51 protein-coding genes (2 of these 51 only partly in view) are annotated in these 56,520 nt (G+C 66.7%); 33 read left to right on the top strand and 18 right to left on the bottom strand.

The features are described from left to right. The 7 genes from ACUDP5_RS00785 to ACUDP5_RS00755 form a co-directional block, all read left to right on the top strand. A protein-coding gene (locus ACUDP5_RS00785; RefSeq protein WP_445657952.1) for a DUF2868 domain-containing protein crosses the window boundary here: on the top strand, positions 1 to 86 show its end. 1,345 nt of this gene lie to the left of the window's left edge; the window shows 86 of its 1,431 coding nt (coding positions 1,346-1,431); its start codon lies off the left edge, out of view; it ends in the stop codon at positions 84 to 86. Next, on the top strand, positions 79 to 1,467 hold the full coding sequence (locus ACUDP5_RS00780) for a GTPase/DUF3482 domain-containing protein (RefSeq protein ID WP_445657951.1): 1,389 nt from the start codon (positions 79 to 81) through the stop codon (positions 1,465 to 1,467). The genes ACUDP5_RS00785 and ACUDP5_RS00780 overlap by 8 nt, the downstream gene beginning before the upstream one ends. Before the next feature lie 274 nt (positions 1,468 to 1,741). Then, entirely contained in the window at positions 1,742 to 3,349 is a 1,608-nt protein-coding gene (locus tag ACUDP5_RS00775; protein ID WP_263912794.1) for an ABC transporter substrate-binding protein, read from the top strand. Positions 3,350 to 3,502: 153 nt separating this feature from the next. Beyond that, complete coding sequence (locus tag ACUDP5_RS00770) at positions 3,503 to 4,474, top strand: ABC transporter permease (RefSeq protein ID WP_263912793.1); 972 nt, start codon at positions 3,503 to 3,505, stop codon at positions 4,472 to 4,474. An 11-nt stretch (positions 4,475 to 4,485) separates the two neighbouring features. Further along, a complete protein-coding gene (locus ACUDP5_RS00765) occupies positions 4,486 to 5,412 on the top strand; it encodes an ABC transporter permease (RefSeq protein WP_263912792.1) in 927 nt (308 codons plus the stop codon). 7 nt (positions 5,413 to 5,419) lie between these two features. Beyond that, positions 5,420 to 7,147, top strand: a complete 1,728-nt coding sequence (locus tag ACUDP5_RS00760; protein WP_445657950.1) for a dipeptide ABC transporter ATP-binding protein — start codon at positions 5,420 to 5,422, stop codon at positions 7,145 to 7,147. Positions 7,148 to 7,173: 26 nt separating this feature from the next. Continuing rightward, on the top strand, positions 7,174 to 8,382 hold the full coding sequence (locus ACUDP5_RS00755; protein ID WP_445657949.1) for an amidohydrolase family protein: 1,209 nt from the start codon (positions 7,174 to 7,176) through the stop codon (positions 8,380 to 8,382). Between the two features lie 40 nt (positions 8,383 to 8,422). On the opposite strand, the gene ACUDP5_RS00750 is transcribed toward ACUDP5_RS00755, so the two are convergent. Continuing rightward, complete coding sequence (locus tag ACUDP5_RS00750) at positions 8,423 to 9,859, bottom strand: YdgA family protein (protein ID WP_445657948.1); 1,437 nt, start codon at positions 9,857 to 9,859, stop codon at positions 8,423 to 8,425. 119 nt (positions 9,860 to 9,978) lie between these two features. After that, positions 9,979 to 11,448 carry a YdgA family protein gene (locus ACUDP5_RS00745; protein WP_263912788.1) on the bottom strand — a complete coding sequence of 490 codons (1,470 nt, stop codon included), beginning with the start codon at positions 11,446 to 11,448 and terminating at the stop codon, positions 9,979 to 9,981. 306 nt (positions 11,449 to 11,754) lie between these two features. On the opposite strand from ACUDP5_RS00745, the gene ACUDP5_RS00740 reads away from it, so the two are divergent. The 4 genes from ACUDP5_RS00740 (at position 11,755) to ACUDP5_RS00725 (ending at position 16,391) form a co-directional block, all read left to right on the top strand. Next, the gene (locus tag ACUDP5_RS00740; RefSeq protein WP_263912787.1) at positions 11,755 to 13,272 is read left to right on the top strand and encodes a DEAD/DEAH box helicase; all 1,518 of its coding nucleotides are present in this window, start codon (positions 11,755 to 11,757) and stop codon (positions 13,270 to 13,272) included. Between the two features lie 45 nt (positions 13,273 to 13,317). After that, the gene (locus tag ACUDP5_RS00735) at positions 13,318 to 13,947 is read left to right on the top strand and encodes a LysE family translocator (RefSeq protein ID WP_006386996.1); all 630 of its coding nucleotides are present in this window, start codon (positions 13,318 to 13,320) and stop codon (positions 13,945 to 13,947) included. Positions 13,948 to 14,057: 110 nt separating this feature from the next. Then, positions 14,058 to 15,665 carry a peptide chain release factor 3 gene (locus ACUDP5_RS00730; protein ID WP_263912786.1) on the top strand — a complete coding sequence of 536 codons (1,608 nt, stop codon included), beginning with the start codon at positions 14,058 to 14,060 and terminating at the stop codon, positions 15,663 to 15,665. Between the two features lie 24 nt (positions 15,666 to 15,689). Beyond that, complete coding sequence (locus ACUDP5_RS00725; RefSeq protein ID WP_445657947.1) at positions 15,690 to 16,391, top strand: hypothetical protein; 702 nt, start codon at positions 15,690 to 15,692, stop codon at positions 16,389 to 16,391. An 81-nt stretch (positions 16,392 to 16,472) separates the two neighbouring features. Here ACUDP5_RS00725 and bfr read toward each other — a convergent pair whose 3' ends face one another. Next, a complete protein-coding gene (gene bfr, locus ACUDP5_RS00720) occupies positions 16,473 to 16,949 on the bottom strand; it encodes a bacterioferritin (protein WP_445657946.1) in 477 nt (158 codons plus the stop codon). Positions 16,950 to 17,387: 438 nt separating this feature from the next. Further along, positions 17,388 to 18,311, bottom strand: a complete 924-nt coding sequence (locus tag ACUDP5_RS00715) for a DMT family transporter (RefSeq protein ID WP_445657945.1) — start codon at positions 18,309 to 18,311, stop codon at positions 17,388 to 17,390. 119 nt (positions 18,312 to 18,430) lie between these two features. Here ACUDP5_RS00715 and ACUDP5_RS00710 point away from each other — a divergent pair, with 119 nt between their 5' ends. Then, positions 18,431 to 19,348, top strand: coding sequence for a LysR substrate-binding domain-containing protein (locus ACUDP5_RS00710; protein WP_263912783.1), 918 nt, complete (start codon positions 18,431 to 18,433; stop codon positions 19,346 to 19,348). Here ACUDP5_RS00710 and ACUDP5_RS00705 read toward each other — a convergent pair. Beyond that, positions 19,318 to 19,599, bottom strand: a complete 282-nt coding sequence (locus ACUDP5_RS00705; RefSeq protein ID WP_006392288.1) for a (2Fe-2S)-binding protein — start codon at positions 19,597 to 19,599, stop codon at positions 19,318 to 19,320. The two genes, ACUDP5_RS00710 and ACUDP5_RS00705, sit on opposite strands and share 31 nt — an antisense overlap. Positions 19,600 to 19,721: 122 nt before the next feature. Continuing rightward, positions 19,722 to 21,149 carry an RNA polymerase factor sigma-54 gene (gene rpoN, locus ACUDP5_RS00700; protein WP_445657944.1) on the bottom strand — a complete coding sequence of 476 codons (1,428 nt, stop codon included), beginning with the start codon at positions 21,147 to 21,149 and terminating at the stop codon, positions 19,722 to 19,724. A 16-nt stretch (positions 21,150 to 21,165) separates the two neighbouring features. Here rpoN and ACUDP5_RS00695 point away from each other — a divergent pair, with 16 nt between their 5' ends. From ACUDP5_RS00695 to leuA, 3 genes are all read left to right on the top strand, one after another. After that, the gene (locus ACUDP5_RS00695; RefSeq protein ID WP_263912781.1) at positions 21,166 to 21,795 is read left to right on the top strand and encodes a hypothetical protein; all 630 of its coding nucleotides are present in this window, start codon (positions 21,166 to 21,168) and stop codon (positions 21,793 to 21,795) included. A gap of 194 nt (positions 21,796 to 21,989) precedes the next feature. Continuing rightward, positions 21,990 to 22,967 carry a tripartite tricarboxylate transporter substrate binding protein gene (locus ACUDP5_RS00690; protein ID WP_263912780.1) on the top strand — a complete coding sequence of 326 codons (978 nt, stop codon included), beginning with the start codon at positions 21,990 to 21,992 and terminating at the stop codon, positions 22,965 to 22,967. Positions 22,968 to 23,341: 374 nt separating this feature from the next. Next, the gene (leuA, locus tag ACUDP5_RS00685) at positions 23,342 to 25,054 is read left to right on the top strand and encodes a 2-isopropylmalate synthase (protein WP_263912779.1); all 1,713 of its coding nucleotides are present in this window, start codon (positions 23,342 to 23,344) and stop codon (positions 25,052 to 25,054) included. A 141-nt stretch (positions 25,055 to 25,195) separates the two neighbouring features. On the opposite strand, the gene ACUDP5_RS00680 is transcribed toward leuA, so the two are convergent. Then, positions 25,196 to 26,524: an amidase gene (locus tag ACUDP5_RS00680; RefSeq protein ID WP_263912778.1), complete on the bottom strand. Its 1,329-nt coding sequence runs from the start codon at positions 26,522 to 26,524 to the stop codon at positions 25,196 to 25,198. A 315-nt stretch (positions 26,525 to 26,839) separates the two neighbouring features. Between ACUDP5_RS00680 and ACUDP5_RS00675 the strand changes: the two genes are divergently transcribed. From ACUDP5_RS00675 to ACUDP5_RS00650, 6 genes are all read left to right on the top strand, one after another. Beyond that, positions 26,840 to 27,853, top strand: coding sequence for a LacI family DNA-binding transcriptional regulator (locus tag ACUDP5_RS00675; protein ID WP_263912777.1), 1,014 nt, complete (start codon positions 26,840 to 26,842; stop codon positions 27,851 to 27,853). A gap of 37 nt (positions 27,854 to 27,890) precedes the next feature. Next, complete coding sequence (locus ACUDP5_RS00670; protein ID WP_445657943.1) at positions 27,891 to 28,688, top strand: phosphodiesterase; 798 nt, start codon at positions 27,891 to 27,893, stop codon at positions 28,686 to 28,688. 119 nt (positions 28,689 to 28,807) lie between these two features. Further along, positions 28,808 to 29,863 (top strand): ABC transporter ATP-binding protein, encoded by a 1,056-nt coding sequence (locus ACUDP5_RS00665; protein WP_263912775.1) that lies wholly within the window; start codon positions 28,808 to 28,810, stop codon positions 29,861 to 29,863. Positions 29,864 to 29,897: 34 nt separating this feature from the next. Then, positions 29,898 to 31,193, top strand: coding sequence for an ABC transporter substrate-binding protein (locus ACUDP5_RS00660; RefSeq protein WP_445657942.1), 1,296 nt, complete (start codon positions 29,898 to 29,900; stop codon positions 31,191 to 31,193). A 13-nt stretch (positions 31,194 to 31,206) separates the two neighbouring features. Beyond that, a complete protein-coding gene (locus tag ACUDP5_RS00655) occupies positions 31,207 to 32,082 on the top strand; it encodes a carbohydrate ABC transporter permease (RefSeq protein ID WP_035359840.1) in 876 nt (291 codons plus the stop codon). Continuing rightward, positions 32,079 to 32,879, top strand: coding sequence for a carbohydrate ABC transporter permease (locus ACUDP5_RS00650; protein ID WP_025139986.1), 801 nt, complete (start codon positions 32,079 to 32,081; stop codon positions 32,877 to 32,879). Before ACUDP5_RS00655 ends, ACUDP5_RS00650 begins: the two co-directional genes overlap by 4 nt. Before the next feature lie 39 nt (positions 32,880 to 32,918). Here ACUDP5_RS00650 and ACUDP5_RS00645 read toward each other — a convergent pair whose 3' ends face one another. The 6 genes from ACUDP5_RS00645 to ACUDP5_RS00620 form a co-directional block, all read right to left on the bottom strand. After that, positions 32,919 to 35,342 (bottom strand): hypothetical protein, encoded by a 2,424-nt coding sequence (locus ACUDP5_RS00645; protein WP_445657941.1) that lies wholly within the window; start codon positions 35,340 to 35,342, stop codon positions 32,919 to 32,921. 14 nt (positions 35,343 to 35,356) lie between these two features. Further along, positions 35,357 to 35,785, bottom strand: a complete 429-nt coding sequence (locus tag ACUDP5_RS00640) for a CesT family type III secretion system chaperone (protein ID WP_263912771.1) — start codon at positions 35,783 to 35,785, stop codon at positions 35,357 to 35,359. A gap of 25 nt (positions 35,786 to 35,810) precedes the next feature. Beyond that, positions 35,811 to 36,233, bottom strand: a complete 423-nt coding sequence (locus ACUDP5_RS00635) for a type III secretion system chaperone (protein WP_263912770.1) — start codon at positions 36,231 to 36,233, stop codon at positions 35,811 to 35,813. Positions 36,234 to 36,253: 20 nt separating this feature from the next. Then, entirely contained in the window at positions 36,254 to 36,706 is a 453-nt protein-coding gene (locus tag ACUDP5_RS00630) for a type III secretion system chaperone (protein WP_445657940.1), read from the bottom strand. Positions 36,707 to 36,890: 184 nt separating this feature from the next. Beyond that, positions 36,891 to 37,208: a hypothetical protein gene (locus tag ACUDP5_RS00625; RefSeq protein ID WP_263912768.1), complete on the bottom strand. Its 318-nt coding sequence runs from the start codon at positions 37,206 to 37,208 to the stop codon at positions 36,891 to 36,893. 95 nt (positions 37,209 to 37,303) lie between these two features. Then, positions 37,304 to 37,651, bottom strand: a complete 348-nt coding sequence (locus ACUDP5_RS00620) for a DUF1840 domain-containing protein (RefSeq protein WP_263912767.1) — start codon at positions 37,649 to 37,651, stop codon at positions 37,304 to 37,306. A 313-nt stretch (positions 37,652 to 37,964) separates the two neighbouring features. On the opposite strand from ACUDP5_RS00620, the gene argS reads away from it, so the two are divergent. From argS to ACUDP5_RS00595, 5 genes are all read left to right on the top strand, one after another. Continuing rightward, on the top strand, positions 37,965 to 39,650 hold the full coding sequence (argS, locus tag ACUDP5_RS00615; protein WP_445657939.1) for an arginine--tRNA ligase: 1,686 nt from the start codon (positions 37,965 to 37,967) through the stop codon (positions 39,648 to 39,650). Between the two features lie 9 nt (positions 39,651 to 39,659). Then, complete coding sequence (locus ACUDP5_RS00610; RefSeq protein ID WP_445657938.1) at positions 39,660 to 40,373, top strand: SPOR domain-containing protein; 714 nt, start codon at positions 39,660 to 39,662, stop codon at positions 40,371 to 40,373. 82 nt (positions 40,374 to 40,455) lie between these two features. After that, positions 40,456 to 41,088 carry a thiol:disulfide interchange protein DsbA/DsbL gene (locus tag ACUDP5_RS00605; protein ID WP_263912764.1) on the top strand — a complete coding sequence of 211 codons (633 nt, stop codon included), beginning with the start codon at positions 40,456 to 40,458 and terminating at the stop codon, positions 41,086 to 41,088. Positions 41,089 to 41,253: 165 nt separating this feature from the next. Further along, entirely contained in the window at positions 41,254 to 42,465 is a 1,212-nt protein-coding gene (locus ACUDP5_RS00600) for an ABC transporter substrate-binding protein (RefSeq protein ID WP_445657937.1), read from the top strand. Then, the gene (locus tag ACUDP5_RS00595) at positions 42,444 to 43,421 is read left to right on the top strand and encodes a hypothetical protein (protein ID WP_445657936.1); all 978 of its coding nucleotides are present in this window, start codon (positions 42,444 to 42,446) and stop codon (positions 43,419 to 43,421) included. The genes ACUDP5_RS00600 and ACUDP5_RS00595 overlap by 22 nt, the downstream gene beginning before the upstream one ends. A gap of 62 nt (positions 43,422 to 43,483) precedes the next feature. Here ACUDP5_RS00595 and metC read toward each other — a convergent pair whose 3' ends face one another. Next, entirely contained in the window at positions 43,484 to 44,677 is a 1,194-nt protein-coding gene (gene metC / locus ACUDP5_RS00590; protein ID WP_445657935.1) for a cystathionine beta-lyase, read from the bottom strand. A gap of 94 nt (positions 44,678 to 44,771) precedes the next feature. Beyond that, positions 44,772 to 45,467, bottom strand: coding sequence for a nitroreductase (locus ACUDP5_RS00585; RefSeq protein WP_445657934.1), 696 nt, complete (start codon positions 45,465 to 45,467; stop codon positions 44,772 to 44,774). A 92-nt stretch (positions 45,468 to 45,559) separates the two neighbouring features. Between ACUDP5_RS00585 and ACUDP5_RS00580 the strand changes: the two genes are divergently transcribed. After that, positions 45,560 to 46,186 carry a LysE family translocator gene (locus tag ACUDP5_RS00580; protein ID WP_263912760.1) on the top strand — a complete coding sequence of 209 codons (627 nt, stop codon included), beginning with the start codon at positions 45,560 to 45,562 and terminating at the stop codon, positions 46,184 to 46,186. A 73-nt stretch (positions 46,187 to 46,259) separates the two neighbouring features. On the opposite strand, the gene ACUDP5_RS00575 is transcribed toward ACUDP5_RS00580, so the two are convergent. Continuing rightward, positions 46,260 to 47,327 (bottom strand): MBL fold metallo-hydrolase, encoded by a 1,068-nt coding sequence (locus ACUDP5_RS00575; RefSeq protein WP_445657933.1) that lies wholly within the window; start codon positions 47,325 to 47,327, stop codon positions 46,260 to 46,262. A gap of 73 nt (positions 47,328 to 47,400) precedes the next feature. On the opposite strand from ACUDP5_RS00575, the gene ACUDP5_RS00570 reads away from it, so the two are divergent. Then, the gene (locus tag ACUDP5_RS00570) at positions 47,401 to 47,781 is read left to right on the top strand and encodes a MerR family transcriptional regulator (protein ID WP_263912758.1); all 381 of its coding nucleotides are present in this window, start codon (positions 47,401 to 47,403) and stop codon (positions 47,779 to 47,781) included. 10 nt (positions 47,782 to 47,791) lie between these two features. Next, positions 47,792 to 48,124 carry a YnfA family protein gene (locus tag ACUDP5_RS00565; protein ID WP_263912757.1) on the top strand — a complete coding sequence of 111 codons (333 nt, stop codon included), beginning with the start codon at positions 47,792 to 47,794 and terminating at the stop codon, positions 48,122 to 48,124. Between the two features lie 96 nt (positions 48,125 to 48,220). Here ACUDP5_RS00565 and ACUDP5_RS00560 read toward each other — a convergent pair whose 3' ends face one another. Both ACUDP5_RS00560 and ACUDP5_RS00555 read right to left on the bottom strand, forming a co-directional pair. Continuing rightward, positions 48,221 to 49,189 carry a tripartite tricarboxylate transporter substrate binding protein gene (locus tag ACUDP5_RS00560; RefSeq protein WP_263912756.1) on the bottom strand — a complete coding sequence of 323 codons (969 nt, stop codon included), beginning with the start codon at positions 49,187 to 49,189 and terminating at the stop codon, positions 48,221 to 48,223. 91 nt (positions 49,190 to 49,280) lie between these two features. Then, positions 49,281 to 50,459, bottom strand: coding sequence for a M20 aminoacylase family protein (locus ACUDP5_RS00555; protein ID WP_445657932.1), 1,179 nt, complete (start codon positions 50,457 to 50,459; stop codon positions 49,281 to 49,283). Between the two features lie 245 nt (positions 50,460 to 50,704). Here ACUDP5_RS00555 and ACUDP5_RS00550 point away from each other — a divergent pair, with 245 nt between their 5' ends. The 4 genes from ACUDP5_RS00550 to ACUDP5_RS00535 form a co-directional block, all read left to right on the top strand. After that, on the top strand, positions 50,705 to 51,883 hold the full coding sequence (locus tag ACUDP5_RS00550; protein ID WP_263912754.1) for an isovaleryl-CoA dehydrogenase: 1,179 nt from the start codon (positions 50,705 to 50,707) through the stop codon (positions 51,881 to 51,883). A 13-nt stretch (positions 51,884 to 51,896) separates the two neighbouring features. Then, the gene (aceK, locus tag ACUDP5_RS00545) at positions 51,897 to 53,744 is read left to right on the top strand and encodes a bifunctional isocitrate dehydrogenase kinase/phosphatase (RefSeq protein WP_445657931.1); all 1,848 of its coding nucleotides are present in this window, start codon (positions 51,897 to 51,899) and stop codon (positions 53,742 to 53,744) included. A 34-nt stretch (positions 53,745 to 53,778) separates the two neighbouring features. Next, positions 53,779 to 54,960 (top strand): acetyl-CoA C-acetyltransferase, encoded by a 1,182-nt coding sequence (locus tag ACUDP5_RS00540; RefSeq protein ID WP_445657930.1) that lies wholly within the window; start codon positions 53,779 to 53,781, stop codon positions 54,958 to 54,960. A gap of 286 nt (positions 54,961 to 55,246) precedes the next feature. Next, on the top strand, positions 55,247 to 56,520 hold the 5' portion of the coding sequence (locus tag ACUDP5_RS00535; protein ID WP_263912751.1) for a carboxyl transferase domain-containing protein. 334 nt of this gene lie beyond the right edge of the window; 1,274 of the gene's 1,608 nt are visible here — the first part of the coding sequence; the start codon lies at positions 55,247 to 55,249; its stop codon lies beyond the right edge, outside the window.

The following is a 56,520-nucleotide window of genomic DNA, read 5'->3' as shown; positions in this document are numbered from 1 at the left end:
GCCTGGCCGCACTGGGGCTGGATGCCGGCGCCATCCTGAACGGCGCCAGCGCCCCCTTGGCCTGGCTGGAGCACGAGCATGCCTGAGCACGTCATCGGCATCGCGGTGGTGGGCCACACCAACACCGGCAAGACCTCCCTGCTGCGCACGCTGACGCGCGACACCACCTTCGGCGAAGTCGCCGACCGCCCCGGCACCACCCGCCACGTCGAAGGCGCACGCCTGCGCCTGGAGGGCCGCGCCGTGCTGGAATGGTTCGACACGCCCGGCATGGAAGACAGCATTGCCTTGCTCGAATACCTGGAACGCCTGGCGCCTCCCGAAAAACGACTGGACGGTCCAGCGCGCATCCGGCGATTTCTCGATACGCCCGAAGCCCACGGCCGCTACGAGCAGGAAGCGCGCGTTCTGAAAAAGATGCTGGACTGCGACGCCGCGCTGTATGTCATCGACGCGCGCGATCCGGTGCTCAGCAAGCACCGCGACGAACTTGCCATCCTGGCCGCCTGCGGTCGCCCCTTGCTGCCCGTGCTGAACTTCGTCAACGCGCCCGCCCACCGCGCCGCCGAATGGCGCGAAGCCCTGGCGCGGCTGGGCCTGCACGCCGCGGTGGAATTCGACACCGTCGCGCCGCCGCTGGATGGCGAGCAACAGCTCTATACCAAGCTTGGCGTGCTGCTGGACCGCCACGCCGATACGCTGGCACGCCTGGCCGACAGCCTGGCCCGGCAACGCCGCGAACGCCACGCCGCCGCCTGCGAACTGCTGGCCGACCTGTTGGTGGACGTCGCCGCGCTGCACATCGCCAGCGCCGGTGACGACACGGCCTTGGCCGAGGCGTCGCAGCGCTTGCGCGAGCAGGTGCGCCAACGCGAACAGGCCTGCGTCACCGCGCTGCTGGCGCTGTATAACTTCCGCGCGTCTGACTTTTCGGACGACACACTGCCGCTGCAGGGCGAACGCTGGGGCATGGACCTGTTCCACCCCCAGGCGCTCAAGGACATGGGCGTGCAGGTCGGCATGGGCGCCGCAGCCGGCGCGATGGCCGGCGCCGCCGTGGACCTGTTCAGCGCGGGTCTCAGCCTGGGCACCGGCATGCTGATCGGCGCGGCGGCCGGCGGCCTGTGGCAGGGCGTGGAAAAACTCGGCAAGCGCGTGGCAGGCAAGCTGCGCGGTTGGCGCGAGATCAGCGTCGATGACGCCGTGCTGCGCCTGTTGGCGCTGCGCCAACGGCAATTGATCGACGCGCTGGAACGCCGCGGCCACGCCGCCCGCGACCCATTGCGGCTGCAACGTCCCGACGACGAAGCCCTGCGTCGCGGCCCCTTGCCCGACGCGCTCAAAGAAGCGCGCAGCCGGCCCGAATGGTCCGCGCTGGCCAAAGGCCACGAAGACAGCGAACGCCGCAAGCAAGTGGTGCGCGAATTGGCGAAAACCCTTGCTTCGGACCCCACGCCTGCGCCTTGAGTCCGCGCCCCGCGCCGCCCGCCAAACGCACCATTCCCAGCGTGAAGCAAGCAAGGACTAACCCCAATCCAAACCGATTGACGCTTAAACGAATGCGTCTATAAGATTCGATCTGCATCGGTGCGGTCCGTCCCCGCCAATGACAATCACAAGGGGTTGGATCTACCGTGAACCGCCTTTCGTCGTAAGCAGCAACGCCATGCCCCGGCTCCCGGTGGGGCCAGGGCCCTATCACTTCTGTCGCGCTATCCGCGCATTACGGAGCATGAGGGCTATGCGTACTTTTCCCCACATCAAACAAGCGGCGCTGGCGGCTGCACTGACTGCCTCGTTGGCATTCAGCGCCGGCGCGGCAGCCAAGACTTTTCACTGGTCGTACCAAGGCGACGCCACGTCCATGGACCCGATGGCGCTGAACGAAACCTTCACGCTGGGCTTCCAGGGCAACATCTACGAAACGCTGGCCGGCTACGACGGCAACCTGAAACTGACGCCGCTACTGGCCGAAAGCTGGGAAAATCCCGAGCCCACCAAATGGGTCTTCAAGCTGCGCAAAGGCGTGAAGTTCCATGACGGCTCGCCCTTCACGGCCGACGACGTCATCTTTTCCTGGAAGCGCAGCCTCACGCCCGGCTCGGACATGAAGGGCTACGGCGCCAAGGCGTCCGACATCAAGAAGGTCGACGACTACACCATCGAAGTCACCACGCCCACGCCCAATCCCATCTTGCCGCGCGAATGGGTGTTCCTGTACATCATGAGCAAGTCGTGGTCGGAAAAGAACAAGACCACCGAAGCCACCAACGTCAAGGGCGACAACCAGGGCAACTATGCCAACCTGAACGCCAACGGCACCGGCCCGTTCATGCTGGTCTCGCGCCAGCCCGACGTGAAGACGGTCCTCAAGCGCTACGACGGATACTGGAACAAAGACATCAAGACCAACGTCGACGAAGTCATCTTCCAGCCCATCACGCAGGAAGCCACCCGCGTGGCCGCCCTGATTTCCGGCGAAATGGACCTGGTGCAGCCGGTGCCGGTGCAGGACTGGAAGCGCCTGGAAGACGCCAAGGGCGTCAAGCCGCTGACCGCGCCCGAAGCCCGTGCCATCTTCATCGGCATGGACCAGGACCGCGACGAACTGCTGTTCTCGGACGTCAAGGGCAAGAACCCCTTCAAGGACCCGAAGGTGCGCGAAGCGGTCGTGCTGGCCGTGGACACCAAGGCCATCAACGAAAAGATCATGCGCAACGCGGCCAAGCCGCTGGGCTCGCTGATCGCAACCGCCATCAACGGTTACGACGAATCGTTCGGCGCGCCCTACAAGCCCGACCCTGAACGTGCCAAGAAGCTGCTGGCCGAAGCCGGCTACCCCAAGGGCTTCACCGTCACCATGGACTGCCCCAACGACCGCTACGTCAATGACGAAAAGGTCTGCCAGGCCGTGGCCGGCATGCTGGCGCGGGTCGGCATCAAGATCAATCTGCTGGCACAGACCAAGTCGAAGTATTTCGGCAAGATCCTGCTGCAGGCCGGCAACCAGACCAGCATGTACATGCTGGGGTGGACACCCAGCTCGACCGACGCCCACAACACATTGCTTAACCTGACCTCGTGCCGCGACGCCAAGACAGCCGCGGGCCAGTTCAACCTGGGCGGCTACTGCAACAAGAAGGTCGACGAGCTGACCAGCAAGATCGGCGTCGAAACCGACCAGGCCAAGCGCAACGCGATGATCAAGGAGGCCTTCGGCATCGTGCGCAGCGACTTCGGCTACCTGCCGCTGCACCAGCAGCCGATGTCGTGGGGCGTGAAGGACAACATCAAGGTCATCCAGCGCGCCGATGACGTGCTGGACCTGCGCGACGTCGTCCTGCCGTAGCCCCAAAGGCCGGCACGCGCCGCAAGGCACACGCCGGCCGCATGAAGCGAACGCCGGGCGGCTTGCCGCCGCCCGGGTGCGCCCGGACCAGCCCCGCTTGCCGCCCCAGGCAATGCGCGGCCCGGCGTTATCCGACCAAGAGGGCATCCAACCATGCTTTCCTTTATTGCGCAGCGGCTGATCCAGTCGGTGCTGGTGATGTTGACGGTGGCGCTGATCGCGTTCTCCATGTTCCGCTACGTTGGCGACCCGATCGCCAGCATGGTTGGCCAGGACACCACGCCCGAACAGCGCGTCCAACTGCGCGAACAGCTCGGCCTGAACGATCCGTTCCTGGTGCAGTACGCGCGTTTCGTCGCCAACGCCGCACGGGGCGACTTCGGCATTTCGTATCGCCATCGCCGCCCCGTCAGCGAACTGCTCGAAGAGCGCATGCCCGCCACGCTGGAACTGTCCTTCGTGTCCGCCGTGATGGCGCTGGCGCTGGGCATCCCGATGGGCATCTACACGGCGCTCAAGCGCCATGGCGTACTGTCCAAGGCCTTCATGGCGATCTCGCTGGCCGGCATTTCGCTGCCCACCTTCCTGATCGGCATCCTGCTCATCCTGTTTTTCGGCGTGCAATTGCGATGGCTGCCCAGCTTCGGCCGCGGTGACGTGGTGGGGCTGGGCTGGTGGACCACGGGCTTTTTGACCAAGTCCGGGCTGCTCGCGCTGATCATGCCGGCCATCACCCTGGCGCTGTTCCAGATGACCCTGATCATGCGGCTGGTGCGCGCCGAAATGCTGGAAGTGCTGCGCGCCGACTTCATCAAGTTCGCGCGCGCCCGCGGCCTGCCCGAGCGGCTCATCAATTTCCGCCATGCCCTCAAGAACACCATGGTGCCGGTCATTACCATCACCGGCCTGCAGCTCGGCTCGATCATCGCCTTCGCCATCATCACCGAAACCGTGTTCCAGTGGCCGGGGATGGGCCTTCTGTTCATCCAGGCCATCAGCATGGTCGACATCCCCGTGATGGCCGCCTACCTCGTGCTGATCGCGTTCATGTTCGTCGTCATCAACCTGGTGGTCGATCTGCTGTATTTCGCCGTCGACCCGCGCCTGCGCGTGCAGAGCAAATAAGGGAACCCCCCATGATCGCCCGCATCGCTCCCTTTTTCTCGCGCGCCGCCGACAGCGACCTCTGGCACAGCTTCAAGCGCTCGCCAGGCGCCATCATCGCCGCCGCCGTCACGCTGGTCATTCTGCTGGGCGCGCTGGGCGCGCCCCTGATCGCCCCTCACAACCCGTTCGACCTAGCGTCCGTGAACATCATGGACGCCAACACGCCCCCCGCCTGGGAAGAGGGTGGCAGCCCGGATTTCCTGCTGGGCACCGACGACCAGGGCCGCGACATCCTGTCGGCCGTGATGTATGGCTCGCGGGTGTCGCTGCTGGTGGGGTTTGCCTCGGTGCTGTTCTCGATGGTGCTGGGCGTCACGCTGGGCCTCATCAGTGGCTACGCCGGCGGCCGCGTCGACAGCTTCATCATGCGCATCGCCGACGTGCAGCTGTCATTTCCCGCCATCCTGGTGGCGCTGCTGATCGACGGGGTGGCGCGCGGGCTGTTGCCGCGCGACATGCACGATCAGTTGGCGCTGTACGTGCTGATCTTCGCCATCGGCATTTCCGGCTGGGTGCAGTACGCCCGCACGGTGCGAGGCTCGACGCTGGTCGAGCGCAACAAGGAATACGTGCAGGCGGCACGGCTGATCGGCATCGGCCGCTTCACCATCCTGCGCCGGCACATCCTGCCCAACGTGATGGGCCCGGTGCTGGTCATCGCCACCATCCACCTGGCCATTGCCATCATCACCGAAGCCACCCTGTCGTTCCTGGGCGTGGGCCTGCCGCCCACCGCGCCGTCGCTGGGCACGCTGATCCGCATCGGCAACAGCTATCTTTTCTCGGGCATGTGGTGGATCTCCATCTTCCCCGGCATCGCGCTGGTGGCGCTGGTGCTGTCGGTCAACCTGCTGGGCGACTGGCTGCGCGACGCGCTCAACCCCAAGCTGCGCTGAGGACGTCATGGCCCTGCTCAACATCGAAGATATCCGGATTGAATTTCCCAGCCGCCGCGGCACCCTGGTGGCCGTGGACGGCGTGTCGCTGTCGCTGGAGAAAGGCGAGATCCTCGGCGTGGTCGGCGAGTCCGGCGCCGGCAAGTCCACCATCGGCAATGCGGTGATCGGCCTGCTCGAGGCACCTGGCCGCCTGGCGGGCGGCCAGGTGCTGCTCAATGGCGAACGCATCGACACGCTGACGCCGGCGCAGCAGCGCAAAGTGCGTGGCCGCCGCATCGGCATGATCTTCCAGGACCCGCTGACCTCGCTGGACCCGCTGCAAACCGTGGAAAGCCAACTGGTCGAGACCATGCTGGTACACCTGGACCTGACGCACGAGGCCGCCAAGAAGCGCGCCGTGCAGTTGCTGGCGCAGGTCGGCATCGACCAGCCCGAGCTGCGCGTGCAGCAGTATCCCCACCAGTTCTCGGGCGGCATGCGACAGCGCGTGGTGATCGCGCTGGCGCTGTGCTGCGAACCTGAAGTGATCATCGCGGACGAGCCCACCACGGCGCTGGATGTGTCCATCCAGGCGCAGATCCTGGACCTGCTGAAAAAACTGTGCCGCCAGGAACAGGTAGGCATGATCATCATCACCCACGACATGGGCGTGATCGCCGACGTGACCGACCGGGTGGCCGTGCTGTACCACGGCAAGCTGGTCGAGCAAGGTCCCACCGCCAAGATCCTGGGCGACCCCGACCACCCCTATACGCGCAGCCTGATCTCGGCCGTGCCGCGGCCGGACATCAAGCTCAAGCGCTTTCCGCTGGTCACCTACATCGAAGACGTCAAGACGCCGGCCAAGCCGCTGGACCTGGCCACGCACTGGCTGGGCCAACGCCGCGACTTCGGCGCGGCCACCGGCGGCCCGCTGGTGCAAGTCACGGACCTGTCCATGCGCTTCGTGCTCAAGAACGCGCTGCTCAAGCGCAACCAGCGCACGCTGGATGCCGTCAAGCGTGTCAATTTCTCGATCGGCGAAGGCGAGGTGTTCGGTCTGGTGGGCGAATCCGGCTCGGGCAAGTCCACCGTGGCGCGGCTGATTTCGGGGCTGTATACGCCCAGCGAGGGCTCGGTCAATTTCGGCGGCACCGACCTCACGGCGCTCAAGGGCGAAAAGCAGCTCAATCCGTTTCGCCGGCAGATCCAGATGATTTTCCAGGACCCGTTCTCGTCGCTCAATCCGCGCATGCGGGTGCTGGACATCGTGGCTGAGCCGATCCGCTTCCACAAGCTGGCGGCCAACGAAGCCGAAACCCGCCAGGTGGTGGCCGACCTGCTCGACGTCGTGGGGCTGGGCGACCGCGCCGCCGAGCGCTTTCCGCATGAATTCTCGGGCGGCCAGCGCCAGCGCATCTGCATTGCGCGGGCCCTGGCCACGCGGCCGCGCTTCCTCATCTGCGACGAGCCCACCTCGGCGCTGGACGTCTCCATCCAGGCGCAGATCCTGAACCTGCTGAAAGACCTGCAGGAACAGCTGGGCCTGACCATGCTGTTCATCAGCCACGACCTGCCGGTGATCCGCCAGATGTGCGATCGGGTCGGCGTCATGCGTTACGGCGAACTGCTGGAAGTGGCCGATACCGAAGCCCTGTTCGAACATCCCCAGCACCCCTACAGCCAGCACCTGCTGGGGCTGATGCCTCGATTGCAGGCCATGTCCCGCGAGGGGCTGGAAGTGATCGGCTAGGGGCAGTCCATACCAAGGAGCGAGACATGACGGCAACGCGGCAAACCCTGTTCATCGGCGGCAAGGTGTTCGACGGCCTGGGCAAAGTCCTGCCCAATCACGGCGTGCTGGTTGAAGGCGAGCGCATCGTGCGCGTGGCGCCGGCCGGTGAATTCACCGGCTTCGCGGGGCGACGGGTGGATACGAACGGCCTGACGCTGATGCCCAGCCTGGCCGATTGCCACGTGCACCTGGTCTACACCGGCGGCGCCGATCCACAGATGCAGATGGCCAAGCAAGGACCCGCCCAAATCACGCTGACCGCACTGGAAAACGCGCAGGCGGCGCTGCGCGGCGGCTGCACGGCGCTGCGTGACTGCGGCGGCAAGGACTACCTGGAATTCGGCGTGCGCGACGCCATTGCGCGGGGTGTCTTTCCCGGCCCGACCATCAAGGCCTCGGGCCGCATCATCTGCATGACGGGCGGGCACGGCAACCGCATCGGCCGCGTGGCCGACGGCTGCGAGGAAGTGGTCAAGGCGGTGCGCGAGCAGGTGCATGCCGGCTGCGACCTCGTCAAGATCATGGCCACCGGCGGCGTCATGACGCCGGGCGTCAGCCCCATGGATGCCCACTACAGCTTCGACGAAATGAAGGCCGGGGTGCACGAAGCCAAGCGCTTTCGCAAAAGCACGGCCAGCCACGCGCAGGGCACCCAAGGCATCCTGAATGCGGTTCGCGCCGGCATCGACTCGATCGAGCACGGCATCTTCATGGACGAGGACTGCCTGCGCGAAATGCTGGAGGCCCAGACCTACCTGGTCCCGACCATCGCCGCCGTGCGCAACATCGTGGCCAACGCCGACAACGGCATTCCGGCCTACGCGGTGGAAAAAGCCCGCGCGGTAGAACAGCGCCATCGAGAATCCATCCAGATGTACTACAAGGCCGGCGGCCGCATCGCGCTGGGCACCGACGCCGGCACGCCGTTCAACCTGCATGGCGACAACGCGATGGAACTGGCCTACATGGTCGAGTTCGGCATGACGCCGATTGACGCGCTGATCGCCGGCACATCCCGCGGCCACGACCTGATGGGCATGGACCGGCACGGCGCCGTGCTGGAAGGCAACGTGGCCGACCTGCTGCTGGTGCAGGGCGACCCCACCGAAGACATCATGAAGGCCGCCGACAAGCGCTCGCACGTGGCGGTACTGCGTAACGGCGATGTGGCGGCGGGGGCCTTGCCGGCTTGAAGTCCCGCGGACGCGGACCCTCGCGCGGGTCCGCGGCGTCTCAGCGATAGCGCGGCATCAGCGGCCGGGTCATGAACGCATCGACTGTCATGCGTTCGCCGTTGATTTCCACCTGTCCACCCTCGAAGTTCAGATTGGTGACCAGCTTGTCGCCGTCCTGACGCCCCCATTGACTCTGCAGGAACCGGTCGCGGATGGCATCGGCCTGCTGACGCGCCGCGTCGCGCGCGACCTCGGCAGGCTGCCCCTCTGCCAGGCCACGCACCGAGATCAGGTCCACCAGGCTCTCGGTGGGCACGCTCAGGCGCAAGTCCAGCTTCTTCACGGTTTCCTTGATGATCGCGGCCGGCGCGCGGTTCCACAGCGTAGGCGCATCCAGTGCCACCTCCAGCCGCAGCGTCGCCGGGCCGCTGGGCGTGTCCACCTGCAACGTGTCCACCGCGAAGGCCGGCTTGGCCAGCAGGAACTTCATCAGATGCGCCATGCCCTCCATTTTCTCGCCCATCGATGCGCCGCCCTCGGCCTGCTCCATCATGCCGCGAAAGGCCTCGAACGAGGCCAGGTCCACGTTGGCTGCGCGGGCCGTCATGCGCACGCTGGCCACCTGCGTGCCGCGCACATCGATCCCTGCGACCTGCGCCTTGAACGTGCTGTTCATGGCGCTGCGCGTACCGCTGGCGTCGGCCGTCACGACCAGATCGCGCAACGTGACCGGCTGATCGTCGATCTCTACCGTCCAGTGCTTGATCGCCGCCTGGCTGGTGCTGGTCACCGCGCCGTCGGCGGCCTGGGTCGATTCGTGCGAGAAGTCCAGCCCGCGCAATGACAGCCGGCGCGTACGCGTGACGCCCTTTTCGTCGAACGGCTCGGTGGAATCCATCTTCTCGGCCGCAACGGCAAACGTCGTGTGCCTGCCATCCGGCGCCACGCTGGCCCGGGCCTGCAGGCCCGAGAAGCTGGCCGTGGTGCCGTCCTGCGCATAATCCACCGGCGCCAGCGTCAACGTGCCCGATACCACCCGGCCATAGCTGGCCACGGCCTCGGCCATCGCCGGCGCCGCGCCCTTGGCTCCGCTGAACCATGCGGCGGTCGAGGGCGTCTGGGCCAACTGCACGCGGGCGGCGGCCATGGCGGGCATGAAATGGCCTTCGGCAAGCCGGAACAGGGGAAAAGGGCCATGATCGATGCGCGCCAGGAACTGGACGTCCTGCTTGTCGGCAACGCGGTCCCGCTCGGACGGCGTGGCCAGAACGCGATAGCGGGCGTGCGATGTGAACACGCCCCGCTCGAACGACACCTGTTCGAACGACACGGGCTGGCCCATCACCGTCAAGCCGATCTGCCGCGCCTGCGCATTGGCCGTCTCGGCCAAGGGTCCCAGCCCCGCCTCCAGCTGCTTGCCGGTGTACCAGGCGGTGGCGGTCCAGATCGCACCCAGCGCCACCACCGCGCAGCCTGTCGATACCCACTTTCTCATGATGCCCCTTTTGGTGTTGTGATCGTCACATGAAAAACGGGCTGCCGCGCCCGAAGGCGCCGCAGCCCGCAATGGGCGCCGGCATCCCGCCGGCGCGTCCGATCCGTGCGCGGAAGGGCTTAGCGCATGCCACCCATTGCACCGCTCATGACCATCATCATGAACTGTTGCAGCGGCATCTTCTTGCCGTTGAAGTCCACCTGGCCATCAGCATAGTTCAGGTACGAAACGATATTGTCGTTTTCGACCTTGGCCACGCCCATGGCGGTCGCCATCGTGCCCACCATTTCGGCCTGGCCCTTGGCGGTCTGGGCCGCACGGTCGGCCGGCACGCCTTGCAGTTGCGGCTGGATCGCCATCAGGTCTGCCATGTTGCCCTTGGACAGCACCAGCTTGGCGTCCAGCTTGCGGATCGCCTGCATGGCCACATCCGAGGCGGGCTGGTCCACCGAGGCCGGCTTGGCCAGGCTCACGTCCAGCTTGAACGTCGACGTACCGTTGGTGGTGCGCACTTGCAGGGGCGACACCGACAGGCCGGGGTTGCCGGCCAGCAGCAGCTCGACGTTGGTCTTGAGCACTTGCTGCTCTTCCGGCGTGAACTCCGGCGACTTCTGCTCGCCGCTTTGCACCATGCGGCGCGATGCGGCTTCATACACGTCGTTCAGGGCCTTGAGCGCCTTCGGGTCCAGGTTCGTCAGGCCCAGGGCCAGCTGCACGCCCGCCATGTCCTTGTTCTCGACATTGATCATGCCGAAGTCCAGCATCAACTTGCCGCTCACGCCGGCATCCGCTTCCGACAGGTCCACGGCCACGGTGGTGTCCTTGAACTGCACCGGCGGACGGGTCTTGGACGAAATCGTCCAATCCTTGAAGGTCATCTTCTGGCTGCCCATGAGCATGTCGCTCTTGCCCGGGGTCAGGTCGCTGTTGAACGCGATGCCCTTGATGGTCATGCCCACGATGTCGCTTTCGTCGGCCGGACCCGACAGCGCCACGCTGTCGCTCTTCATGGCGAAGACGCCGTGCTTGGTGGCGGTTTCGTACTCGACATCGCCCGTCATGCCGGCAAAGGTCAGCGTGGTGGCGTTGCTGGTGGCTTCAGCCGGGGCCAGGTTGAACGTGCCGGTGATGTTCTTGCCATAGCTGACGCTATAGGCGCCGGACAGCGGCGTGGCGCCCTTGGTGGCCGTGAACCAGCCCTTGACGGCAGGCGTTTCCTCGATCTTGAAGCGGCTGGCGACCATGGCCGGCGCCAGCTTGCCCGAGGTCAGGTTCGACAGCGGGAAGGGGCCGTGATCCAGTTGCTCGGTGAACTGGACCTCGTGCTCTTCGGCCGGCTTGCCATCCTTGGCGGGCAGCGTGAACTTCACGCGATAGCGCTCGGACGAGGAAAACACGCCGCGCTCGAACGACATCAGTTCGATCACGGCGGTCACGCCCCATTTGTCGGCAACCTTCTTGAGTTCGACGTTGCCTTCGTCAATCGACTGTTTGACGAACGCCTCGGCCTTCTGGCCCGTGTACCAGGCCGTGCCCGTCCAGATTGCGCCCAGCGCAACGACCAAACCCGCTACTGCCGCCTTTTTCATAGCAACCCTTTATTTCTTTATGTGGGAGATAAGCGCTCGGATTATAGGGAGGGTCGCACTAGGGATTACACCTAAATCGTAATAGGAGCTGCTAAATGTTACTTAGTTATACCTCCGACGGGAATTCCGCGGGTGTTGCGGCGCCGCATCAGCTACAATCGCCCTGTGTGCTTTGCCAATCTGCACACGTCCGCTAGGCACTTCGCCGCCAAGCTTCGCCCAATAAGGGCGCTTCCCTTTTCTCCTTATTCGTCCGCCTGGATTGGAGTCTCTCAACTTGAGCGACGGGCTGCCGCTGGAGTTGTTTTGACTACCTCTTCCTCTTTCGCCGACCTCGGGCTGGCTGATTCCCTGTTGCGCGCCATTGCCGACACCGGCTATACCGCACCCACCCCCATCCAGGCCCAGGCGATCCCGCAGGTCCTGAAAGGTGGCGACCTGCTCGCCGCCGCCCAGACCGGCACCGGCAAGACCGCTGGCTTCACGCTGCCCATCCTGCATCTGCTGATGCAGAAAAAGCCCGAGGCCCGCAAGCCCGGCCGCCCCCGTTGCCTGATCCTGACCCCGACGCGTGAACTGACCGCGCAGGTCGCCGAATCGGTGCAGACCTACGGCAAGCACACCTCGCTGACGTCCATGGTGATGTTCGGCGGCGTCAACATCAACCCCCAGATCTCCGCGCTGCGCAAGCCGCTGGACATCCTGGTGGCCACGCCCGGCCGCCTGCTGGACCACTGCGGCCAGAAGACCGTCGACCTGTCCGGCGTCGAGATCCTGGTGCTGGACGAAGCCGACCGCATGCTGGACATGGGCTTCATCCGCGACATCCGCAAGATCCTGGCCCTGCTGCCCAAGCAGCGCCAGAACCTGCTGTTCTCGGCCACGTTCTCGGACGAAATCCGTGCACTGGCCCGCGGCGTGCTGAATGATCCGGGCGAAGTCTCGGTCACCCCGCGCAACACCGCCACCGAACTGGTCACCCAGACGGTGCACCTGGTCGAACAGCACCACAAGCGCGACCTGATCAGCCACATCATCCGCGAAAGCGGCTGGCACCAGGTGCTGGTGTTCACGCGCACCAAGCACGGCGCCAACCGCCTGGCCGAAAAGCTCGTGAAAGACGGCCTGACCGCCGCCGCCATCCACGGCAACAAGAGCCAATCGGCCCGCACCCGCGCGCTGGCCGGCTTCAAGGACGGCACCGTCACGGTCCTGGTGGCCACCGACATCGCTGCCCGCGGCCTGGACATCGACCAGCTGCCCCAGGTGGTGAACTTCGAATTGCCCAACGTGCCGGAAGACTACGTGCACCGCATCGGCCGCACGGGCCGCGCCGGCGCCACGGGCGCCGCGGTCTCGCTGGTGGATAACAGCGAAATCAAGCTGCTCAAGGACATCGAGCGCCTGATCAAGAAGACCATCGAGCGCAAGCCGGTACTGGATTGGACCCCGCCCGCCACCAGCGCGGCGGCCTTTGACCGCCAGGAACGCGACGAAGACGCGCGCTCCCCGCGCGGCGGCAACCGCAATGGCGGCCGCGGTGGCAATGGCAACGGTGGCGACCGCCGCTCGCGCCCGGCCAACGCCGCGCCGCGCAGCGCCGGCAGCGGCCGTGCGCCGGCCCCGGCCCGCGCCGCCGGCGAAGGCCGCGGCAACCCGGCACCGCGCGACGGCAAGCCCGCCGAACGCCCGGCCCACGCCGGCCGCAACGAGGCCCGCCCGCAGCAGAACCACCGCCGCCCCGAAGGCTCGGCACGTCCCGCCGGCAACGGCGGCTCGGGTCGTCCGGCAGGCGCGCCCCGCGCCGCGCTGCTGTCCAAGTAATATCCCAGGCACCTCCCTCACAGCGACCCACGGACCCGCGCCATCATGCCCCTCTCAACCTGGTTGACGTTCTTCCTGGCCTCCTGGGCCATTTCGTTCTCTCCCGGCGCAGGGGCCATTTCGGCCATGTCTTCCGGACTGAAATACGGATTCGCACGCGGCTACTGGAACACGGCCGGCCTCATCATGGGCATCCTGTTCCAGTTCGTCGTGGTCGCTGTCGGCCTGGGCGCGGTGCTGGCCACGTCCGAGATGGCCTTCAACGTGGTCAAGTACCTGGGCGTGGCCTACCTGATCTACCTGGGCGTGCGCCAGATCCGCACCGACGCCGCGCCTGTCGCGGTGGACGCGGGCGATCCCAAGCAGGCCTCGATCCGCGAGCTGGTCATGCGCGGTTTCCTGATCAACACCATGAACCCCAAGGGCACGGTGTTCCTGCTGGCCGTGGTGCCGCAGTTCGTCGATACCGCCTTGCCGCTCACGCCGCAGTACGCGGCGCTGGCGGGCACGCTGGCGTTCACCGACCTGGTCGCGATGGGTGTCTACACCCTGTTGGCCGCCCGCGTGCTGCGCCTGCTGCGCGATGCCAAGCACATCCGCTGGATGAACCGCACCTTCGGTTCGCTGTTCATCCTGGCCGGCGTGTTCCTGGCGTCGTTCCGCCGCCATTCCTGAATTTTCCCGCGCGGGGCACGCGCCGGCAGCGGCGCGTGCCCCGCTTGTTTTGATGCACGATACCGGACCGCGCCGGACTGAAATGCGGCGTTGAGTAGAATCCTCCGATCATGAACATCCCTCAAGAAGTCGCGCGGCGCCGCACGTTCGCCATCATTTCCCACCCTGACGCGGGCAAGACCACGCTGACCGAAAAGCTGCTGCTGTTTGCAGGCGCGATCCAGATCGCCGGCAGCGTCAAGGCGCGCAAGGCGTCGCGCCACGCCTCGTCCGACTGGATGGAAATCGAAAAGCAGCGCGGCATTTCCGTGGCGTCCTCGGTGATGCAGATGGAATACCGCGACTGCGTCATCAACCTGCTCGACACCCCGGGCCACCAGGACTTCTCCGAAGACACCTACCGGGTGCTGACGGCGGTGGATGCCGCGCTGATGGTCATCGACGCCGCCAACGGCGTCGAACCGCAGACGATCCGCCTGCTGCAGGTCTGCCGGGCCCGCAATACCCCCATCATCACGTTCATCAACAAGATGGACCGCGAAGTGCGCGAGCCGCTCGAACTGCTGTCCGAAATCGAAGGCCACCTGGGCATGGACGCCGTGCCATTCTCTTGGCCCGTCGGCATGGGCAAGGCCTTCGGCGGCGTGTTCGACATCCGCCGCGACCGCATGCGCGTGTTCCGCCCCGGACAAGAGCGCCGCTCGGACAATGACGACTTCATCGAAGGCCTGTCCAACCCCGAGATCGGCCGCCGCTTCGGCTCGGCCTTCGAACAGGCCAGCGGCGAGATCGAACTGATCAACGAAGCCGCGCCCGCGTTCGACCGCGCGCAATTCCTGGCCGGCAAGCAGACCCCGGTGTTCTTCGGTTCGGCCATCAACAACTTCGGCGTGCAGGAAGTGCTGGACGCCCTGGTCGAGCAGGCCCCGCCGCCTGGCCCGCGCATGGCCTTGCAGCGTGAAGTGCAACCCGAAGAACCCAAGTTCACCGGCGTCGTCTTCAAGGTGCAGGCCAACATGGACCCGGCCCACCGCGATCGCGTCGCCTTCGTGCGCGTCAGCTCCGGCCGCTTCGAACGCGGCATGCGCCTGAAGGTCGCGCGCACCAACAAGGAAATGCGCCCCAACAACGTCGTGTCGTTCCTGTCGCAGCGCCGCGAACTGCTCGACGAAGCCTATGCCGGCGACGTGATCGGCATTCCCAACCACGGCGTGCTGCAACTGGGCGACGTGCTGACCGAAGGCGAAACCCTGCAGTTCACCGGCCTGCCGTTCTTCGCGCCGGAACTGTTCCAGGCGGTTGAAGTGAAGGACCCGCTGCGCACCAAGCAATTGCGTACCGGCCTGACCCAGCTGGGCGAAGAGGGCGCCATCCAGGTGTTCCGTCCCGAGGCTGCCGGCGGCTCGCTGCTGCTCGGCGCGGTCGGCCAACTGCAGTTCGAAGTGGTCGCCCACCGCTTGAAAACCGAGTACGGCGTAGACGCCCGGATGCTGCCTTCGCGCTACACAATGGCACGTTGGATTACGTCTGAAAACCCCAAGGCGCTGCGCAAGTTCATGGATGCCAATGCGGCTCATATCGCCTATGATGTGGTCGATGCGGCGGCGTTTTTGATCAGTTCTCCCGCGCAGTTGCGCGTGGCCGAGGAACTGTATCCGGATGTGAAATTCCACGCCATGCGAGAGCACGGCGGCAAGGTCTTCGGAGACAAGGCGTAGACCCGTTCGGGTACCGCACGGCACATGAGGGTAGCAATGTCTTGGCGTTTATTATTCGCAACGCTTCTGCTGGCGCTCGGCGCGTCGGCCTGGGGCGGTATTCAACTGGGTGATTGGCTGGTGGCGCATGCGCCGCCCGCCGCGCCTGCGCCCGGCCAGGATGCGGCCGCGTCGCAGCAGCCCGTGCTCGACGCCAACGGGCGTCCCTACGTGGCCCAGCCGCCGCAGCCGCGCATCGACGGCACGCTCGGCGTGCCCGACAAGCCCGCCGACCGCGAATGGGCCATCAACACGGTTTCCCTGTTCGATACCGTCAGCGACCCGGCCGTGAAGCTCTCGCGCGAACGCATCACCCAGGAACAGGCGCGCGAAATCGCCGCCGCTTCCGAAGTGCCGCTGCCGCAGGGGTCGTCCGACGTCAGCACGCTCGATCTGCAAGCGCCCGGCACCGGCACCGCCGTCAACGGCGGCCAGGCCCAACAAGCGCCGGCCCAAGTGCAGGCCGGCGGCTACGGCAACCCGCAGATGGTGCAGCCCCCCCCGCCCAACTCGTCGCCGGCGCCTGGCGCGCCCGGCTGGCAAGATGCGCTCAAGCGCGAACTGGCGCAGTGTGCCTCGCAAGGATTCTTCGACCGCCCGTCGTGTTCCTGGGCGGCGCGCAACAAGTACTGTGCGCCCAATCGTGCCTGGGGCACCATGGCCGAATGCCCGGCCCGTCCGCAGTAAGCCCACCGACCTTGTCGCGCAGGGCGCGAGGGTAAAAAAAATGGCGCCCCCAGGGGCGCCATTTTCATGCCGCGATGGCAATCACTCGGGCACGGACATCTGGCTTTGCAGGTAGTTCTGCAGGCCGACCTTGTCGATCAGGTCGATCTGGGTTTCCAGGTAGTCGATGTGCTCTTCCGTGTCGTCCAGGATGTCCTGGAACAGATCGCGCGACACGTAGTCACGCACGGATTCACAGTGCGCGATCGCTTCCTTGACGGTGGCGTGTGCAGCTTGTTCCAGCTTCAGGTCACAAGCCAGCAGCTCAGGCACGTCTTCGCCGATCAGCAGCTTGTGCAGGTCTTGCAGGTTGGGCAGGCCATCGAGCATGAAGATGCGCGCGATCAGACGATCAGCATGCTTCATTTCGCCGATGGACTCTTCGTATTCGTGCTTGCCCAGCTTGTCGAAGCCCCAGTGGTTCAGCATGCGCGCATGCAGGAAATACTGGTTGATCGCCGTCAGTTCGTTGGTCAGTTGCTTGTTCAGGAACTGGATGACGGTTTTATCGCCTTTCATAATGGACTCCTTGCAGTCAGGCGCGACGCGCATCGCATCGCGACAAGAAGCGCACGATGCCGCGAGTACGCAACCCCGGCAGACTACCATCCTGCGCGGGGCCGCGACTAGCCTTGGCGCGCATTTGGTAAACCGCTTTACGAGCGCTACAAGAAAGCGACAAACAAATGAGAATGAGTATGTGTGCGTGATGATTTGCAGGCACGGCGCAGCTTATCTGCGCCTTGTGAGCGCGCGCATGGCATGAATCGGCCCTCATTCACGGCCGCATCACGCCGTGTTCAAGCAATCCCTCGGCACGTTTGCGCACCGATTTCCGCCACCGCGTCGCGTTGTGCCAGAACAACCCGCGGCAATGATCGCGCCGCGTGTGGCCTCGCCCCAAGATCCGCGCACCATGGCGGCCTGGTAGGACCCCGCGCGTGCACGCCCTGCATCTCAAGGGGCGCGCCGCGTGGCGAGCCAGATACCGAGCGCGATCGGCACGATGCCCAGCAAGTCCAGCCACGACACTGATTCGCGCAGCACCAGCCAGCCGAACAGCAGGCCCAGGGGCGGCATCAGGAAATGCAGCGCGCTGGCGGCGGTGGCGCTGGCGCGGCCCAGGATCATGAACCACAGGTAGTAGCCGCCGATCGACACCGCCACGATCATGTAGGCCATGCTCCAGAACAGACTGGCCGTGAAGCGCGCCTCGGCAAGGTTGTCGTGCAGCAGGGCAATGGGCAACAGCGCGACGGCGCCGGCCAATGATTGAATGCCGGTGGCCGTCCACAGGCCTGTCGCGGGCTTCAGGCGCTTGTAGAGCAGCGTGCCGGCCACCAGTGCCACCAGGCCCCCCGTGACCAGCAGCGTGCCGTGCAGGTCCTCCTGCATGCCCGACAGGCGCGACCGCAACACCAGCGCCACGCCGGCCAGGCCCAGGCACAATCCCAGCAACTTGCGCCAGCCCAGCCGCTCGCCCAGTACCGGCCCGGCCAGCACACCGATCAACAGCGGATTGGTGCTGATCAGCACGGCCGTGAACGCCGACGACACGGTGGTCATGCCGCTCCAGCTCAGACCCAGGTACAGCGCGTTGTTCAGCACGCCCAACAGCACCAGCGCCGCCACGTCACGGCCACTGGGACGCGACCAGCGGCCGCTGGCCACCGCCACCCCCAGCATCAATGCTCCCGCGATCAGGAAGCGCACGGTCAGCAGGGTCAGCGGCGGGCAGTCGCGCACCGCGATCTTGGCCGCGGCAAATGCCGAACTCCACAGAAAGCAAAAGGCCGCGATGGGCGCCCAGGCCACGCCCATGGGCGTGCCGTCGGGTGAGGCCGCGGGAAGCGAGGCGGGAAGGGCAGAGGAGGCCTTCATGGGCAGGTCCAAGGTAGACAGGCAGGAATGAGGAGCCCATTCTGGGCGCGGCCCTATCCATTGACAAACGCTTTATTTGGATCAAAAGTATTTGAAAAACCAATGGAAAGGCGATTGCCATGCTGGATCTGGATCTATTGCACAGCTTTGTCTCGGTGGTGGACGCGGGCGGTTTCACCCGGGCCGGCGAGCGCGTACACCGCAGCCAGTCCACCGTCAGCCAGCAGATCCGCAAGCTCGAAGAGACGCTCGAATGTGCGCTGTTCGTGCGCGACGGCCGCCAGGTGCACCTGACCGAGGACGGCGAACGCCTGCTGGGCTATGCCCGACGCATGCTGGCGTTGTCCACCGAGGTGCGCGAGGCGGTCAGCGGGCGCAAGCGGGTCGAGGTGATTCGACTGGGCATTCCGGACGACTTCGCGGCCGACACCCTGACCGCCGTGGTGGCGCAATTTACCCGCGCCCGCCCGGCCGTGCAGCTGTCCGTGCGTTGCGACCTGACCGTCGCCCTCACTCGCAGCCTGGAACGCGGCGACCTGGACATAGCGCTGCTCAAGCGCGAACCGGGCGTGGGCGCGGCACTGGCCGCATGGCCCGAGCACCTGCACTGGATTGCCGGCCCGGGCGAACTGCCGACCGCGAGCGAACCCGTGCCCCTGGTGGCTTTTCCGCAGGGATGCATCTATCGCAACCGTGCCATTCACGCGCTGGAACAGGCCGGGCGCCGGTGGCGCATCGCCTACGAAAGCCCCAACCTGATGGGGCTGCAGGCCGCGCTGGCCGGGGGCTTGGGGGTGGCCTTGCTGGAACGGCGCTGCATGGCAGCGGGGCACCGTCAGGTGGACGAGGCGTTTCCCGCCGTACCGTCGTCCGAGCTGGCGCTATGCGTGTCGCAACCCGCACGTGAAGCGGTGCGCGACCTGGGGGAAACGATCAGGGAGTTTTGTGAAGCAGAAATGCGACGGCTCGCGGGACCAGGCCAGCGAGCCGAGGGGGACGCCGCCGTTCAGGCGACGGCGACCTGGATGACCGGATAGCTGCTGTTCGCCGCGGCGGCGCCCGGTTCGGCCATGGCGGCCGGCGGGTTGACCGGAACGGCGATCGAGCGCACGTCGCACACGCTGGAGCAGCGGCCGCCCGGCAGGTATTCGGCGGCGGTAGCCGCACAGCAGCCGCAGCACGTGGCGACGCCCAGCTCGAATTGCAGGTCGGAAAGCGACGTCGCGCCCGCGTCCACGCTGGCGCGGACTTGGCGTTCGGTGATGGCATTACATACGCAAATGTACATGAGAATAATTATCGAAAATTATTCCGGTACTGACAAGTCCCCGCATGCAAAAAAATTTGCAACCGATTTGTCACGCAACCCGTTGAAATAAGGGACGTTTTCCAGAAAGTCCGTCCCTGTTTTCAGCGGGCCGAGGCCTGCGCCTTGCGCAGCGCGGCGGGCGCAATGCGTAGCGCTTCGCGGTACTTCGCCACCGTCCGGCGGGCAATGACGATGCCCTGGTCAGCCAGTTTTTCCATGATCTGGCTGTCGGACAGGGGCTTGGCCCGGTTCTCTTCGGCCACCATCTGGCGGATGAAGGTCTGCACGGCCGTGGCCGAGGTGGCATCGCCGCCGTCCGTGGACACCCCCGCACCAAAGAAGCGCTTGAGTTCCAGCGTGCCAAACGGAGTGAGCATGTACTTCTGCGTTGTGGCGCGTGAAATGGTGGATTCGTGCAGGCCAAGCTCGCCCGCGATGTCCTTCAGGATGAGCGGCCGCATGGCCGCCGGGCCTTGGCTGAAGAAGGCCGTCTGGCGATCGACGATGGCCTGGGCCACCCGCAGGATGGTGTCAAAGCGCTGCTCGACGTTGCGGATCATCCACTTGGCCTGCTGCAACTGGGATTGCAGGCCGGCGTGGGCGGATTCCTTCTGGTTGCTCAACATTTGCGCATACAGCCCGTTGATCTGCAGCCGCGGCACGGCGGCGCTGTTCAGCGTCACCTGCCAGCCGCGACGCGTCTTGCGCACGATGACGTCGGGCACGGCGTAGTCGGCCGCCGGCACCGTCCAGGCACGGCCGGGACGGGGCTCAAGACGCAGGATCAGGCTGTGGGCCGCGCGCAGCGTGGCCTCGTCACAGCCCACGGCCGCACACAGGCGGGCGTTGTTGCCGGTGGCCAGCAGCGCCAGATGCTGGCTGCAGACGAGCCGGGCGCAGCCCAGCACCTTGGGGTCGGCCGCCTCGGGCAGCCGCGACAGATCCGGGTTGCGCAATTGCAACAGCAGACACTCCGACATGTCGCGTGCGCCGATGCCGATGGGGTCGAACGACTGCAACAGCGATAGCGCGGCGCGCAGTTCGTCCAGATCGGGCTCGGCATCGGCCGGCAGCCAACCCAGGATCTCTTCCAGGGGCGAGCCCAGGTAGCCGTTTTCGTCCAGCTCGTCGATCAGCAGCGCCGCCAGCGTGGCGTCGCGTGGCGCCGCGCGCGTCAGGACCAGTTGGCCCAGCAGGTGTTCGCGCAGCGTGTCGGGGCGGGCGGCCTCGGGCAGGCTGGAATCATCATCGGGATAGACCCCGCCCGAACCCGGCATTTCATCCACCGGCGTCTCGCGTTCGGCGGCCGGCTCGTCGTCCTGCACCGAAGATTCGCGCTCGGATTCGGCCTGCGTCTCGACCGAGGAGGGTTCGTCGTCGCGTTCCAGCAACGGATTATCCGCAAGCACTTGCGAGATTTCCGCCTCGAGATCGAGCGTGGACAGCTGCAGCAACCGGATGGATTGCTGCAGTTGAGGGGTCAGCGTCAGATGCTGGCCAGGCCGCAGTTCTAAAATTGGACGGGTCATAGGTACAATATTTTGCATGATGAATCAGACTTCGCCCGCACGCGTTCGCCAGGATTGCCGACTGATCGGTCAGACCTTGCTCAAACTGGCGCTTCCCAGAGTCCTCGTGCGTGCGATCGTGATCGCCGTCGCGGTGATCGTCTGGTATCTCGCCGCCTCCTGGATCCTGGATTTCGGCAAGCGCGTCAACTACGAATTCCTGCATTCGCTGGGCCAGCCCACCATGGACATGGTCCAGAAGGTCAATCCGTACCTCTGGTGGGTCGTCGCCGGCATCTGGACCCTGATCGTCTTCTTCATCGTGCGCGCCTGGCTGTCGGCCAGCCTGGCCTCCGGCCGTGCCACGCCGGTCAGCACCGGCGTGCTGGCCGACCTGGCGCCCCAGCTGTCCGAAGAATCCCTGGGCGTGCTGCGCTGGACCTGGGGTAGCCGCGAAGAGCCGTTCACCGTCGGCGACCTGCAACGCTCGCTGTCGGAAATCCGCCACAACCGCATCGGCAAGATCGCCATGGTGGCCGAACAGGCCGACATCCTGGAAGGCGCCGCCGCCAAGCCGCCCCGCGACGACCGCCGCGACACCCGCGCCGAACCCCGCGGCGAACGCGATCGCTACATCGAACCGCGCATCGGCGGCCCGGCCCGCTAAGCCATCTTTCCCGGACAATTTTCCTGCATCCAGGCCGCCGCGAGGCGGCCTGATTGTTTCAGTGCCCTGCCAGCCGGGCTCCCCTATACTGGCCCTCCAGGCTCGCGCAACCGCGGGCCGCGCACCCATCCAATAAAACCACCCGGCTGACGAGACACGCCGGATGCGCGGCCGGCCCCCTGGAGTTGTTTTTCATGTTCCGCACCCCTGTCCGGTATGCCGCCGGCTTGCTGCTGGCCTGCTCGGCCGCTTTCGTCGCCGCCCCGGCATCCGCCGCCTGGCCCGACAAACCCATCACGTTCGTCGCGCCCTTCAGCGCCGGCGGCGCCAACGACCTGGTCGCCCGCATCATCGCCAAGGCGGTGGGCTCGACCCTGAACCAGCCCGTCATCGTGGAAAATCGTCCCGGCGCCGGTGGCGTGGTCGGCGCCGCGCACGTCGCGCGCAGCGCGGCCGACGGCTACACCTACCTGGTGGGCAGCAACGGCACGGTGACCAACAGCCTGATCCGGTCGGACCAGCCCTACAAAGACGAAGAACTGACCCCGGTCGCGCTGTTGACGGTGACCCCGTCGGTAATCGTGGCCAACCCGTCCAACCCCGCGAAAGACCTGAAGGACTTCGTCGAGCGCGCCAAGAAAGCCAAGACGGACCGTATCACGTTCTCGACCGCCGGCAACGGCAGCACGCCGCATTTCGTGGCCGAGATGGTCAAGGAAGCCACCGGCCTGCCGGTCGAACCCATCGCCTACAAGAGCGGCTCGGAAGGCGTGACCGCGGTGATCGGCAACCAGGTCGACGCGACCTCGGAAGCCAGCATCGTCACGCTGCCGCTGATCCAGGCCGGCAAACTCAAGGCGCTGGCCACCACCTGGGACAAGCGCATGGCCAGCGCGCCGGACATCCCCACCACCGCCGAACTGGGGTTCCCCGCAATCCGCATCGGCCACTGGGCCGGCCTGTACGCGCCGGCCGGCACGCCCGCCGACGTGCTGGACAAGATGAACGCCGCCGTCGAGAAGTCGCTGCAGACCAAGGAAGTGCAGGACGCGCTGCGCCAGAGCAGCATCGAGCCGGGCGGCGGCTCGCGCGCCAGCTTCGTTGACTTCGCCGCCAACGAACGCGAACGCCTGGGCAAGGTCGTGAAAAACGGCCACATGCAGACGCAATGACGCCCGCCGGGGACGCATCTGTCCCCGGCTTTTTTTCGCGCTTTCATTTGCGCTTGCCCGAAAAGTATGTTTGACTAGCAACCTATGGCCGCTTACCGCACCCCCCTCGCGATTGCCACCGGACGCTTTGCCGCTCCGGTTGCCGGCCTGCGCGCTTCGATCTCGTCCATCGCGCTATCGCTATACCTACCGATCGGTTGCCGGGCCTAGTGTCCCCGTGGTAGCTCGGCAGCCACGCTTGCCACACGCGATTTCCCTTTTTCAAAACTGAATCCCCTCGCCAGACTCGGCGAACCCCTTGGCATCAGAGCGCCTATCGGCCGCATGCCATCCGGATTCAGCACCCAACCGAAAGAACTGATCGAGGTGTAGTGATGATGCTTGCCAACCCCGCCACCAAATACGTCCCCTTCGCGCCGTTTGCCCGCGACTTTTCCGAACGCACGTGGCCCAGCCGCCGCATCACGCAGCCGCCGATCTGGATGAGCACCGACTTGCGCGACGGCAACCAGGCCTTGATCGAACCCATGAGCGTCGAGCGCAAGCTCCGCTTCTTCGAACAACTGGTCAAGATCGGCTTCAAGGAAATCGAAGTGGGTTTCCCGTCGGCCTCGCAGACCGACTTCGATTTCGTGCGCAAGCTCATTGAAGAAAAGCGCATTCCCGACGACGTGACCATCATCGTGCTGACCCAGTCGCGCGAAGACCTGATCAGCCGCACCGTTGAAGCGGCCGCGGGCGCCAAGCAAGCCATCGTGCACATGTACAACGCCTGCGCGCCGGCCTTCCGCAAGGTCGTCTTCAACATGACCAAGGACGAGATCAAGAACATCGCCACCACCGGCACGCGCTTGATCAAGCAATACGTGGCGCAGCGCCCCGAAACGCAATGGCGCTACGAGTATTCGCCCGAAGTCTTCAGCACCACCGAACCCGAATTCGCGCTGGAAGTCTCCAACGCCGTGGCCGATGTATGGCAGCCGACGCCGCAAAGCAAGATGGTGTTGAACCTGCCCGCCACCATCGAAGCCACCAGCCCCAACCTGTACGCCGACCAGATCGAGTGGATGCACAAGAACCTGGCGCGCCGCGACAGCATCGTGCTCAGCGTGCACCCGCACAATGACCGCGGCACGGCCGTGGCCGCCGCCGAATTCGCTGTCATGGCCGGCGCCGATCGCATCGAAGGCTGCCTGTTCGGCAGCGGCGAGCGCACCGGCAACGTCGACCTGGTCACGTTGGCCTTGAACCTTTACACGCAAGGCGTGCATCCCGGCCTGGACTTCTCGGACATCGACGAAGTGCGCCGCTGCGCCGAGTACTGCAACCAGTTGCCCGTGCACCCGCGCCATCCGTATGCGGGCGACCTGGTCTTCACGGCCTTCTCCGGTTCGCACCAGGACGCGATCAAGAAGGGCTTTGCCTTGCAGCAGCCCGACGCCGTCTGGGAAGTGCCGTACTTGCCGATCGACCCGGCCGATCTCGGCCGCAGCTACGACGCCGTGATCCGCGTGAACAGCCAGTCGGGCAAGGGCGGCGTGTCGTACCTGCTCGAACAGGAACACGGCCTGGTGTTGCCGCGCCGCCTGCAGATCGAATTCAGCCGCGCCATCCAGCGCGTCACCGACGAAACGGGCCGTGAAGTCACGGCCGACGACGTGCACACGATCTTCAATCGCGAATACCTTGAACAGAAGGCGCCGTGGAAGCTGATCCGCCACCGCATCGACGGCAATCCGTCGGCCGGCGAAGGCCAGCACTTCAGCATCGAAGCCGAACTCGAATACAACGGCGAACGCCGCATCGTGACGGGCAAGGGCGACGGCGCGATCTCGGCCTTCGTGGCCGCGCTGGACGTGCCGGTGCGCATCATGGACTACCACGAGCACGCCATCGGCACCGGTACCGACACCCGCGCCGCATCCTACGTGGAACTGCGCGTCGGTGAATCCAGCACGGGCTTTGGCGTAGGCATCGACCGCGACATCGTGACCGCGTCCTTCCAGGCCGTGCTGAGCGCCGTGAACCGCCACATCAACGCGGGCGCCGTCGCCACCACCGAACAAGAGGCCGCCGAGGCCGCGTGATCCGCAACCCGGAAGCAGGGGGCGGGCTTACCGCCGTCGCCCCCCAACGCCGGCCTCTTACCATGAGGCCGTGCTGCACAAGAAAAAGCCCGCCTGTATCCGGCGGGCTTTCTGTTTGCGCGAGGCGCGGGCCGCGCGAAATCAGCCGCGCGGCCACATGTCGGACGCACCGATATCGGGTTCACGCGCGGCCAGCAGGCGTTCATGCACCCAGGCGGCGATGGCCAAGGTGCGATGGTCGTCGTAGCGGGGGCCGATCAGCTGCAGACCCACGGGCAACCCCTGCGGGCCGGTGGCGAAGGGCAGGTTCAGGCTCGGCAGGCCGAACAGCGTCCAGGCCCGGGAAAACTGCGGATCGCCCGTGCCCAGATCGGCGAAGGGCGCCTCGCCACTGGCGCTGGGCGCGAGCAGGATGTCGTACTTGTCGAACCAGCGGTCGACCCGGGCCTGCGCGTCCGCGGCCCGCGCCAGGTTCTTGATGTGTTCTTCGGCGGTGATCTGCGAGCCCGCCTCGAGAATCGCCTGGATCTTGGCGCTGAGCTGCGCGGCGTGTTCCAGCCGCTCGTAGGCAAGCGACTGCGAGGCCTCGAATGCCATGATGTCCGAATGCAGCTGTACCAGCATGCAGTCTTCGGGCGGCAGCGGCACTTCTTCGACCTGGGCGCCGGCGCGCGACAGCGTGGCCGCGGCCTGGGCGAAGGCTTCCTTGGTTTCGGCTTGCGCGTGACGCCACTGCAGGCTGCGGTACATGCCCACGCGCGGCTTGCCGTCGTAGGCCAGGTCCAACATGCGCGGATCGCGCATCAGCACGGATGCAAACAAGGCGACGTCAGGCACCGAGCGAGCAAAACCGCCTACGGTATCGAGCGATTCGGCCAGGCTTTTCACGCCGGCACGCGGAATGGCGCCGAAGGTGGGCTTGAAGCCGACGATGCCGCAATACGATGCGGGACGAACGATGGAGCCCGCGGTCTGCGAACCGAGCGCGAAGGGCACCATGTCGTCGGCCACGGCCGCGGCCGAACCGCTGGACGAGCCGCCGGGCGTGTAGGCCTCGTTGCGCGGATTGCGCGTGGGCCCGGCCTGGTAAGTGGCGAATTCGGTGGTGACCGTCTTGCCGATGACCACGGCGCCGGCGTGCCGGCACAGGGCGACGGCAGCGGCGTCCAGACCCGGATTGTGCCGCTCGTAGATGGGCGAGCCATAGCGGGTCGGCAGGTCGGCGGTATCGAACAGGTCTTTCACGCCTATCGGCAGGCCGTGCAGCGGCCCGCGCAGGGCACCGCGGTCGAGCGCTTCCGCATGGTCCAGGGCGGCCTGCTTCTGCAGCGCCGTCCAGGCGTGGACGGTGTTTTCGCGTTGCTCGATGCGCGCAAAGCAAGCACGCACCAATTGCACCGCAGTCAATTCGCGCCGTTGCAGCTTGCGCGCGGCTTCAAGCGCGCCAAGTCTGTTTAAGGCAGTAGACATGATCCTTTCCTCTATCCCGGTGCCGCGCGATATGCGCGGTACTGATACTTACGCACCCGGTCCCCTTGACCTGGGGTTTATCCCGATCGGCCGCGACATGATGCGCGCCGGTTGTGACAAACCCAGCCATTGTGCGCGTCGCGTCAATTGGGAGAAGCACTGAAAAACTACGTTTTTCCGGGCATTTCCGCTGGCGTCGCGCCTTGGCTTTCTGTTGTTGCGTGGTTACCAGCATAGCGCAAACGCGTGCAACACAAAGGTCATAATTGTCTTGTAAGATGAAAACGTTTTCAGCAAACCGGCAGCAATGTAGACATGGTGTCGCGCGCATCACCCCGCTTTTCCATTATCGAAGTGGCCCGTAAAGCGGGGGTGTCACCCGCCACGGTTTCGCGCGCCTTCAATCAGCCGGAGATCGTGCATCCCGATACGTTGGCGCACATCCGCGCCATCGCCAAGCGCGCGGGCTTCCGGCCCAACCGCGTGGGCCGCAGCCTGCGTTCGGGCAGCACGCGCACCATCGGCCTGATCCTGCCCACGCTGTCCAATCCCGTTTTCGCCGAATGCTTCGAAGGGGCCGAAAGGCGCGCCCGCGAATCCGGCTACAGCGTCATGCTGACCGCCACCGGCTATGACCCCGCGGTGGAATCGGCCGCGGTGCAGGGCCTGATCGACCACCAGGTCGACGGCTTGATCCTGACCGTGGCGGATGCCGCGCGCAGCGCCACGCTGGACGACCTGGACAGCGCCGGCATGCCCTACGTGCTGGTCTACAACGAGTCGGCCGCGCATCCGTATGCGTCGGTCGACAATCGCGCCGCCGCCATCGACATGGTGTCGCACCTGGCGGCGCTGGGGCATCGTCGCATTGCCATCGTGACCGGCCCGCTGACTGCCTCCGACCGCGCCCGCCGCCGCCTGATGGGCGCCCGGGCCTGCGCCAAGAAGCTGGGCCTGGAACCCATCCAGCACATCGCCATGAATTCCCACACGGGCAGCGACGCCGAGGCCCTGAAGGCCGCGCTGCGCGGCAAGCAGGCGCCCACGGCGCTGTTCTGCTCGAACGACCTGCTGGCCACCGCCGTCATCGCGGATCTCGTGGCGCTGGGCCTGTCGGTACCCAACGACATTTCCGTCTGCGGCTTTGATGGCATGCGTTTCGGCGCCTTGCTGACGCCGCCGCTGACCACCGTGGCGCAACCCAGCGACGGCATCGGCCAGGCCGCCTGTTCGAACCTGCTGGCGCAGATCCATGGCCAACCGCCGCAGTCGAACCGCCTGCCGCACTGCATCGTCGTCGGCGGTACCGCTGCGCCCGTGCGCCGCTGATTTCCTTTTCCAGATCCCCCCGCAAGAGATATCCGCCATGCTTATCGCCCAGATCACCGACCTGCACATGCGCACGCCAGGCGACAAGGCCTACGGCATCATCGACCCCGCCGCCTTCCTGGGGCCGGCGGTGCGCGCGCTCAATGCGCTTACGCCCCGTCCCGATTGCGTGCTGATCACCGGCGACCTGGCCGACCTGGGCAAGCCCCACGAATACCAGGCGCTGCGCGATGAATTGCAGGCGCTGGAGATTCCGTATTTCCTCCTGCCCGGCAATCATGACGACCGCGCCGAACTGCGCGCCGCATTCCCGGACCACGGCTACCTGCAAGGGCAGGGGCCGTTCATCCAGTATGCCGTGGAGACCTATCCGCTGCGCCTGTTGGCGCTGGATACCGTGGTGCCCATGAAAAGCCACGGCGAGTTGTGTGCGGACCGCCTGGGTTGGCTGGCGGCGCGCCTGGCGGAGCAGCCGGGCCGACCGACGCTGGTGCTGATGCACCACCCGCCGTTCCAGACCGGCATCGAGCACATGGACGCGATCGGCCTGCTGGCGGGTGCGCCTGAACTGGAACAGATCGTGGCGCGTTATCCGAACGTGGAACGCGTGCTCTGCGGTCACCTGCACCGCACCATCTTCCGGCGTTTCGGCGGCACCATTGCATCGACCTGTCCGGGCACCGCGCATCAGCTGGCGCTGGAACTGGGCGAGCGCCCGACCTTGCAATACATCATGGAACCGCCGGGCTACCAGCTGCACTGGTGGCACGACGATGCCCTGGTGACGCACCACGCGGTGATTGGGGAATACCCCGGCCCGTATCCCTTCGCCTGAAGCGGGATTCTCGATTACAAACACAATGCCATATGTCCGTCATGTTTGCGCTGCACAATGAAAAGGATTTCATTGCACGCGACACGGGGCGGATCTAACAATTAGATCTACGAGACAGCATGTCATCCATCGTTCTGGATAACCTCACCAAGCAGTACGGCAACGCGGCCGCCATCCACGGCGTCAGCTTCACGGTACCGGCAGGCAGCTTCACTGTTTTGTTGGGCCCGTCGGGTTGCGGCAAGTCCACGACCTTGCGCATGATCGCCGGCCTGGACACGCCCACCTCGGGCACCATCCGCATCGGCGACCGCGACGTGACGCAGCTGCCGCCGGCCAAGCGCCGCATTTCGATGGTGTTCCAGTCGTATGCGCTGTTTCCGCACCTGTCGGTGCGCGAGAACATCCTGTTCGGCCTGAAGGTCCGCAAGGAGCCGGCGCGCGATTTCGACCGCCGCCTGCAACGCGTGGCCTCGCTGCTGGGCCTGGGCCACCTGCTGGACCGCAAGCCGTCGCAATTGTCGGGCGGGCAGCAACAGCGCGTGGCGCTGGGCCGCGCGGTGATTTCCGAAGCGCCGGTGTGCCTGATGGATGAACCCCTTTCCAACCTGGATGCCCAGCTGCGCCATGAAATGCGCCGCGAGATCCGCGCGTTGCAGCAAGACCTGGGCATCACGATGGTGTACGTCACGCACGACCAGACCGAAGCCATGAGCATGGCCGACCAGGTGGTGCTGCTGCGCGGTGGCCAGATCGAACAGCACGACACGCCGGACGGCCTGTACGCCCGCCCCGCCAGCGAATTCGCGGCGCGTTTCATCGGCACACCGCCCATGAACCTGATCGGCCTGGCGACGCTGCACGGCGCCACGGTGATCGCCGGCAGCCACGGCCCCGCCGTGGCCGGCGCGCCGGCCGGCGCCGCCAAGCTGGGCGTGCGGCCCGAACACATCCGCATCGACGACGACGGCATCGCCGCCACCGTGGAAAGCGTCGAATACTTCGGCGCCGACTCCATCGTGGTGTGCCGGGTCGGCGATACCAGCGGCGTGGCGGTGCGCGTAGGCGGACACCTGCGCGCCCGCGCCGGCGAGGCCCTGCGCCTGTCGTGGCCGGTCGAGCAACAGCATTTCTTTGCCGCCGATTCGGCGGTCATCAACACCGTCGGGCGCTGAAAGACGCCCAATCCACAGGAAAGGAAACGCAATCATGCGACGCATCGTACTGAAGACCCTGGCCGCCAGCCTTGCCGCGGCCTGCCTGTCGCTGCCCGTGCAGGCACAGCAAAAGCCCGTCGAAGTGGAGTTCTATTACCCGGTCGCCGTGGGCGGCCCCATCACCAAGATCGTCGACGACATGGTGGCGGACTTCCAGAAAGAAAACCCCAACATCAGGATCAAGCCGATCTACGCGGGTTCTTACCAGGACTCGATCGCCAAGGCCCTGACCGCCCTGAAGGGCGGCACCCCGCCGCAACTGGCCGTGCTGCTGTCGACCGACATGTTCACGCTGATCGACGAAGACGCGATCGTGCCGGTGGATTCGCTGGCCAAGAGCGACGCCGACAAGCAGTGGCTGGGCGGCTTCTATGACGCCTTCATGCAGAACAGCCGCACGGGCGGACACACCTGGGGCATTCCGTTCCAGCGTTCGACCATCGTGATGTACTACAACAAGGACCTGTTCAAGGCCGCCGGCCTGGACCCGGAGCGCGCGCCCGCCACCTGGGCCGAACTGGTCGAATACGGCAAGAAACTGACCAAGCAAGACGCTTCCGGCAACACCACGCAGTGGGGCATCGAGATTCCGTCGGGCGGCGCGTTCGCCTACTGGCTGTTCCAGGCCCTGACCACGCCCAACGGCGCGATCCTCATGAACGAAGCCGGCAACGAGGTCTACCTGGACAAGCCGGCCGTGGTGGAAGCCGCCCAGTACTGGCGTGACCTGTCGGCCAAGCACAAGGTCATGCCCACCGGCACGATCGACTGGGGCACCACGCCCAAGGACTTCCTGGAAAAGAAGGCCGCCATCATCTGGACCACCACCGGCAACCTGACCAACATCCGCAAGAACGCCGACTTCCCGTTCGGCGTGGCGATGATGCCGCAGCAAAAACGCGGCGGCAGCCCGACCGGCGGCGGCAACTTCTACATCTTCAAGAGCGGCACGCCCGAGCAGCAGCAGGCCGCGCTGAAGTTCGCGCAGTGGGCCACCACGCCGGAACGCGCGGCTGACTGGAGCATCGCCACCGGCTACGTCGCCGTGACGCCGGCCGCCTGGCAGACCGAGAAGATGAAGAAGTATGCGCAGGAAGTGCCGGCCGCCGCCGTGGCGCGCGACCAGTTGCAGGTCAGCGTGGCCGAATTCTCGACCCACGAGAACCAGCGCGTCACCAAGACCCTGAACGACGCCCTGCAAGCGGCGCTGACGGGTTCCAAGACGCCCCAGCAGGCGCTGACGGACGCCCAGCGCGAAGCCGACCGCATCCTGCGTTCCTACAAGTAGACCGCCAAGCACGATGAGCCGCTCTTTGAATGCGCTTTATGGCTGGCTGCTGTTGCTGCCAGCCATCGTGCTGCTCGCCGCGTTCACGCATTACCCGGCGCTGGCGACGCTTTGGCACAGCTTCTATTCAACCCCCAAGGGCGCGCGCCCGGCCCGCTTCGTCGGGCTGGACAACTACGCGGTCATGCGCGACGACCCGGTATTCTGGCAGTCGCTGTGGAACAACCTGTGGTTTGCGCTGGGCACCATTCCGACCTCGATCGGCATTGCGCTGGTCATGGCGCTGTGGGTGAACCGCAACCTGCGCGGCCGCGGCTTTCTGCGGATGGCGTATTTCACGCCGACCGTGCTGCCCATGGTGGCGGTGGCCAACATCTGGCTGTTCTTCTACACGCCGCAGTACGGGCTGATCGCGCAAGTGATGCAGCTGTTCGGCTCGCCCGGCCCCAACTGGCTGGGCAACCGCGAAACCGCGCTGCCCGCGCTGATGCTGGTGACCGTGTGGAAGGAATCGGGCTTTTTCATGATCTTCTACCTGGCCGCCTTGCAGACGGTATCGCCGTCGCTGCGTGAAGCCGCCATGCTGGAAGGGGCGTCGCGCTGGCAGTATTTCCGGCGCGTGCTCTGGCCGCTGTTGATGCCCACCACGCTGTTCGTGCTGATCAACGCGCTGATCAATGCCTTCCGGCTGGTCGACCACGTGGTGGTGATGACCCGCGGCGGACCCGACAACGCCAGCACGCTGCTGCTGTATTACATCTACCAGGTGGGCTTCAGCTTCTGGGATACCGCCTACGCCGCGACGCTGACCGTCGTGCTGCTGGTGGTGCTGGCGCTGACCGCGCTGATCAAGTTCCGCTGGCTGGACCGCAGGACGCACTATCAATGAAAGACAAGCTCGATACCCTGGGCGCCTGGGCGCTGGGCCTGTTGTGGATTCTGCCGCTGGCCTATGCCATGTGGGCGGCGTTCCATCCGCCGGCCTACGCCACACGCTTTGATCTGTTCGCCCCGCTGACGCTGGATAACTTCGCGCGGGCCTGGCAGGCAGCGCCGTTTCCGCGCTATTTCGCCAACACCTTCCTGCTGGTGACGATGGTGCTGGCCGCGCAATTGGTGCTGTCGACGCTGGCCGGCTACGCCTTTGCGCGCTTCGAGTTTCGTGGCCGCGACTTCGTCTTCATGCTGGTGCTGCTGCAGCTGATGATCATGCCGGACGTGCTGCTGGTGGAAAACTACCGCTCGATGAGCCAGTTGGGCATCCGCGACACCGTGTTCGCCATCGGCCTGCCGTACTTCGCATCCGCCTTCGGCATCTTCCTGTTGCGCCAGACGTTCAAGACGGTGCCGCGCGAACTGGAAGAGGCCGCGCGCATGGAAGGTGCCAATGCCCTGCAGATCCTGTGGAAGGTGTACGTGCCGCTGGCCAAGCCGATCTACGTGGCCTATGGCCTGGTGTCGGTCAGCCACCACTGGAACAACTTCCTGTGGCCGTTGATCATCACCAACTCGGTCGAATCGCGGCCGCTGACGGTCGGACTGCAGGTGTTCTCGTCGACCGACCAGGGCATCGACTGGTCGGTGATCACCGCCGCCACGCTGATGTCGGCGGCGCCCTTGCTGATCGCCTTCCTGCTGTTCCAGCGCCAGTTCGTGCAGTCGTTCATGCGGGCAGGTATCCGCTGACGGGCACGGGGCGGGACTGACGTCCCGCCCCCGCGAGCGCTAGGCCCTGCCCGCCAGGAAAGCCGGGTTCTGCCAATCGCGCAGCTCGCGGATCTGCTGCTGGTCGCCCGCCATCAGGGTCGTCTCGCGCTGCAAGGCAGCGATCAGCGACGACTGATGCGCCTCCAGCCGCTCGCGCGACCATCCCGAGAAGTCCGCCTGCCGCTCGGCCGTTTGCGCCGGGCCGTGCAGCGCCTGGTACATCGACAGCAACACGTCGTGCTCGTTGGCCAACGGCGTGAACACCGGTTGCGCACGCTCGGCCACGAAGCGGATGCGCAGCTCGGTACCTCCGTCGTCATTCAACGCGGTTTCGAACTGCATGCCGCGCGCACCGTCCGGAAAGCCGCGGCGATGGTCGTCCAGCGTCAACCGGCCCGGTTCCCGCGTGCCGTCTTCGCCCGCCATGGCGCCGGTGTGCACCGACGGCGCATGCATCAGGAAGCTGTACAGCTTGCGGTCGGGGTCGGCCACCGACAGGCTGCCGTCCGCGTTGCGCGTGACGGCGGGCGGCTGGGTGCTGCCGCTTTCCTGCGCGTCCGCGGCGGCGGCAAAGTACCAGGCCATGGCGCGCGCCGTGGTCAGGTTGGCCGTGGCCGCGACCTGCTGCGTCCCTTCGCCCACCGCGATCGCGCCGAAGGCGGGTTTGTCGCTGGCGCGCAGGGCGTGCGTCAGGTTTTCGCCGATATGCAATTGGCGACGCACGTCGGTCAGGGCCAGGCTGGCGCCCCCCGCATCGGCGGCGCGCTGCATCACCCGCACGTCGACGCCCCCCTGCACGATGCCGCCGTCACGCGGCGCAGACAGGATGCCGAGCGCACTGCGGCCGGCGCCCTGGGTATAGGCCAGTTCGCTCTTGCCCGCCGCACGGCGTTCGAGCAGGCGGCCCGGCACGTTGGGCAGGTCGGCCAGGAAGCGCCCGGCGCTGGACAGGCCGCGCGCGATCGAGCCGAAGAACGACTGGAACGCCGACTTGGCACGCGCCGCCAGGCTGAGTGTCTGCGTGCGTGCCTGGCCATCACTCAGGGCCACGGGGTGGCGCGGCTCGATGCCTTGGGCGGGCGTCGACGGCGCGGTCTTGAGCGCTTCGCCCACCTGCGCCAATTCGCGTTGCAGCGCGTCCAGGCGCGGGGCGCGTTCCAGCGACACGAGCATCGTGCGGTCGGTGGCGGTCTGGCGCGATGCTTCCTGGGCGATCAGGTTGTCCAGTTCCTTGAACTGCGGTTGCAGCGATTGCAGCGTGCTCTCCACCAGGCTGAGCGCCGCCCGGTTGCTGGCCAGCTCGGGAAAGTCGCGCAGCGCGGTCAGACCTAGATAGGCGCCCCCGAGCATGGCGGTGGCGTTGATGCCGATGGAAGTCGGCGACAGGGCCATCGGCGTGGTGATGACGCTGGTCGCGGTGGGGATGGCCACCGCGGCGGTGGTCCACCCCAGCGTGGTCAGCCCCGCGGACAAGGCGCCGCGCGCCTGGTGATTCCAGCGCGACAGCGTGTCCCAGGTCGACAGGGTGGGTGCGTTGAGCCGTTCGCCGTCGGGCACGCGCAGCGCATCGCCGCCGCCGCCCATAAGGCGCAGATGCTCGTTGAGCTTGGCCATCTGCTCGTCGATCTTGCCCGCGACTTCACCCGCGCGCGCCAGATTGCGCTCGGATACCGGCGTGGTGGCGGCGAGGCTGGCGCTTTCGGTCACCGACGTGCCACCGCCCGGCAGATAGCCGCCGACCGTGCGCGCCACGCTCGAGGCCGTGCTGGTCACCGTGGACGTCACCGCCCCCAGCGCATTGCCGCCGTATCGCAGCAGGCGGCCCATGATGCCTTCCTGTTGCTGCTGCGTCTGCTGCTGCACCGACTCGCGCGCGGGTGGCGTATCGGCCTCGATGCGTACCCCCTGCACCTCGTCGCTATCGCCCAGCAGGGCGGACAGCGGCAGGATCGGCACCTCGTCCAGGGCCGACGCCTGGGACTGACCCGTCGGCTCGCCGGACATCGCCTGGCGTTCCTGCTGGCGGGCGTTGTACGCGGCGACGCCATCGTCGTCGCACTCGAAGAATTCTTCTTCGTCGTCGTCATCCACCTCGGTCAGCGTGTCGTCCTCATCGACCTCGGTGCGCACCTCGTCCTGGACATCGCTGTCGGAACGGACCTCGGCATCGTCGTCGAACGGGTCGCCGTGCATCGCGGCGGTGAAGTCCTCGGCGGCCTGCCAGAAGGCGGACAACACGCCGCCGAACCAGCCGCGGCTCTGCGCCGCGTCATCGCGCAGCGCGGCCGTGCCGCCTTCGCCCACCGACACCATCGCGCCTTGCAGCCCGCCCTGGCCAGGTTGCGGCGACGATCCGGTCCGCGACGTCGTGCTGCCGGGCGTGTCCTGCGGCGACGGAACGTCACCGCCCACCACGCGGCCCGCATTGGGATTGATGAACATGGCGGCGCTCCCGGTCAGGCGGCCAATTGCGGCAGTTGCGGCGTGACCCGGCCCTGCACGACATCGCGCCACAGCAACGCGACATCGGCGAAGGCATCCAGCGCGGCGGCCAGCGCCCGGGCATCGCACAGGGCCAGCGGGGCGCGGGCGCACAACAGCACGGCGCCGGTGCCCGGTTGCAGGCCGAGGGTGCAGCCGCCGGTGCCGACCCACAAGGCGTTGGCTTCCAGCATCAGCTGCAACAGCTGGTCGCGGGCGACCTGCGGCGCCGGCCGGCCCAGGGTGGCGAAGAAGGCGATGTCGCCCGCGTCGGCGTCGCCTTCGGCCGACAGGCCGACGACGATGTCGGCGATGACCAATTCCTGATTGGCCACCCACTCCTCGACCGGTGACAGGCCGACAAGGCGGGCATAGTCTTCAAGCAGCGTCTGATAGCGGGACATGGTTCGTTCCTGTCGCGTAGCGGGTTCAGCGGGGGCCGGCGTCGTCGCCCAACCCTTGGTCGATGGCGGCGGCCCATTGGACCGAGGCGTCGGCAAGATCGCGCCAGGCGCGGGCCAGGCCCTCGGGTGCGGTGTCCAGCGGCAGCCGCCGGGCCAACACCAGGTGGCCGGATTGCTGCAGGCCAAGCGTGCCGCCGCGGGTGGCCGGACCCAAGGTATTGGCCTGCAACAGCATGGGCAGCAGGCCCGCGGGCGGGTCGGCCGGCAAGGGCTGCGCGCCGACGCGGCAAGCGCCTTCGATGGCGCCGCCCAGCCCGTCGTTGACGCAGGCCAGCGCGATGGCGGTGCCGTCGATGACCAATTCCTGGTGGGCGGCCAGCGCCTGGCCGTCCACACCGATGTGATGGGCAAGGTCGGCCAGGGCTGCGTGATAGCGTTCTTCGGACATGGACGGGGGCTCCGGCAGGGTCAGGCGCGCAGATGCAACAGGCCCGCGTCGGCGCTCGCGCGAGCCGTCGGGCGTGTCAGTTGCGCCGCCCAGGTCAGCGCGTCGACGTGCAGGCTCGCCAGCAGGGCGTCCAGCGTGGGCGGCGTCAATGAACCGATCCGCCGCGCGGCGCTGAGCATGACGGTGTCCGGCCCGCGCAGGCCCAGGGTGGCGCCGTGGGTGCCGGCCCAGAGATTGTTGGCCTGCAGCAGCAGCCGGCAGACCGCGTTCGACGGCCCACCCGGAAAACGCGCCACGTCGGTGCGGCACAGCAACTGGCCATCGTCCGGGTCGGCGTCAGGCCCGGCGAGCTCGAACCACAAGCTGATGCGGCGCCCGTCGATGACGACCGCCTGCGCCTGCACCACATCGGCGTGGTCGGGGCGGCGGCGCGCATGGGCGCGCAACAGGGCGAGATAGCGATCCTGGCTCATGTCACGGGTTCCGCAAGAAGGAAATCAAGGGATGGCGCAGCCATCCTTGCCCGTGAGTAACGGCAGGCGCGGATTGGTTCCGTGCGGGGGCAGGCCGCGGCAGGCGGCGAAAAGCGTCGGGAAGGGCCGGATCGCTGGCCGGATCCGGCGTCGACAGCGGGCGGGCGAATGCCGCCCCGTCAGGTCAGTAGCCGACCGTCAGGCCGGGCAGATCCACGGTGATGCGGGGACGCTCCAGCGCCAGCGCCAGGTTCTCGGCGAATTCGCGCGCTTCTTTTTCGTCGGTGGACAGGGTGTCGTAGCCCAGCGCGTCGGCCACGCCCAGCACCTTGTCCAGCAGCAGCACCTTGCCGCTGGGACGCAGGGGTTCGCAGCCCAGGGTTTCCCAGGCGCCGTCGAACCAGTCGCGGGCCTGGTTCTGGCGCTGCGGGCTGGGTTCGACGTTGGCCGAGAGGTCCAGCGAGCGCCGGGGGTCGAAAACAATCGTGATGTCGCTGCGCATGGCAGGGATTCCTTGAAATGGCGTCAGCCGCAAAGAGACGGCAACACGAAGATAGGCAAAAAGCGCCGGACAGATTGTCCGTCCGGCGACATTGCCTACCAGCCGCGGGACACTTCCCAGGTGACTTCGGCGCCGGCGGCCTGCGACTGGCGCATCATGTCCAGCAAGGGGAACGCCCGCTCTTTCAGGCCGACCGCGCGCGCCATGGGGGGCACCGGGGCCTGGTCTTCGTCTTCTTCGTCGGCGGGGTGGCCCTGGCCCAGCGATTCGTCGATGGCCCGCTCGATGCCCTGGATGGCCGGGCCGAGCTGGTCGACGGTGAACACGCCGCGTTCGGGGATCTTGTCGCCGAAAGATTTGCCCGCCGCGTGCAGCAGGGCGCCAGCATGGTCAGTAAGCATCAGGACTTCTGCCACGACTTTGGAATGAAATGTAATCAGCATATTCCCGTCTCCTACATAGAATGCCTTCTCTACACTACCGCAACGTCCCGGAGATGCCAACTGACCTGGCGCGCCAGGCCGTCTTGGACAGGCCCAGCCGCCGGTGGTGGCCGCCAAATCAAGCTATGATTCAGGAGATTCCCGTGACGGCAGGAACCGCAGCGACCGAGAATCCGGCGCCCGTACGCGGATGCGCCCCGCCGGCCGCACCGATTCCCGCCCCCAGGCTCCGCCGGGGTGTTCGCGCGGGCCGCCGGCCCGGCCGCGACCCGTCGCCGCCTTCGTCACCCACCCAGAACTTCTCCAGACGCCCATGCTCCCCGAGCAACAAAAACAGCTTATTTCCCTGATCCAGGCCGCCGTTGCGCAAAGCCTGCCCGACGCCCAGGCCACCGTGCTGCTGGAGCGCCCCAAGGTCGCCGCCCACGGCGACGTTGCCACCAACGTGGCCATGCAGCTGGCCAAGCCGGCCAAGCGCAACCCGCGCGAGCTGGCCCAGGCCATCGTCGAGGCGCTGCTGGCCCAGCCCGGCGCCCGCGACCTGGTCGAAAGCGCTGAAATCGCCGGCCCCGGCTTCATCAACCTGCGCGTCACCGCCGCCGCCCGCCAGGCCGTCATCGCCGCCGTGGCCGAGCAGGGCGCCGCCTTTGGCCGCGCCCCCCGGGCCGGCGAGAAGATCCTGGTCGAATTCGTGTCGGCCAACCCCACCGGCCCGCTGCACGTGGGCCATGCCCGCCAGGCCGCGCTGGGCGACGCCCTGTGCCGCCTGTACGACGCCATCGGCTGGGACGTCACGCGCGAGTTCTACTACAACGACGCCGGCAACCAGATCGAGAACCTGGCGATCAGCGTACAGGCCCGCGGCCGCGGCCTGACGACCGACTCGCCCAACTGGCCGGCCGACGGCTACAAGGGCGACTACATCGCCGACATCGCCCGCGACTTCCAGGCCGGCAAGACCATCCAGGCCTCGGACGGCGAACCCGTCACCGCCACCGGCAACCTCGACAGCCTGGACGACATCCGCGTCTTCGCCGTGGCCTACCTGCGCCGCGAACAAGACCTGGACCTGCAAGCCTTCGGCCTGGTGTTCGACAACTACTACCTGGAAAGCTCGCTCTACACGTCCGGCCGCGTCGAAGCCACCGTGCAGGCGCTGATCGCCGGCGGCCATACCTATGAAGAAGGCGGCGCGCTGTGGCTGCGCACCACCGAGCTGGGCACGGGCGACGACAAAGACCGCGTCATGCGCAAGAGCGAAGGCGGCTACACCTACTTCGTGCCGGACGTGGCCTACCACAAGGCCAAATGGGAACGCGGCTTTCACCGCGCCGTGAACATCCAGGGCAGCGACCACCACGGCACCGTGGCGCGCGTGCGCGCTGGCCTGCAGGCACTGGAAGAGGGCATTCCCAAGGACTACCCGTCCTACGTGCTGCACAAGATGGTCAAGGTCATGCGCGGCGGGCAAGAGGTCAAGATCTCCAAGCGCGCGGGCAGCTATGTCACCATGCGCGACCTGATCGACTGGGTCGGCCGCGATGCCGTGCGCTACTTCCTGATCCAGCGCCGCGCCGACACCGAATTCGTGTTCGACGTCGACCTGGCCCTGTCCAAGAGCGACGAAAACCCGGTCTATTACATCCAGTACGCCCACGCGCGCATCTGCTCGGTGGTGAACAACGCCGGCATGCCGGCGGCAGATGTCGCGGCGGCCGATGCGTCCCTGTTGACGGCCCCGACCGAATTCGCGCTGATGCAGCGCCTGGCCGAATTCCCCCAGATCGTGGCCCTGGCCGCGCAGGAACTGGCCCCGCACCACATCGCCTTCTGGCTGCGCGACTGCGCGTCCGACTTCCACGCCTGGTACAACGCCGAACGCGTGCTGGTCGACGACACCGCGCTGAAGCTGGCGCGCCTGCGCCTGGCCTCGACCACGCGCCAGGTGCTGGCCAACGGCCTTGAGCTCCTGGGCGTGTCCGCCCCCGAGCGGATGTAACATCGGTACATGGCGACCAAGCGCAAACCCACCCGCCGGTCAGGCGAAAGCGGCAGCACCCTGTACGGGGCGCTGGCCGGATTGCTCATCGGGCTGATCGTGGCCGCTGTCGTGGCGTTCTACGTCACCAAGGCGCCCGTGCCCTTCGTGGACCGCGCCAGCCGGCAGGGCGACGCAGGCAAGCTGCCCGACCCGCGCCAGGCGCCGGACCCCAACGCCGGCCTGTATGGCCGCGACGGCGCGGCGGGCACCCCGCCCACCGGCCCCACCGCCACGGCGCCCGCGCCGCTGCCCGGGGCCGGCACCGCACCGGCCGGCAAGTCCGACGACCTGGGCGCCCTGATCGCCACGCTGCCGACATCCAACAACGCCCCCGCGGCCGCGCCCCCCCCGGCGGCCAGCGCACCGCCCACGCCCATCGCCAAGTTGGCGCCCACGCCGGCACCCGCGGCCAAGGCGCCGGCCGCGTCGTCCGCCCCGGCGGCATCGGCCAATGGCTCGTACTACCTGCAAGCGGGCGCGTTCCGCGGCCAGGACGATGCCGAATCCCTCAAGGCCCGCATCATCCTGCTGGGCTTGCCCGTGGCGGTGCAAAAGGCCGAAGTGAACGGCAAGGCCATCAACCGCGTCCGCGTGGGGCCGTTTGCCCGCCTGGACGACATGAACCGCGCTCGCGGCCGGTTGGGCGAAAACAAGATTGAAACAGCGGTGGTGCGCCAGTAATCCGGCGCGCCGATCATGGTTTTTGATTGAACTTATCCGGGCCCGGCCCTGTCTGTAACCTTTTTGTTCAGGAACATCATCCATGCTGTCCCCCAAGCTCATCCGCATCCTGGCAGCCGCCGCGCTGACCGCCACCGCGTTCTTCAGCCCGGTCAGCCACGCCCAAGGCACCCAGGCCTACGTCGCCATCAATCCGCCGCTGCCGTCCGACACCCCGGGCAAGGTGGAAGTGCTGGAATTCTTCGCGTACACCTGCCCGCATTGCGCCGCCATGGAGCCGATGGTCGAAGACTGGGCCAAGACCGCCCCGGCCGACGTGGTGCTCAAGCAAGTGCCCATTGCCTTCAATGCCGGCATGAAGCCCCTGCAACAGCTGTACTACACCCTGCTCGCCCTGGACCGCCCCGACCTGCACGCCAAGGTCTTCACCGCCATCCACGGCGAACACAAGCGCCTGATCGACAAGAAGGCCATGGGCGAGTGGGCCGCCGCGCAAGGCGTGGACCGCGCCAAGTTCGATTCGGTGTTCGATTCGTTCAGCGTCCAGACCCAGGTGCAACGCGCCAACCAGCTGGCCGAGGCCTACCGCATCGACGGCACGCCCTCGTTCGCCGTGGGCGGCAAGTTCATGACCTCGCCGGTGCTGGCGGGCAACAGCTACGAAGGCGCCCTGAAGGAAGTGAACCAGCTGATCCCGAAGGCGCGCGGCAACTGACCCGCACCTGAACCGCAGTCGCCAAGACGCCCCGAACCGCACCGGCCGGGGCGTTTTTCATGGGGTCGTCCCTAGGGCCGGTCGACGTTCCACGGCGCTTGCCGCGGGCTACACTTCCCCCACAATAATTCGCCGCCGACGGCGGTATCCAAGGGTGGAAGACACATGAGACAGCAATTGCTGCGCCGCACGGCGCTGGGCCTGTGCCTGGCGCTTGCCGGCGCCTCTGCACTGGCCAATGACGCCGATGGCGTGAAGATCGGCGTCCTGACCGACATGGCCGGCGTCACTGCCGACGCCACCGGCCGCGGGTCCGTCGAGGCGGCCCGCCTGGCCATCGAAGAACTGGGCGGCAGCGTGCTCGGCAAGCCGGTATCGCTGGTGTCCGGCGACCACCAGCACCGGCCCGACATCGGCAGCGGCATGGTGCGCAAGTGGTACGACACCGACGGCGTGGACGTGGTGGTGGACGTGCCCAATTCGTCGGTGGCGCTGGCGGTGCAGGGCATCGCGCGCGACAAGAAAAAGCTGGTGCTGTTTTCCAGCCCCGGCACCACGGCGCTGACGCAGGCGCAATGCTCGCCCTACGGCGTGCAATGGACCTACACCACCTATGCGCTGTCGCGCGGCACGGCCACCGCCGTCGTCAACGAAGGCAACAAGCGCTGGTTCATCCTGGCGTCCGACTATGCCTTCGGCAAGCAGCTGGCCGCCGACACCGAGGCGGTGGTGAAAGCCAATGGCGGCGAGGTCGTGGGCACCGTGTTCCATCCACTCAATGCGTCGGACTTTGCCTCGTTCCTGTTGCAGGCGCAGGCGTCCAAGGCACAGATCATCGCGGTGGCCAACGCAGGCGGCGACACCATTTCGGCGATCAAGCAGGCGGCTGAATTCGGCATCACCGGCGCCGGCCAGAAGCTGGCGGCGATGCTGCTGCTGATCACCGACGTGCACAGCCTGGGCCTGCAAGCCGCGCAGCAGACCTACCTGACGGTGCCCTCGTACTGGGACATGAATGACGGCACGCGCGCCTTCACCAGGAAGTTCGAGGCCCGCCTGGGCCGCCCGCCCACCTTCCTGCAGGCGGGGGTCTACAGTTCGGTGCGCCATTACCTGCGCGCCGTGCAGGCAGCCGGCACGACGAATTCGGACGCGGTGATGGCCAAGATGAAATCGCTGCCCATTGACGACGCCTTCAGCCTGAACGCGCACATCCGCGAAGACGGCCTGGTCGTGCGCGACATGATGCTGGCGCAGGTGAAATCGCCGGCCCAGTCCAAGGCGCCCTGGGACTACTACAACATCGTGCGCACCATTGCCGGCGATACCCTCGCCTGGCCCCTGTCGGAAAGCCAATGCCCGCTGGTCAAGAAATAAATCAGACGTTTTCCCCGCCGCTGGCGTTGGCCGATTTCGGCAGCTTCTACGCCGGCGGGCGGCAGGTGCGCATCGACGGGCGCGCGCCGCGCGAGATCGCCTTTACCCGCACCGCGTCGCTGCCGTACGACCCCAACGGCCTGTATCACGTCGAACAGGCCTACGTGCAGTACTTCATTCCCGCCGAGCGGCGGCACCCGCTACCGCTGGTGCTGCTGCACGGCGGCGGCATGACCGGCGCCATGTGGGAACAGACGCCTGACGGGCGGCCCGGCTGGGTGCAGCACTTCCTGCGGCAGGGCCATGCCGTGTACGTGGTCGACAACGTCGAACGCGGCCGCGCGGGCTGGACGCCGTTCGAAGAGGTGTGGCCCGAACCGCCCATCGTGCGCAACGCCGAGGAAAGCTGGTCGCTGTTCCGCTTTGGCCATGCAAGCGACTATGCACGGCGCCGTGCCTTTGACGGCCAGCGCTTTCCGGTGCAGGCCTTCGACGCCTTCATCCGCCACGCGGTGCCGCGCTGGCTGGGCAACAACGATGCGGCGCTGGCGGGTTTTTGCGCAGCGCTGGAACGCATCGGACCGTGCCTGGTACTGGCGCACAGCCACGGCGGCGAAGTCGCCTGCCGTGCGCTGCAAGCGCGGCCAGACCTGGTGCAAGGGGTGATCGGCATCGAGCCGTCGGGCTTCTCGGAAGCCGTGGCGCCCGCCAGCGTAGCGGGCAAGCCGTTCCTGTTCGTGTATGGCGACTACCTGGACGCCACGCCGCTCTGGACCCGCCTGTGCCAGGCAGGGCAGGCCTATGCGGCGCAGTTGGCGGCGCACGGCGCGAAGGTCGCCACGTGGCGCCTGGCCGACATGGGCATCGCGGGTAATTCGCACATGCCCATGATGGACGACAACAGCGACGACATCGCCGCGCGCATCGGCGCCTGGATACGGACCGAGGCGGCTTGAGGGCAGGCTAGCCCGCGGTGCGCCAGTAGCGGTGCGCCACTAGCCCTGCGCCACGAACGACCTCAGCCCTGTACCGCCGCCGCCTTGTCCAGCGCCTGCGTCAGGTCGGCGATGATGTCCTGCGGCGACTCCAGGCCGATGTGCAGGCGCACCAGCGCGTTCTGGCCTTCGCCCCAATAGCGGTGATGCGACAGGTCCTTGGGCGACACCAGTTGCACCAGGCTTTCGTAGCCGCCCCACGAAAAACCGATGCCGAACAGTTCGAGCGCATCGACGAACGTACGCGCGGCCGACGGCGACAGGCGCAGTTCGACCGACAGCATGCCGTTCGACCCCGTGCAGTCGCGCTGCCACAGGGCATGGCCCGGGTCTTCGGGCAGGGCCGGATGGAACAGGCGCACGGTTTCGGGCCGGCTCTTGAAGAACGCGCAGATTTCCAGCGCGTGGCGCGCGTGCTGCGCCATGCGGATGGGCATGGTGCGCACGCCGCGCAGCGCCAGCCAGGCGTCATCGGCACTGATGGAATAGCCCATCGCGTACTGCGTGCGGTTCAGTTGCTTGGCAATCTTTTCGTCGTTGGTCACCACCGCGCCCAGCATCAGGTCGGAATGGCCGCCCACGTACTTGGTGCCGGCAATGACGGACACCTGCGCGCCCAACATCAGCGGCCGGTAGATGTAGCCCGAGCCCCAGGTGTTGTCGGTGGCCAGCACCAGGCCATGGCGCTGCGCGAACGCGGCCATGGCGCCCATGTCCAGCATCTCGAACAGGAGCGAGCCGGGCGATTCCACGTACAGCAGCTTGGTATTGGGCTGCACCAGCGCGTCCAGGTCTTCGCCCGCGGCAAAGTAGGTCACGTTGATGTTCATGCGCTTGAGCACGGCATCGTCAAGCTCGCGCATCGGGCCGTAGACGCAGTCGGAAATCAACGCGTGGTCGCCCGCCGAGCACAGCGCCAGCATCACCATGGTCATGGCCGACAGGCCCGACGGCGCCAGGTAGGCATGCGTGCCGCCTTCCAGCTGCGCAAACACCTGTTCCAGCGCCGCGTGCGTGTCCATGCCCATGCGGCCATAGGTGGTGGCGCGGCCGCCCGCGGCCTTGCTGCGCTGGGCTTTTTCCAGCGCGGCCAGGTTCTCGAACCGTACGGTGCTGGCGCGCATCGGCGGCAGCGGCACCGGCGCCGTGCCGGTCTCGGGATTGAACGGGGCGGTGCCCGCATGCTGCAGAACCGTATCGATGTGTTTGGTAGGCATCTTCAGAGGGGAATGCTTGGCGTTAGGACGGGAATCCAGAACCATATCAGGAGCGGGCGGGGCTGTCGCCCCATGCCCTTGTGAACGAGCAGGCCTAGTCGACCCAGCGCACCGTCGACGCCAGGTCCGCGCGGCGGGTGCGGTAGCTGTTGGCGGGGTGGGCGGTATCGGCATAGCCGAACGAGATGGCGCAGACCACGCGGCGGTCGGCCGCCAGGCCGAGTGCGTCACGCAGCACCTCGGGGTACATCGCCAGCGACGCCTGGGCCACGGTCGCCACGCCATTGGCCTGCGCCGCCAGGAGGAAATTGGCGACGTATCCGCCGCAATCGATGGCGCCGTATTCGCCCAGGGCCTCGTCCGTAGTGATGACGGCCACGTGCGGCGCATCGAACAACTGGAAGTTGCGCAGTTCCTGGCGGCGATAGGCCTCGCGGTCGCCGCGGGCCACGCCCACCGCGTTGTAGAGCTGAAAGCCCGACTCGCGGCGCCGGGCCAGGTAGTCGCCCTGGTACTCGCGCGGGAACGGAAAGTCGGGCGTAAAGCCGGGTTGCTGCGCACGTTGCTGCAACGCCTGGCTCAAACGGCGGGCGCCGTCGCCCGAGGCCACCGTCACCTGCCAGGGCTGGCAGTTGCACCACGACGCGGTGCGCGCGGCCAGCGTCAGGATGCGTTCGATGACCGCACGCGGCACGGCGTCGGGCAGGAAGGCGCGGCAGCTGTGCCGTGCGTGCAGCCAGTCTTCAAGTGCGGCGTCGGGGCGCGCGACGGATTCCGGTACGGCGGACATGGTGTCTCCTTGGCTTGCTCGCATTTATTTCCTCGTATGATGCCAGTTCATTTCCGGTGCGCAAGGCGCCGGCCGACCTACCCGAGACCTTCATGCTGCCCCTCGAATCCCTGACCGCGTTCTTCGGCATTGCCGTGCTGCTGTCCCTGACGCCCGGCCCCGACAACCTGTTCGTGCTGATGCAATCGGCCATCTGGGGACGCAAGGCCGGGCTGTTCGTGGTGCTGGGCCTGTGCACCGGCCTGATGGGCCATACCGCCGCGGTGGCCTTGGGCCTGGCCGCGCTGTTCGCCGCGTCGCCCGTGGCCTTCACCGTGCTCAAGCTGGCCGGCGCGGCCTACCTGGCCTATCTGGCGTGGCAGATCCTGCGCGCCCCGGTGCATGCCGAAGACGGCCAGCGGCCCGCGCCGATGAAGACGTCGGCGCTGTACCGTCGCGGCATCGTCATGAACCTGACCAACCCGAAGGTACTGCTGTTCTTCTTCGCGTTCCTGCCGCAGTTCACCTCGCCCAAGCTGGGTTCGGTGGGTTGGCAGACCGTGCAGCTGGGCGCCGTGTTCATGCTGGCGACGCTGCTGGTGTTCGGCGCCATCGCGTTCTTTTCGGGCGCGTTCGGCGAACTGCTGCAGCGCTCGGTCACGGCCAAGCGCTGGCTCAACCGCATTGCGGCCCTGGTGTTCGTAGGCTTGGCGGTGCGCCTGGCGACGTCGTCGCGCTAGCCGCGCCGTTCGGCGCGGGCCGGGCGTTCGCGCCAGGCCCCGCCAAGAACTCCGGTGACGACAACGGCGGCGATCAGGCCGCCGAGAACCGCACGATGCCGTCGGCGCCTTCTGCCCGGGTCAACTTCCCTTCGAAATACAGCGCGTGCAAATGCGCCAGCGCCTCGCCCATGGCGAAGGTCAGCTGGTGCAGGTCCAGCTTGCGCTTGAACAGCACCGGCACGATGTCCGAGGTGGACTGCGGCTGCACCGCACAGGCCTCCAACACTTCGGCCAGGCGGTCGCGGTGATGCTCGTGCTGCTGCGCGATGCGCTCGTGCAGGCCCTTGAACGGGCGGCCGTGCGAGGGCAGCACCAGCGTATCGCGCGGCACGTCGGCGTAGCGGTCCAGCGATCGCAGGTACAGGGGCAGGGGGTTGGCGTCCGGCTCGTAGTCGAACACGCTGACGTTGGTGGATATGCGCGGCAGCACCATGTCGCCCGAGATCAGCACGCCCAGGTCCGGGCAATGCAGCGAGGCGTGTTCGGGCGCATGGCCGTAGCCCACGATGACCCGCCAATCGCGTCCGCCGATGCGCACCTGATCACCGTCCATGATGCGGGTGTAGCGCGACGGCACGGCCGGCACCAGGTTGGGGAAGTAGTTGGCGCGCTGGCGGATCTGTTCCTGCGCGTCCGGGTCGGTCAGGCCATGGCGTGCGAAGTGATCCACCGCGGACTGGCCGCCCGGGCCGCCGCCGGCCTCGTTGCGGCGCGACGACCACAGCGACGCCACCATGAAGTCGGTCATCGTCATCCAGAGCCGGGCGTTCCAGCGCTCGCACAACCAATAGGCCAGGCCGATGTGGTCCGGGTGCATGTGCGTGACCAGGACGCGCAAGACGGGCAGGCCTTCAAGCTCGTTCTTGAAAACGTCTTCCCACAGCGTCTTGACCTCGTCGCGCGAGATGCCGCAGTCGACGATGGTCCAGCCGTCGCGGCCGTCGATGTGGTCGCGCAGCAGCCAGAGGTTGATATGATCCAGCGCGAACGGCAGCGGCATGCGGATCCATTTCACGCCTTCGGCCACCGTGTGCGCCCGGCCGGCCTCGGGCTGGAAATCGGCCCAGGGATACTGCAGCTTCTGTTCGTTGGGGTTCATTGCCTCGCTCTCCACGCTTGACGATCGGGTCAAGTCATCATAATTTACGTTTACGTAAACTGCCACACGCCGCATGCCCTCGTCAACCTGGACCATCTCCGAGCTCGCCCGCGAGTTCGACGTCACGCCCCGCACGATCCGCTTCTATGAAGACCAGGGGATCGTCAGCCCGGCGCGCGAGGGGCGTAACCGCATCTTCGGCCCGCGCGACCGCACGCGCCTGAAACTGGCCCTGCGCGGCAAGCGGCTGGGGTTGCAGCTGTCCGAGATCCTGACGCTGATCGACATGTACGACGGCCCGGGCGACACCGAAGTCCAGCTGCGCCAGTACCTGGCGGTGCTGGAACAACACCGCGCCACGCTCGAGCAGCAGCGCCGCGACATCGAAGACACCTTGCAGGAAATCGCGGTGCAGGAACGCCAGTGCCGCGAACTGCTCGCGCAGCATCCCTGACGGCGGCACCATGGCCATGCTGCAGACCCTGGCGCTGTTCATCCTGACCGCGCTGGCCGAAATCGTCGGCTGCTACCTGCCTTACCTGTGGCTGCGGCGCGGCCATTCCATCTGGCTGCTCGCGCCCGCCGCGCTCAGCCTGGCGCTGTTCGCCTGGCTGCTGACTCTGCACCCGACGTCGTCCGGCCGGGTCTACGCCGCGTATGGCGGCGTCTATATCGGCATGGCGCTGCTGTGGCTGTGGGTGGTGGACGGCGTGCGGCCCAGTGTCAGCGACTACGTCGGCGTGGGCCTGTGCCTGGCCGGCATGCTGGTCATCATGTTCGGGCCGCGCAGCAACTGATCGGCACCCGCCGACGACAGGCCCCAAGAAAAAGCGCGCGATCCGCCAGGAACGCGCGCTTCTTTTTTACAGCGACGCCGATTCAAGCACCTGCGATCATTCCGCCTTGATGTTGCCTTCCTTGATCAGGCGGGCATTGTTGGCGAATTCAGCCTGCACCTGCCTGGCAAAGGCCTCGCCCGACGCGGTGCCGGGCTGCAGGTACGACTTGGCCAGCAGGTCCTTGAATTCCGGACTGGCCACGGCCTTGGCCAGGGCGGCCTGCAACGGGCCGGACACGGCCGGCGGCAGGTTGGCCGGGGCGAAGATGCCGAAGTTCGAGTAGTACTGGGCCTGCGGCAGCTTCAGTTCGGCCATGGTGGGCACGTCGGGCCAGGCGGCCAGGCGTTCGGGCGCCATCACCGCGAGCGGCCTGAGCGCGCCGTTGGCGACGTGCGGCAGCACCACGTCGGTGTTGACCACCAGCAGTTCCACCACGCCGCCCAGGCCGTCGGTCAGCGCCTGGCTGTTGCCGCGGTAGGGCACGTGCAGCATCTTGGTGCCGGTCTGCGCCGTCAGCGCCGCCATGCCGATGTGGGCCACGGTGCCCTGGCCCGGCGTGCCATAGCGCACGCCGTCCGGGTGCGACTTGGCGTAGTCGATCAGACCGGCAAAATCCTTCACCGGTAGCGCCTTGGTGGCGACGATGGCCACCGGCGCCACGGCCACGCTGGCCACCGGCGTCAGGTCCTTCATCGGGTCGTAGTTGGTCTTGGCCAGGTGCGGAAAGATGGTCAGCGGGCTGGTCGAGGCCAGCAGCAGCGTAGTGCCGTCAGGCTGGGCCCGCGCCACGAAATCGGTGCCCACGGACGCGCCCGCGCCCGGCTTGTTTTCCACGATGACCGTGGCATTGGTTTCCTTGCGCAGCACGTCGCCCAGGCGACGCCCGATCGCGTCGGCGCTGCCGCCGGCGGTGTAGGGCACGACCAGGGTGATGGGCTTGGCCGGCCAGGTCTGGGCCATCGCCCCGCCCGCCATGATTGCCAGGGCCGCCCCCGCGGCCGTGAACAGCATCTTCTTTTTCATACTTTCCTTGTGGTGTTGCGTAGCACTGCGTCAGGTAAAGCGTGTTGCAAAAAAAACGTCGGGGCGCATCGGCCCCCGCGGCGGCGCGGGATCAGGCAGCCAGATAGCGCTGCGCCAGGCGAATCCAGTAGGCCGCGCCGGCCGGAATCAAGGCGTCGTTGAAGTCGTAGCTGGCGTTGTGCAGCATGCACGGGCCCAGGCCGTGGCCGGCCATGCGGTGCTCGCCGTCGCCATTGCCCAGGAACACGTAGCAGCCGGGCTTGGCCTGCAGCAGGAAGGCGAAGTCTTCGGATGCCATCACGGGTTCGATGACGCGCGCGCCCTCGGCGCCGGCCACGTCGCGCATGACCTCCATGCAGAAATCCGTTTCGGCCGGGGTATTCACCAGCGCCGGGTAGCGGCGTTCGAAATACACGTCGGCCTCGCAGCCGTGGGCCGCGGCGATGCTACCGGCGATCTCGTGCATGCGGCGTTCGATCAGGTCGACCACGTCGGTGCTGTAGGCGCGCACCGAGCCGCCCAGCCAGGCGCTGCCGGGAATCACGTTGATGACGCTGCCACCGGCCTGCACCTGGGTGATGGACAGCACGGCGGCGTCCAGCGGCCGCTTGCTGCGCGTCAGGATGGTCTGGAATGCCTGGCCGATGGCGAACAGCGCCGGCACCGGGTCGGCGCAATCCTGCGGCGCGGCGGCATGGCCGCCCTTGCCGCGCACGGTGATCTTGAAACCGTTGGCCGCCGCCATCATCGGGCCGGCGCAGACGCCGAACGTGCCGGCGGCCAGGCCCGGCCAGTTGTGCATGCCGAACACGGCTTCGCAGGGGAAGCGGTCGAACAGGCCGTCCTGGATCATCGCGCGGCCGCCCGCGCCGCCTTCCTCGGCGGGCTGGAAGCAGAAATACACCGTGCCGTCGAAACCGCCGGCCTGCTGCAGGTTGCGGGCCGCGGCCAGCAGCATCGCCGTGTGACCGTCGTGGCCGCAGCCGTGCATCTTGCCGTCGTGGCGCGAGCGGTGCTCGAACTGGTTCTCTTCCTGCATCGGCAGGGCGTCCATGTCGGCCCGCAGCATGATCGCGCGGCCTGACGTGCCGCGCTTGATCACCCCGACCACGCCCGTCTTGGCGATGCCGGTGTGCGTCTCGATGCCCCAGCCGCGCAGGGCGTCGGCCACCACCTTGGCGGTGCGGTGCTCTTCGTAGCAGAGCTCGGGGTGGGCATGCAGGTCACGCCGCAGCGCCACAATATCGTCCAGATCGGATAGTTCGAGCACCGCTTACTCCGTCACAAATTTCAGGTTTCAAGGATCGGCTGGAATAGTACCCAGGGCGCTCCCCCGGGACGCAAACATTTGCCTAGGGAAAACCCGACTCAAATTTACGTTTACGTAAACGTAATATTTGCGCTGCATCATTGCGCAGCCCCTGCCGATCGGCGCATCATGGGGTCACGCGACGAGCCGTGGCGCGGTAGCTGGCGCCCATAAAAATGTAAGTACCCACTATCACGGAGACAGCGATGAACCTTCCCGGCCTGAATTTCGACCTGGGCGAAGATCTCGACATGCTGCGCGACGCGGTGCGCACCTTCGCGCAGGCCGAGATCGCGCCGCGCGCCGCCGAAGTCGACCGCAGCGACCAGTTCCCCATGGATCTCTGGCGCAAATTCGGCGACCTGGGCGTGCTGGGCATGACGGTCGGCGAAGAGTACGGCGGCGCCAACATGGGCTATCTGGCCCACATGGTCGCGATGGAAGAGATCTCACGCGCCAGCGCCTCCGTCGGCCTGTCCTACGGCGCGCACTCCAATCTGTGCGTCAACCAGATCAACCGCAACGGCACCGCGGCGCAGAAATCCCGGTACCTGCCCAAGCTGATCTCGGGCGAACACGTGGGCGCCCTGGCCATGAGCGAACCCGGGGCCGGCTCGGACGTCGTCAGCATGAAGCTGCGCGCCGACAAGAAGGGCGACCGCTACGTGCTCAACGGCACCAAGATGTGGATCACCAACGGCCCTGACGCCGACACCCTGGTGGTCTACGCCAAGACCGACCCCGAAGCGCACCAGCGCGGCATCACCGCCTTCCTGGTGGAAAAGGGCTTCAAGGGCTTTTCGGTGGCGCAGAAGCTGGACAAGCTGGGCATGCGCGGCAGCCACACCGGCGAACTGGTGTTCCAGGACTGCGAAATCCCCGAAGAAAACGTGCTGGGCCAGGTCAACGGCGGCGTGAAGGTGCTGATGAGCGGGCTGGACTACGAACGCGCCGTGCTCTCCGGCGGCCCCATCGGCATCATGCAGGCCGTGATGGACGTGGTGGTGCCGTACATCCACGACCGCAAGCAGTTCGGCCAGGCCATCGGCGAATTCCAGCTGATCCAGGGCAAGGTCGCCGACCTGTACACCACGCTGCAGGCCAGCCGCGCCTTCTGCTACCAGGTGGGCAAGAACCTGGACCGCCTGGGCGCCGAACACGTGCGCCAGGTGCGCAAGGACTGCGCTGCACTGATCCTGTACACCGCCGAAAAAGCCACCTGGATGGCGGGCGAAGGCGTGCAGATCCTGGGCGGCAACGGCTACATCAATGAGTACCCGGTGGGCCGCCTGTGGCGCGACGCCAAGCTGTACGAGATCGGCGCCGGCACCAGCGAAATCCGCCGCATGCTGATCGGCCGCGAACTGTTCAACGAAACCGCCTGAGCCGCACCGCGCCATGATCCGCACGTCCGACGTCCAGCACATCGAGCCGGCGCCCGCCAAGGGCCCGTCGCCGCTGGACGTCGCGCGGCTGATCCTGGCGGGTTTCGACCGCCATTACGCGCTGTTTCGCTATAGCGCGCAGCGCGCCAAGGCCTTGTTCGAATCGGGCGACTGGCACGGCATCCAGCACCTGTCGCGCGAACGCATCGAGTACTACGACATGCGGGTGCGCGAATGCGCCACCCAGCTCGAAGGCGTGCTGCGCGGCCGACCCGAAGGCGCGGTCGGCGCCGACGGCATGGCCAGCCCGGCGCTGACCGATGCGCAGACCGCCTACTGGCAGCAGATCAAGCAGGAATTCGTGGGCCTCCTGGCCGAGCACCGCCAGCCCGAATGCGCCGAGACGTTCTTCAATTCGGTGTCGTGCCGGCTGCTGCATCGCGACTACTTCCACAACGATTTCCTGTTCGTGCGGCCCGCGGTGGCGACGGAATACCTGGACAGCCGCATGCCGTCGTACCGGGTCTACTACCCGGCCAGCGAAGGGCTGCAGAAAAGCCTGATCCGCATGGTGGCCGATTTCGGCCTGGCGCTGCCCTTTGAAGACCTGCCGCGCGATGCCCGGCTGCTGGCCCGCACCGCGGTCCACAAACTGCGCGAAATGCTGCCGCGCCACGTCGGCCGCCGCATCGCCAGCGATTGCCAGGTACATGCGCTGGGTTCGCTGTTCTTTCGCAACAAGGGCGCGTATATCGTCGGCCGCCTGGTCAACCAGACCACCGTCTACCCCTTTGCCGTGGCGCTGACGCGCAACCCGGCCGGGCAGGTGCGGCTGGATGCGCTGTTGTTGGGGTCGGATGACCTGAGCACGCTGTTCAGCTTTACCCGGGCGTATTTCCTGGTGGACATGGAAACCCCCGCCGCGGTGGTCAATTTCCTGTCCAGCCTGCTGCCGCGCAAGCCCAAGGCCGAGCTCTACACCATGATCGGCCTGCAAAAGCAGGGCAAGACGCTGTTCTACCGAGACTTCCTGCACCACCTGGCCCATTCGCGCGACGCCTTCGACATCGCGCCCGGCATCAAGGGCATGGTGATGTGCGTGTTCACGCTGCCGTCGTACCCCTACGTATTCAAGCTGATCAAGGACCGCATCGACAAAGACGGCATGGACCACGCCACCGTGCGGCGCAAGTACCAGATGGTGAAGCTGCACGACCGCGTCGGCCGCATGGCCGATACCTGGGAATACTCGCAAGTGGCGCTGCCGCGCAGCCGCTTCGCGCCGGCCCTGCTCGACGAATTGCGGCGCCTGGTGCCCAGCCTGATCGAGGAAACCGGGGACACGGTGGTCATCCGCCATGTCTACATCGAACGGCGCATGACGCCGCTGAACCTGTACCTGACGCAGGCGCCCGACGCGCTGCTCGAACCGGCCGTGCGCGAATATGGCGACGCCATCCGCCAGTTGGCCGCGGCCAATATCTTCCCCGGCGACATGCTCTACAAGAACTTCGGCGTGACGCGCCTGGGCCGGGTCGTGTTCTACGACTACGACGAAATCCAGCGCATGACCGAAATGAATTTCCGGCGGATTCCGCCCGCCCCGAACGAAGAAGCGGAAATGGCGTCCGAACCCTGGTATGCCGTCGGCCCGAACGACGTGTTTCCCGAGGAATTCGGCCGCTTCCTGCTGGGCGACGCGCGGGTGCGCGGCGCCTTCCTGCGCCATCACGCCGACCTGCTGGAACCGGCCTGGTGGCAGGCCTGCCGCGCCCAGGTGGCGCAGGGCCGGATTGAAGAATTTTTCCCTTACGATACGGACAGGCGCCTGCGTCCGGCACCAGCCGGCGCGGCCTCGTAAGCAGACGCTGTCCCGACCCTCACAGGAGCTAGTCATGTCAGATCCCGTTGTTATCGTTTCCATCGCCCGCACGCCCATGGGCGGAATGTTGGGCAGCCTGTCCGGCCTGGCCGCGCACGAGCTGGGCTCGGTCGCCATCAAGGCCGCCGTCGAACGCGCGGGCATCAAGCCCGAGCAGGTCGAAGAAGTCATCATGGGCAACGTGCTGCAGGCCGGCCAGGGCCAGGCACCGGCCCGCCAGGCCGCGCTGGGCGCAGGCCTGCCGCTGGGCGTGGCGTGCACCACCATCCACAAGGTGTGCGGTTCGGGCCTGAAGGCCGCCATGTTCGGCCACGACCTTTTGGCGGCCGGTTCCGCCAACGTCATCGTGGCGGGCGGCCAGGAAAGCATGAGCAATGCCCCCTACCTGCTGCTCAAGGCGCGCCAGGGCTACCGCTTCGGCCACAACACCGTGTATGACCACATGGCGCTGGACGGCCTGGAAGACGCCTACGACAAGGGCAAGGCCATGGGCGTGTTCGCCGAAGACTGCGCCGCCAAGTACTCGTTCACCCGCGAACAGCAGGATGCCTTCTCGCTGGAATCGCTGCGCCGCGCCCGCGCCGCCACCGAAGACGGCACCTTCAAGTGGGAAATCGCCCCCGTCACGGTCGCCGGCCGCAAGGGCGACACCGTGATCGACACCGACGAGGCCCCCACCAAGGCCATGCCGGAAAAGATCCCGACCCTCAAGCCCGCCTTCAAGAAAGACGGCACCATCACCGCCGCGAACTCGTCGTCGATCTCCGACGGCGCCGCCGCCATGGTGCTGATGCGCGCGTCCACCGCCGAGAAACTCGGCGTCAAGCCGCTGGCCCGCATCGTGGCCCACAGCCAGCACTCGCAGGAGCCCAACTGGTTCACCACCGCCCCCGTCGGCGCGCTGAAGAACCTGTTCGCCAAGACCGGCTGGAAGGCCGAAGACGTCGACCTGTACGAAATCAACGAAGCCTTCGCCGTGGTCACCATGGCCGCCATGGCCGATTTCAAGCTGCCGCATGAAAAGGTCAACGTCCACGGTGGCGCCACCGCCCTGGGCCACCCGATCGGCGCGTCCGGCGCCCGCCTGATGGCAACCCTGGTCGGCGCGCTGCGCAAGACCGGCGGCAAGCGCGGCGTGGCCACGCTGTGCATCGGCGGCGGCGAAGCCGTGGCCATGGCCATCGAAATGCTCTAGGCAAGCCCCCACGACGCCGAGACGTCCGCCTGGCCCGATTTTTCGGCAGGGCGGGCAGCTTCGGCGTCGTGGACTGCCCGCCTGGCGGGCATGCATTCCGCTGCGCCTTTCCGGCATGGCGCTGTCCACGGCGGGTCGGCCGCGGGCCGTGCAGGAAGGGCGCACAGGAATGCATCTGCAGAATCCATAGAACGTCCACAAGAAACGCCCGGCCCACCGGGCAGCGAGACAAACCGCTCTCAACGAGCGCCTTCAAATTCCAATCAAGCAGGACGGGTGGAACCCCATGCCCATCATCGAATCCCGCATCAATCCGCGGTCGCAGGACTACACCGACAACGCCCGTGCCATGCAGGCGCAGCTGGATGATCTGGCCCAGAAGCTGACGCAGACCGCATTGGGCGGCAGCGAAGCCTCGCGCGCCAAGCACGTGGCGCGCGGCAAGCTGCTGCCGCGCGATCGAGTGGAACAGTTGATCGACCCGGGTTCACCCTTCCTGGAACTGTCGCCCATGGCGGCCCACGGCATGTACGACGGCGACGCCCCCGGCGCGGGCGTCATCACCGGCATCGGCCGCATCGCCGGCACCGAATGCGTCATCGTCTGCAACGACGCCACGGTCAAGGGCGGCACCTACTACCCGATGACCGTCAAGAAGCACCTGCGTGCCCAGGAAATCGCCGCGCAGAACCGCCTGCCCTGCGTCTACCTGGTCGACTCGGGCGGCGCCAACCTGCCGCAACAGGACGAGGTCTTTCCCGACCGCGACCACTTCGGCCGCATCTTCTACAACCAGGCCCAGATGTCCGCGCAGGGCATCGCGCAGATCGCCGTGGTGATGGGGTCGTGCACGGCCGGCGGCGCCTACGTGCCCGCCATGAGCGACGAGTCCATCATCGTCAAGAACCAGGGCACCATCTTCCTGGGCGGCCCGCCGCTGGTGAAGGCGGCCACCGGCGAAGAAGTCAGCGCCGAAGACCTGGGCGGCGGCGACGTGCACACGCGCCTGTCCGGCGTGGTCGATCACCTGGCCGCCAACGACATGCATGCGCTGCAACTGGCGCGCGGCGCCGTGGCCCGCCTGAATCGCAAGAAGCCCGCGCCGCTGGCCACCGTGCCGGTGCGCGAACCGCGCTACGACCCGCAGGAACTGAACGGCATCATTCCCGCCGACACCCGCAAGCCCTACGACGTGCGCGAAGTCATCGCCCGCATCGTCGACGGCTCGGAATTCGATGAATTCAAGGCCCGCTTCGGCCCCACGCTGGTCACCGGCTTTGCCCACATCCACGGCATGCCGGTGGGCATCGTGGCCAACAACGGCATCCTGTTCTCGGAATCGGCGCAGAAGGGCGCGCACTTCATCGAGCTGTGCGCGCAGCGCAAGATTCCGCTGGTGTTCCTGCAGAACATCACCGGCTTCATGGTCGGGCGCAAATACGAAAACGAAGGCATCGCCCGCCATGGCGCAAAGATGGTGACGGCCGTGGCCACCGCCGCCGTGCCCAAATTCACCGTGCTCATCGGCGGCTCGTTCGGCGCCGGCAACTACGGCATGTG

This window comes from Achromobacter sp. NCFB-sbj8-Ac1-l (assembly GCF_052695805.1).
This window is presented reverse-complemented; position numbering and strand designations above follow the sequence as displayed.

Bases quoted from the DNA above. Each gene is read 5' to 3' on its own strand.
- ACUDP5_RS00780 (WP_445657951.1), top strand. From the start codon at position 79: ATGCCTGAGCACGTCATCGGCATCGCGGTGGTGGGCCACACCAACACC.
- ACUDP5_RS00775 (WP_263912794.1), top strand. From the start codon at position 1,742: ATGCGTACTTTTCCCCACATCAAACAAGCGGCGCTGGCGGCTGCACTG.
- ACUDP5_RS00770 (WP_263912793.1), top strand. From the start codon at position 3,503: ATGCTTTCCTTTATTGCGCAGCGGCTGATCCAGTCGGTGCTGGTGATG.
- ACUDP5_RS00765 (WP_263912792.1), top strand. From the start codon at position 4,486: ATGATCGCCCGCATCGCTCCCTTTTTCTCGCGCGCCGCCGACAGCGAC.
- ACUDP5_RS00760 (WP_445657950.1), top strand. From the start codon at position 5,420: ATGGCCCTGCTCAACATCGAAGATATCCGGATTGAATTTCCCAGCCGC.
- ACUDP5_RS00755 (WP_445657949.1), top strand. From the start codon at position 7,174: ATGACGGCAACGCGGCAAACCCTGTTCATCGGCGGCAAGGTGTTCGAC.
- ACUDP5_RS00750 (WP_445657948.1), bottom strand. From the start codon at position 9,859: ATGAGAAAGTGGGTATCGACAGGCTGCGCGGTGGTGGCGCTGGGTGCG.
- ACUDP5_RS00745 (WP_263912788.1), bottom strand. From the start codon at position 11,448: ATGAAAAAGGCGGCAGTAGCGGGTTTGGTCGTTGCGCTGGGCGCAATC.
- ACUDP5_RS00735 (WP_006386996.1), top strand. From the start codon at position 13,318: ATGCCCCTCTCAACCTGGTTGACGTTCTTCCTGGCCTCCTGGGCCATT.
- ACUDP5_RS00730 (WP_263912786.1), top strand. From the start codon at position 14,058: ATGAACATCCCTCAAGAAGTCGCGCGGCGCCGCACGTTCGCCATCATT.
- ACUDP5_RS00725 (WP_445657947.1), top strand. From the start codon at position 15,690: ATGAGGGTAGCAATGTCTTGGCGTTTATTATTCGCAACGCTTCTGCTG.
- bfr (WP_445657946.1), bottom strand. From the start codon at position 16,949: ATGAAAGGCGATAAAACCGTCATCCAGTTCCTGAACAAGCAACTGACC.
- ACUDP5_RS00715 (WP_445657945.1), bottom strand. From the start codon at position 18,311: ATGAAGGCCTCCTCTGCCCTTCCCGCCTCGCTTCCCGCGGCCTCACCC.
- ACUDP5_RS00710 (WP_263912783.1), top strand. From the start codon at position 18,431: ATGCTGGATCTGGATCTATTGCACAGCTTTGTCTCGGTGGTGGACGCG.
- ACUDP5_RS00705 (WP_006392288.1), bottom strand. From the start codon at position 19,599: ATGTACATTTGCGTATGTAATGCCATCACCGAACGCCAAGTCCGCGCC.
- rpoN (WP_445657944.1), bottom strand. From the start codon at position 21,149: ATGACCCGTCCAATTTTAGAACTGCGGCCTGGCCAGCATCTGACGCTG.
- ACUDP5_RS00695 (WP_263912781.1), top strand. From the start codon at position 21,166: ATGATGAATCAGACTTCGCCCGCACGCGTTCGCCAGGATTGCCGACTG.
- ACUDP5_RS00690 (WP_263912780.1), top strand. From the start codon at position 21,990: ATGTTCCGCACCCCTGTCCGGTATGCCGCCGGCTTGCTGCTGGCCTGC.
- leuA (WP_263912779.1), top strand. From the start codon at position 23,342: ATGATGCTTGCCAACCCCGCCACCAAATACGTCCCCTTCGCGCCGTTT.
- ACUDP5_RS00680 (WP_263912778.1), bottom strand. From the start codon at position 26,524: ATGTCTACTGCCTTAAACAGACTTGGCGCGCTTGAAGCCGCGCGCAAG.
- ACUDP5_RS00675 (WP_263912777.1), top strand. From the start codon at position 26,840: ATGGTGTCGCGCGCATCACCCCGCTTTTCCATTATCGAAGTGGCCCGT.
- ACUDP5_RS00670 (WP_445657943.1), top strand. From the start codon at position 27,891: ATGCTTATCGCCCAGATCACCGACCTGCACATGCGCACGCCAGGCGAC.
- ACUDP5_RS00665 (WP_263912775.1), top strand. From the start codon at position 28,808: ATGTCATCCATCGTTCTGGATAACCTCACCAAGCAGTACGGCAACGCG.
- ACUDP5_RS00660 (WP_445657942.1), top strand. From the start codon at position 29,898: ATGCGACGCATCGTACTGAAGACCCTGGCCGCCAGCCTTGCCGCGGCC.
- ACUDP5_RS00655 (WP_035359840.1), top strand. From the start codon at position 31,207: ATGAGCCGCTCTTTGAATGCGCTTTATGGCTGGCTGCTGTTGCTGCCA.
- ACUDP5_RS00650 (WP_025139986.1), top strand. From the start codon at position 32,079: ATGAAAGACAAGCTCGATACCCTGGGCGCCTGGGCGCTGGGCCTGTTG.
- ACUDP5_RS00645 (WP_445657941.1), bottom strand. From the start codon at position 35,342: ATGTTCATCAATCCCAATGCGGGCCGCGTGGTGGGCGGTGACGTTCCG.
- ACUDP5_RS00640 (WP_263912771.1), bottom strand. From the start codon at position 35,785: ATGTCCCGCTATCAGACGCTGCTTGAAGACTATGCCCGCCTTGTCGGC.
- ACUDP5_RS00635 (WP_263912770.1), bottom strand. From the start codon at position 36,233: ATGTCCGAAGAACGCTATCACGCAGCCCTGGCCGACCTTGCCCATCAC.
- ACUDP5_RS00630 (WP_445657940.1), bottom strand. From the start codon at position 36,706: ATGAGCCAGGATCGCTATCTCGCCCTGTTGCGCGCCCATGCGCGCCGC.
- ACUDP5_RS00625 (WP_263912768.1), bottom strand. From the start codon at position 37,208: ATGCGCAGCGACATCACGATTGTTTTCGACCCCCGGCGCTCGCTGGAC.
- ACUDP5_RS00620 (WP_263912767.1), bottom strand. From the start codon at position 37,651: ATGCTGATTACATTTCATTCCAAAGTCGTGGCAGAAGTCCTGATGCTT.
- argS (WP_445657939.1), top strand. From the start codon at position 37,965: ATGCTCCCCGAGCAACAAAAACAGCTTATTTCCCTGATCCAGGCCGCC.
- ACUDP5_RS00610 (WP_445657938.1), top strand. From the start codon at position 39,660: ATGGCGACCAAGCGCAAACCCACCCGCCGGTCAGGCGAAAGCGGCAGC.
- ACUDP5_RS00605 (WP_263912764.1), top strand. From the start codon at position 40,456: ATGCTGTCCCCCAAGCTCATCCGCATCCTGGCAGCCGCCGCGCTGACC.
- ACUDP5_RS00600 (WP_445657937.1), top strand. From the start codon at position 41,254: ATGAGACAGCAATTGCTGCGCCGCACGGCGCTGGGCCTGTGCCTGGCG.
- ACUDP5_RS00595 (WP_445657936.1), top strand. From the start codon at position 42,444: ATGCCCGCTGGTCAAGAAATAAATCAGACGTTTTCCCCGCCGCTGGCG.
- metC (WP_445657935.1), bottom strand. From the start codon at position 44,677: ATGCCTACCAAACACATCGATACGGTTCTGCAGCATGCGGGCACCGCC.
- ACUDP5_RS00585 (WP_445657934.1), bottom strand. From the start codon at position 45,467: ATGTCCGCCGTACCGGAATCCGTCGCGCGCCCCGACGCCGCACTTGAA.
- ACUDP5_RS00580 (WP_263912760.1), top strand. From the start codon at position 45,560: ATGCTGCCCCTCGAATCCCTGACCGCGTTCTTCGGCATTGCCGTGCTG.
- ACUDP5_RS00575 (WP_445657933.1), bottom strand. From the start codon at position 47,327: ATGAACCCCAACGAACAGAAGCTGCAGTATCCCTGGGCCGATTTCCAG.
- ACUDP5_RS00570 (WP_263912758.1), top strand. From the start codon at position 47,401: ATGCCCTCGTCAACCTGGACCATCTCCGAGCTCGCCCGCGAGTTCGAC.
- ACUDP5_RS00565 (WP_263912757.1), top strand. From the start codon at position 47,792: ATGGCCATGCTGCAGACCCTGGCGCTGTTCATCCTGACCGCGCTGGCC.
- ACUDP5_RS00560 (WP_263912756.1), bottom strand. From the start codon at position 49,189: ATGAAAAAGAAGATGCTGTTCACGGCCGCGGGGGCGGCCCTGGCAATC.
- ACUDP5_RS00550 (WP_263912754.1), top strand. From the start codon at position 50,705: ATGAACCTTCCCGGCCTGAATTTCGACCTGGGCGAAGATCTCGACATG.
- aceK (WP_445657931.1), top strand. From the start codon at position 51,897: ATGATCCGCACGTCCGACGTCCAGCACATCGAGCCGGCGCCCGCCAAG.
- ACUDP5_RS00540 (WP_445657930.1), top strand. From the start codon at position 53,779: ATGTCAGATCCCGTTGTTATCGTTTCCATCGCCCGCACGCCCATGGGC.